Here is a 56,474-nt window from a genome sequence, read left to right as displayed (position 1 = left end):
ACCGCCGGAGCGTCTTCAGGAACGCCCTTGCCTCGGCCTCGATCGGCAGTTCCGGGTCGTTGGCGGGGTCGTAGGGAGGCAACACCGGGATCGGGGCACCCAACTCGGCGAGCAACCGCTTCGCCTGTTCCAGCTCGTAGTACCGGACATAGGGCTCGCCGTCCGCCCAGGCCCACCGGCAGGCGATGAGCGCGTGTTCGCGGGCCTTGTCGGCATCACCGATGGCGAGCCAGAGTTCGGCCAGCGCCTGGTGATCCGAACCGCCGTGCTGGTCGGCCAACCGGCCGGCCACTTGAGCCGGGTCGGACAGCTGGCCCAGGTGGAACTGCGCCAAGGCGAGCCTGGTTTCCGCCGCGGGGCTGGGGATGCCGACTTCCCGTGCCATCCGCACCGCCTCGCTCAGCTCGGTCGCGGAACCGTGCCAATCACCGCGCTGCGCGAGCAACGAGCCGCGCAGCAGACGCACACTCCGAATCACCTCCCGGTGGTTGGCCCGGCGGCCTTGTGCTTCGACCTTCGCCAGCTCGTCGTCGGTCAGGACGCCGCGGTCGGCCTGGAAGAGGGCGTGCACAAGTGCGGCTTCACACCTTTGCCTCCGCATGAAGTCGTCTTCGCCGCCTCCGGGAGGCAGCGTGTTCCGCATCTCTTCCGCCTCCTCGCCCCGGCCGGCCTGGGCGAGCCATTCGAAAGCGTCCAACCGGGCGCAGTGCACGTACCTCACGTCTGCGACGCGATCCGCTGCTTGCAGGTTCAACTGCCTGATGCGCCACGATGCCGCCACCCGGTTGGCCGAGTGCACTGCGAGGGCGATGTTCGACAGGTTCACCACAGCCTCTCTCTGGTCACCGCTTTTGATCGCCAGGCGGAACGCCGTCTCCCACGCCTTCCGCGCCTGGCCGCTGTCTCCGAGGCGGCTCAACGTGCTGGCCGCGTCGTTCACCAGAGCCGAGGCGACGCCGGCCGGCAACTTGGGCGACGGCGATGACCATTCCGTGCCGAAGAACGGACGGAGCAACGACGACATCTCGGCAACGGCTTCGAACTGGTGCCTCAGCACCCTGTCCAGCCCTCCCAGGTAGACATCGGCGGCCGCGGTCAGCCGGCCCCGGCGCACCAGCGTCCGGACCAGCGTGATGTCGTCCTGAAGTTCGTCCAGGCTGCTGACGGCCTCGTACCGGGTCGTCCTGCGGGCGGAGAAGTAGTCGATCACCAGGTTGCCGAGACGTCTCCGGTCCCAGGCACCCAAGCCGTCCGCCACCACGGCGCGAACCACCGGATGCAGGTCGTACTGACCGGTTTGCCGGTCGCACTGGAGGAGGCCTCTGCGTTCCAGATCCGACACCGCTGCCGCGCTGGACCGCCGCCGGTTCAACACGTCGAGCCTCGCGTAGTCGACCGCACCCGACAGCAACGCCAAGGTGGACAACAGCCTCCGGCTCGCCCTCGGCAGGTTGTGGACCGCCTTGCTCAGGACGTGGTTGCGCTTCTGCACGAGATCGAGCCCGCCGATCTCCAGGCTCCCGCCGTGTTTCAGGTCGGTCGACCACCTGTCGAAGTCGCCGCGGGCAGGCGGGTAGTCGTTCACCAGGCCCGCCACGATGCCGGTGACGAGCGGATGGCAGTCGCAATGGCGCTGCAGGAACGACTGCATCGCCGCGGCGTCGCCCCTCACCTCGCAGTTGCGCATGAGGGCCTCGGCGTCGGCGGGCCGCAGGCCGGGCAGGCGCTCGTGCAGCACCCCGGGAATCGGCTGGCTGGACTGGTTGAGCAGCACTCTCGGGACGAGCCGCGAGGTCACCAGGATCCGCGACGGCGCCGCACCGGCCAAGGACCGCAACAGGTCGTCGTCCTCCGGCCGGATGGCGGTCGTGGGGTCGCGGTGCGCGATCTCGTCCGAGCCTCCCGCCTGTTCGTCACGCACCTGGGCGGCGTCGAGCCGGTGATAGGCGACCAGGACGCGTTCGAGCCCGTCGAGCACCAGCAACCACGGCCTGGACTCCAGCTCCTGCACCAACAGCTCGGTCAGTTCCGGTTGGTTCTTGGCGGCAAGAGCTTTGAGCGGCTTCCCGGTCATGTACGCGAGGGCGTGCCGGCAGAAGTCCGACATCACCGCACCGGCCTCGTAGAAGGAGTACCAGAACCGGCCGGCCCAGTCCCCGCGCACACCCGGCGCGTGCCGGTTCGTCCACTCCCAGGTGAGGATGCTCTTGCCGGACCCGCCGATCGCCTCGAACAACAACACCGGGTGCTGTCCGGCGGGCTTGGCCCAGTCGCTCAACGTCGCCAGCTGCGCCTCGCGGCCGACGAAGTCGTGCGACCCGAGATAGCGCGGTTTCGCGTACAGGGCGGGCGCGGCCGGGATGTGGTCTTCGCTCTCGGACCGAGGTTGCGGCGTTTCGAGCACACGGCGCAACTCGGCCACCGCCTTCGTGGCCGCGGTGGCGAACGAGGCCAGGTCCGTGAACTCGTCGTAGACCTGGTGCACGTCCCCGCCCGCGAACTTGGCCTCCTCGCGGAACTTCTCCAGCTTCGCCCGCTTGACCGGGTCGAGCTCGACACCGTCCTCGGTGACGAGGTGGCCGGCGCCCATGATGAACACCAGGATCGGCCGGCCCAGCCGCACCGCCTCGCGGAATTCCAGGTGGGTGAGCGAAAGGCCGTCGGGGTTCGCGGCGCACTCCGGCACGGCGCCGTAGCGGCGGCCGATGATCGCGACGTAGGCCGCCGCGTCCCGCACCTTCTCGAGCGACGACTCGACGACGGTGACCAGGCGGGCAGTGTCGTCTTCCATCGCCACGGCGTGGAGTTGCTGTCCCTGGATCGCGCTCATCAGCGCCGCCCGGTGTTCGCGCAGGTCGGCGTAGGTCGACGACACCATCACACCGGGGTACTGCCGTGGCGCGGACATGTAAAGATCTCGCGCCACGGCCCGATGCCGTTACGACCCGAACGGGTCAGGCAGCACCCCAGAAAGCGTCTTCCTCGGCCGGGTCGGCGGTGAACAGCCACACCTCGGCCACCTTGCCGTCGGCCACGCGCATCAGGTCCACGCCCACACCGTCCATCTCGGCACCGGAGCGCTTGCCGGTCCAGTGCACGGTCGCGGCCACGACGTCCCCGTTGACCATCAACGGACCGTTGCGGTGAAGCGTGAAGGCGCCCTCGGAGATCGACATCATGCCGCCGATCATCGCGCCCACGGCGTCAGGGCCGTGGTGGACGCCGGAAAAGCGGTTCGAACCCGGCTGGTGCCACACGACGTCGTCGGCGAACTGGGCGGCGACGGTGGCGAAGTCGCCGGACTCGAGGGCCTCGAAGTAGGTGGTCACGACGGTGAGCGGGGTGGTCATGGCTTCTCCTTTTCGCTGGCGTTGCCCTATGCTCACCAAAGGTAACCAATTACCTCAACGTAACTAATGGATGGATGTGCGCCATGTCACAGACCATGCCGGACTGGAGCGTGCTGGCCGCCACCTGCACGAGCCGTTGCTGGTGCTGTGCCGCTGGGCCGAGGCGCACATCGCCGAGGTCATGGTGAACCGCGAAGCGTACGACGCTCGCTAGGCGGGCGTGAGCACGCCGTCCACGTCCGGCATGACCGAGCCGCGGATCAGGTTCCGCACGACGGGCAGCCCGGACAATCGGAAAGCCATGTCGCGCACCGAGATCCGCCAGCGGGACGGGGGCGCCATCCAGCCGATGAACCGCCGCCCGAACGCCTGGGTGTGCTCGACGGCGGGCTTCATCCGGGCCTGATAGCGGTCGAAGGCACCCTCGACACCACCAGAAAGCTCTTCCGCCAGCACGAACGCGCCGGTCATCGCCAGGGACGCACCGTGGCCGGCGAACAGCGACACGGCCCCGCACGCGTCACCGACCAGCACGACCTTCCCGCTATGCCACGACGGCATGTCCACTTGGGACACTTCGTCGTAGTAGATGTCCTCAGGCACCACGGAAAGCAGATCGGGCGCCACCCAGCCCAGGTCACCGAACCGCGAACGCAGCTCCGCCGCCGGATCCGCGGGCAACTCCGGCGACGACGAGCGGTACAACATCAGCGCGGCCATCGCGCCGTCCCGCACGGCGTAGCAGCCGATCATCCGCTCGGGCACCGTCAACATCTGGTACCGGTAACCGATCCGAGCGGCCAACGACTCGTCCTGGAACGAGAACGCCGCCGTGTGATGCCCCAGATACCGCACGAACGCCGCCGCCGGCCCGAACACCAGCTTCCGCACCGTCGAGTGCACCCCGTCCGCGCCCACGATCAGGTCGAACGAGCGAACCGAACCGTCCGAGAACGTCACCCGGCCGTCGTCGAGAGCGGTAACCGTTACCCCGTACCGGATCGAGCTGCGCACGTCCGCGCGGATCACGTCGGCCAGATCGCCGCGCAACAGGCTGATCACCCCGGAGGCGACCGACTCGTAGGCCGACGCGGAAATCTCGCTCCGCCGGTTCCCCCGAGCATCCACGCTCGTCACCGAGGAGATCGGCGCGCGACGGGACTCCAACGCCGGCAGCAACCCCATCCGCCGCGCCACCTCGTGACCCGGCCCGAAGAAGTCGATCATGTAGCCGCCCGCGCGGAACGACGGTGCCCGCTCGACGACGAGCACCTCCCATCCCGCGCGTTCCAGCCACCACGCCGTGGAAAGCCCGGCGATCCCGGCTCCTACGACCAACGCTTGTTGGGCACTCGACTTAGGCATATGCCCAATTTAACACTACGGGTGCATGTTGCGGCTGCTCCGGCCACTGCTCCAGAACCAGATACCGGCCACGACCAGCGCCAACACGCCCAACCCGATCAGCCCGTCCGGAACACCGCCGGTGTTCTGCTGCTGTTGCTGCTGCGCGGAGTTCTGCGGAACGACCTGGGGCACAGCACGGGGAGGAGTGGTGGGCGCGACCGACGCCGGCTGCGCGACCAGGGCCAGCGGAATCGCCTTGGTGTCGTTGAAGTCGACCATCCCGGTCGCCTCCAGCACCGTCATGTGGTCGAGCACCGTGTCCATGCACACCTTGGCGTAGTCGCGAATCGCGGTGTTGCGCGTGCCGGTCCGCACGGTGGCGAGGAAGTTGTAAACACCGCCGTGCGCGGCGCGCAGCCGGTTCGCGAAAACGCGATCGAACTCGGCGCTGCGGGCGGGCGCGGCCTGCATTTCGTCGAGCCAGCCCTGCTGGGCCTCGCTGGGCTGCGTGGGCAGCTGCACGTTCAGCGTGCGGGCGAGCTCGACGGTGCGCCGGTCCAGGTCGGCGTGGCCGTCGATCAGATGCCGGCCCGCCTCCTGCACCAGCGGGTTCGCCGACTTCTCCAGGCCCATCCGCCCGGCGGGGCCCTCCCACAGCCCGGCGAGGGCCACTTTCTGCAACAGGTCGCGCCCGGCCGGGCCCATCGGCCCGAACTGGGTCTGGACGTAGTCGGGTCCCAGGTCCTGTTGGGCGAACGCGGACGGGGCACCGAGCAGCATGATCAGCAAGGAGACTAGGAGGATCCGCATGCCGAGAGGTACGGACAGACGACGAGCCGACGACCGTTGCACAGTGCAATGTTTATCGTTTCGTTATCTGAACCGAACCCTGTAGAACTGACGGGTGAGCGATGTCGACGACCTGACCGACGCGGTCCTCACCGCGTCCCGCCTGCTGATCGCCGTGTCGGCGCGCTCGCTCGCGGCGGTCGAGGAGACGCTCACGCTGCCGCAGCTGCGGATGGTCGTGCTGCTCGACAGCCGCGGCCCGATGAAGCTCACCGCGCTCGCCGACCTCCTCGAGGTCAACCCGTCGACCGCGAAGCGCATGATCGACCGCCTGATCACGTCCGGCATGGTCGACCGCGAGCCGAACCCGGTCACGAAACGCGAGGTCGTCGTCGTGGTCACGGAGGAAGGCCGCCGGGTCGTGGGCGAGGTGATGACCCGGCGGCGAGCCGAGATCAGCACGATCGTGGCGCGCATGCCGGAACACCTGCGGCACGGCCTGGTCGAGGCACTGAACGCGTTCTCCGAGGCCGGCGGCGAACCTCGCTGGTCAGCCCGCGACGAGACGCCGGAACGGACCCGCGACCACGTGAAAGTCGACTGACTCGTCCAACGCGCGGTGCAGCACCAACCCGTCGATGGCCGCACCCAACAACAACGCCACCGCGTCAGCATCCGCAACGCCTGAACTCCGCAGCCACTCGGCGACCCTCGCGCGAAAGTCCGCGACCAGCGCGGACAGCCCGGCACGCAGCTCGGGCAGCCGGTGCGCGGCCAGGAACGCCTCGGCCAGCAGCAACGACTCCGGATCGGTGCCGGTGTAGCGGGAAAGTTCGGCGAGCATCCGTTCGATGCCGTCCGCCGGATCGCCGGACAACGCCTCCGCGGACTCGGCCAGCACCTTCGACGCGAACTGCAGCGCGGCCGTCGACAGCAGTTCCGGCACCGACGAGAAGTGGTAGTGCACGAGAGCGGCGTTCACACCCGCCCGTTCCGCGACCAGCCGCGTGGTCACCGCACCCCAGCCGACCTCACCCACGAGCTGGGCGGCGGCGTCGAGCAGCTGTTCACGGGTGCGGCGACCACGATCGGCAGACTTGGGCACGCGCCCGAGATTAGCTTTCGGCCTTCTTCGTAAACGCGGCGAGGACCTCGACCCACCCGCCCGAGTTGTCCTCGTGGGCCTTGGCGCGCAGCTCCTCCGAGCCGGCCAGCGCCGCGAACCCGCTCTCCACGACCCGCAGCCGCGTCCCGGAGCCCTCCGGCGTGAGGGTGAACTCGACCAGCGTCGTGTTGTCCGAGGTCAGCTCCTGCCCGCCGAACGCGCTGGCCCAGCGGTACGACACGAACGTCTGCGGCGTCACGGTCTCGACCAGCACCGGGAAGTCGCCGTACTGCTCGTTCTCGCAGAGGGTCGTCTCACCCTCGACGGCGACGCCCGACGGCTCCGAGGCCACCCACCACCCCGGCTCGGTCACCAGCCGCCAGACCCGCTCCAGCGGCGCCTCGATCACTGTCTCGCGTTCGATCCGGTCCACGGTCACGACAACTCCTGAAGTCCGCCAACAAGTGCAACCCCAGAGTTGCACATCCCCCGACGATGCGCAACTCTGGGGTTGCATGTCCTACTGGCGGGCGCCGAGCTCGCCGACGACCGAAGTGGTCACCGCGGAGGAGCTGCGGACCGTGCCCTTGGGGAGCCCGCCCTGGTCCGGGGACTGGTCCTCGGCGACGACGTTCCGGTTGCCGATGAAGTCACCGTTGGCCGGGTCGATGATGATCTCGGCGAAGTCGTCGTAGTACTTCTTGCCGAGCGCGACGCCTTCCTTGCCGTCGAGGTTCGCCCGCTTGTCGGTGACGACCAGGCCGGGCAGCAGGGCGAGCGCGCGGAAGATGTTCGCCCGCACCTCCGCCGGGTACCGGCCCGTTCGCAACGCCTCGACAGCCGCCATGAACGCGCCCGCGTCGTTGTCGTGGCCCTCCGCCCTGAGCTTCGCCAACAGCTCCCGCGGATCCTTCGGCAGCGCGGCGATGAACTCCGGCGACGGGTTGTGGAACGACGCGACGGTGCAGCGGTCCGGCTGCCCCTCGGCGAAGTAGGAGTAGTTGCCGCACTTGGCGCGGAACTCCGCGCCGTCCTGGAACGACGTGGCGGCTTCCGGCTTGCCGTCGCCCTCGTGACCGGGCAGCCACTTCACCGAGTTGATCTTGTTCCGGAACATCCACTCGTCGCGGCGATCGGCAGGAACCCACTCCTCCTGGACCATGTCGGTGTACGAGGCCTTCGTGCCCCCGTACTCCGCCATGATCCCCTCGTACCGGCTGCGCACGTACCAGTACTGACCAGGGGCGATGGGGCGTTCGACGACGCGGGAGGCGAGGTCCGCGGCCTTGATCAGCTCCTCGGCGGCGGTCGCCGAGTTGCTGCCGACACCGGTGAGGTCGACGGTCGACGCGACCAGGCCACCGCCGGCCAGCACGGTCACGGCGGCCGCGGCGGCGAGCCAGCGGCCCCGGCGACGAGGCCGGTGTGCAGCGACCGGCGTACGCATCTGAAGCGCGGCCGCCAGCGCGGCCTTGCCGGCGGCGACGTCGAACTGGACGGGCTCGTCACCGGCACGGGACAGCGCCGCGTCGAGCACTCGGTCGAGGGTTTCGGACTTGGTCGGCTCAGACATGGCTGTCTCCGGTGAGGTCGTGGTCGGTCGCGGCGAGACGGGTGCGAAGCCGGGCGCGGCCGCGGTGCAGCCTGGTGCGCACGGTGGCCACCGGGACGTCGAGCGCCACGGCGATCTCCGACGGCGAGAAGTCCGCCCACGCGTGGAGCAGCAGCACCTCGCGTTCCTCGATGCGGAGTTCAGCGAGCCAGGCGGTGAGCGGGCCGGCGAGCACGTCCGCGTCCGCCGCGGCGCTCACCCGGTCACCGATGTCGGCCTCGTCCGTGCGGGCCGCGTGCTCCTTGCTCCACGCACGCAGCTTGCGTTCCTCTGCCCGTACGTGGCCGCGCAGCAGGTTCGTCGCCACGCCGTACAGCCACGCACGCACCGCGTCGGCCTCGTAGGTCTGCCCGGCCCGCTGGTCCCAGAGCACCAGGAAGGCCTCCGACACCACGTCCTGCGCGGTGTCGGTGCCGACCCGCCTGGCCACGTAGCGGTGCAACCGCTCGGCCGTCGATTCGTAGAGAGTCAGCAGCGCGGCCTCGTCCAGCACGCCGGGCGGCTCGTCGTCGATGGTCAGCGCCACTGGCGCCACGTCGCTTCGCACATGACCACCTGGCCGCAGCCCCCACGAGCGTTCCCGGCGTGTGCTCACCACCACATCGTCGGGCCGGAGATCAGATCTCGCTCGGGAACGGGTGCCGGGCCGCGAACTCGGCCGCGGTCATCCCGAACACGACCACGTCGTGATGGCGTCCGGCGAAGAACTCGTGCTCACGCAGCCTGCCCTCCTCCGTGAAGCCGAGCTTGCGGTGGAACGCGAGAGAGGGCTCGTTGAACGCCCACACGGTCGCCTCGCACTTGTTGAACCGCCGCTCGCCGAACATGAAGCTCAGCAGCAGCGGCACCGCGTCCGACCCGTAACCGCGTCCTTTGTGCTCGGGATTGATGCCGATGCCGTAGCCGAACCGCCCGGCCCGATGGTCCGTCAAGAACGTTCCCACCGTGCCGACGAGCGCACCGTCCTCAAGGGACTCGATCGCCAGGTCGAACTGATCGCCTTCCACCGGCTTGAGCGCGGCCTTCTGCGCGGCCTCGCGTTGCCGTGCGGCCGACCACGGCGAATGGATCTTGTCTCCCCTCCGCATGTCGGTGGTGTTCTCCTCGCGCTTCGCGAGCAGTTCCCAGTCCTCCGGTTCGATGCCACGCAACCGGACGCGTTCTCCTACCCAGAAAGACCCCATCGCCTGATCAAACGACCACCCGTTCGTGTCCGGCAACCGGATTACTACTATCAGCCCGGTGACCGCCTACGACGATCTTGAGCTCGACACGACGGTGCTGCCGGAACGCCAGCAGAGGATCCTGGTCGCCATCCGCGACTGGGTGGTCGAGCACGGCTACTCCCCCAGCACGCGCGAGATCGGCGAGGCAGTCGGCCTGAAGTCGTCCTCCAGCGTGTCCAAGCACCTGTCCGCCTTGGAGGACAAGGGTTTCCTGAAGCGCGGCTCCTCGGTGACGCGGCCGATGGACGTGCGGGTGTTCCTCACCGGGACCCCGTCGGCCGGCCCGGTGCCCGACGACTCGATCTCCGTGCCCGTCGTCGGTGACATCGCCGCCGGTACGCCGATCTCCGCCGTCGAGCACGTGGACGACGTGCTGAACCTGCCGCGCGGACTGGTCGGCCGCGGCAGCAACGTGTTCGCGCTGCGCGTGCGCGGTGACTCGATGATCGAGGCCGCGATCTGCGACGGCGACATGGTCGTGGTGCGGCAGACGCACGAGGCGTACAACGGGCAGATCGTCGCCGCGATGATCGAGGAAGAGGCGACGGTCAAGGTCTACCAGCGCCGCAACGGCCACGTGTACCTGGAGCCGCGCAACCCCGACTACCCGGTGATCGACGGCGACAAGGCCGTGATCCTCGGCATCGTGGTCTCGGTGCTGCGCAGTGTTTGATCGTTTTTAGAGCACGCCCCAGTCGCGTGACTTCAGGTGCGCGACGACCGCATTCACAACCACGTGGGTTGTTGATGTGCGTGTTGCCAAGTAGAGCGTGTTCAGCGGAGGTACCTCCGGTCGGTGCAGCAGCTCGACTGCACCGGCGGTGAGCGCGGATTCGACGAGGTAGCGGGGCAACGCTGATACCCCGGCTCCGGCGATCACGGCCGCGAGCAACGCACGCAGGTCGGGAACGACGACCGCCGTGGGGTTCTTCGGGCGCTTGCCGAACTCGCTGCGCCAGTACCTCCGGATGATCGGCAGCTCGTCGGAGTAGGCGACCAGCGGCAGGTGTTCGAGGGCGCGCGCCGGGTCTTCGGCGAGCAGCGCCTGGTCCACGGTCCTGGCCAGCAGTGGCGGCCCGACCAGCAGGAACTCCTCGTCGGTGAGCGGGGTCACGGTGAGTCCGGCGCCGGGGCGAACCGCGGACAGCACGATGTCGAGCTGCCCCGACCGCAGAGCGGTGAGCAGGTCGTTCGCCAGGCCGAGGGTGATCTCGAAGCGGATGCCGCGCTGGGTCAGCGGGGCCAGCGCGGGCAGGCCGCGGGCCGTCATGAACTCGGCCGCTCCCCCGATCCGCACGGTGCCGTCGAGCGCGGGTGCGGGGTCGAGCGCGGTGCGCAGCTGGTCGACGTGCGGTCCCACGCGACGGGCCAGCTCGTCGGCCCGGGGTGTGGCCGTGACTCCGCGGCTGCCCCGGACGAACAGGGGTTCGCCGAGGCTCTTCTCCAGCCTGGCCAGCTGACCGCTCACCGCCGGCTGGGTGATCCCGCGCCTGGTCGCGGCCGCCGTGATCGAGCCGCTCCGGTAGATCTCCAGGAACGTCGCCAGCAGATCCAGGTCCGTCAAGCTCGCAGCCATAAGGCAGCTTATAGCGCGGCCGACGCCTCTGAAGGATTCGTGATGGTATGGCCTCATGAAGAAGCTACTGATGGTCGTGTCCGGCGCCGACTCGCTGACGCTGGCGGACGGCACCAGCCACCCCACCGGGTACTGGGCCGAGGAAGTGGTCGAGTCGGTGCGCGTGCTGCGCGAGGCCGGTGTCGAGGTGACCGTGGCGACGCCGGGCGGGGTCGTGCCCACCGTCGACAAGGCCAGCCTGGACGGCAGGTTCGACGACGCCGTCGCGTCCCTTGAGGATCTGCGTGCTCCCGCGACGCTCGGCGAGATGAACGCCGCGGACTTCGACGCGATCTACCTGCCCGGCGGCCACGGCCCCATGGCGGACCTCGCGTTCGACCAGGACCTGGGTGCGTTGCTGGCCGACTTCCACGACAACGGCAAGATCGTCGCGGCGCTGTGCCACGGACCGGCCGGACTGCTCTCCGCCGTCCGCGCGGACGGCACGTTCGTGTTCGCCGGCAAGGAGATGACGGTGTTCACCGACGAGGAGGAACGCCAGGGCGGGGTGAACGTCGCCTACACGGTCGAGAGCAGGTTGGCCGAACTCGGCGCGCGGCTCGCGACGGGTGCGCCGTGGTCGAGCACGGTGGTGGTGGACGGCGGGCTCGTGACGGGTCAGAACCCGCAGTCCACTGTGGCCACCGCTGCCCGCGTGGCCTCGTTGCTCTAACGGAGGGCCGCCGCGATCCGTTGCAGCAGCGCCGGTTCGTCGGCCTTGGTGACCGGCAGCTCGGTCGGCGCGTTGTCCCAGTCGACGTCGTCCAGGCCCAGCACGGACTTCCGGTCGAAGTCGAGCGCGCGGTCGCCGAGCTCCGGCCCCAGCAGGTCGATGACGAGACCCGTGTCCACGGTGGTGTGCTGGGCGAGCAGCGCGGCGTCGTAGAGGTCCTTGGCCTGCGGATAGCGGTCCGTCACGAGCCACTGGAGCTTCCACGCGAGGGACAGCTCCTGGTTCGCGGCGAGCAGGGTCGTGCCGGCGACCTCGACGGGTTCCGGCGCGATCGGCAGTTCCTCGTTGAACACCAGGTCGATCTGGACGGCACCCTCCGGCAGCCCCTGGACGTCGAACGGGAACACGATCCGCCGTCCGGGCACCCGCTCGTAGGTCCAGATGTGCGCGGTCTCGGCTCCCGCCGCCCACAGGCCGGGACCGGGATCGTCGTGAACCGCCTGCACGATGTCGTCCATGAGCTGCTGCGCCCGCGGGCTCTCGAAGGTGATGTCGCGTGGCGTGACCACGAAGTCGAGGTCGCCGGGCTCCCGCGCGGCGTCGCCGAACCACGCCCGCATCACGACGCTGCCGCGCAGCACCAGGTTCTCGCGCCAGTCCGACTTCCCGATCAGGTGCAGGACGTGCGCCATCGCCTTGCGACGCGCGTCCAGCCACCGCGCGCCCTCGGCGGGGTCGCCGAAGCGCGGGTCGCCGCCGCGGAAGGCGTGGTCGAACTGCTTGAGCGCCGGGTCGAACACCGCGCGTTGCGTGATGTCCTGTCCTGGCTTGATCTCCAGCGGGTGGAAGGTCGCCGGAAATCCCCGCACCCAGCGCGGGGCCTGGCGCAGCCGCTCGTCGTCGCTTCGTGCGGACTCGCCGTGGATCCAGCCGTTGTCGATGTGCAGCGCGTCGTCGTGGACGACGTACTCCTCCTCGACCTCGAGCACCTCGAACCCGTTCAGGTCCGCGAGCAACGCCTCCAGCCTCGCCTTCGCGGTGCTCCGCCCCACCCCGAAGCACCGCTGCGTGATGAACCGTTCCTGCGAGCCGTCGTCATACCTCCGGCGGGCGTTGCGCGACACCTGCGCGTCGTGGCCCTCGACCGCCTTGAGGATGCGCGCGTGCCAGTTGTGCCACGTCCCGGTCATCAGAGTTTTGACGTGGTGCTCGAAGTACAGCGCGGGATCGGCCTCGTCGTCGGTCCGCGGCACGCCCTCGTTCCACGGCGCCGCCTCGATCTTCACCCGCACCAGGTAGAGCTCCGCCTCGAACAGCTTCGCGCGCCAGCCCTCGGCCACCGCCCGGACCTCGTCGATCGTGCCCTTGGCCGCGACCGTCAGCATGGGCTGTGACGGCACCTCACCCTGCAGCAGCTCGATGTGACTGAACTTGAGCCCGTGGCGCTCGGCGAACTCCCTCAGCTCGTCGACCTGCCACTCCGACCCGGTCAGATGCAACTCGAACTCACCCGCGTACATGCCCTCCCCCTCTGCGAAGGGGCTGACCCTAGCCGAGCATCACCTGCAGCACGCACAACAAATACAGCAGCACCGGCCCCGGCCGAGCTGCAGGACCAGCCCGATCGGCACAGGTCCGAGCACCCCGAAGTCGATCGCGGCGACCCCGTAGTCGAGCGGTGGCCGCGTCGCGATCCGGTACACCACGGCCACGGCCCCGATGGCGGACACCACGCCGTTGAGCCAGGACACGTGCGGCGTGAACGGCACGGTCGCCACGCACCACACCACGGCTCCCACGACCGGCAGCACGAGATGCGCGAGCCGCAGGAACCCGTCCGGCGCCCCCAGCATCCGGCGGATCGCCGCGGACCGGCAGACGACCTTGAGCCCGGCCGCCAGGCGATCGGTAGCGACGAACGCGGCGAGCAGGTGCACCGCCGGCACCCAGTCGACCTCACCGCCGAGTGCGACCAGCGCGGGCAACGGCAACAGCCCGACCCAGACCAGCACCGCGTTCGGTGCTCGCCGAGCGCGCAGCACGTCCGTCCACACCAGCACGGTCAACCGGGATCCGCGCAGCCGCGCGGAACGAACGCGACCGAGCAGCCGCGCCCGGCGTTCCGCCAGGATCGCGCCCAGCAACGCCAGGTCGAGCCACGCCACCGACACCCGCACCACCGCGGCGAGCGACGCTCCGGCGGCCAGGTCCACGCGGGTCAGCCGCCGCACCGACAATCCGGCGACCACGACCAGAAGCACCGCGACCGGGGTCAGCCAGACCGCCTCGGCGGCAATGAAACCGGGCCGCAGGAACAACGCGAGCACGGCCACCCCTGCCAGCACGCTCAGCCACGCCTGCGGACGCAGCCGGTACCGTTGCAGGACAACGGCACCCGCCACCACCGCGATCCCGGCCGCGGCGGATCCGGCGAACAGCGAGAGCCCCGGCGGCGAGGTCGCCCCCACCACCCCGAAGACGGCGGCGGGCCACACCGCACCCACCACCGCGCCGAACCCGAGCAGGCCGAGGAAGCGGGGCATCAGCAGCGCGACCCGGTCCACCGGCGAGCTCAGCACCCAGAACATCCGGTCGCGGCCCGCGAACACCGGCCCGAACGCCAGCAACACCTTGAGCAGCACCACCGCCGCCAAAACGGACAGCCACAACGCGGTCCAGTCGCTCGCGCCCTCGTGCCCGGTCTTCTGCAGTCCCTTGAACGCGACGCCCCAGCCGACCGCGCCGGCGATCAACGCGCTGACGAGCCGCCCGTAGAGGCGGGCGAGCCGGAACCGCCACGGTGGCGGCGGACGCTTCAGCCGGTGTCGGACCTGGCCTGCCGTCGGGATCATTTCCGGGGCGATCACAGGAGCACGGACCGGTCGGCGACCGCCTCGACGAGGTCCCGGTCGTGCGAGGCGAACACCACGGCCACCCCGGCCGCCTTCTCCGCCTTCAGCCGCTCCCGCAGCCACGTGCGTCCCTGCGTGTCGAGCCGTTGTTCCGGCTCGTCCAGCACCAGCAGGCCGCGGGGCCGCACGAAGCACGAGGCGAGGCCCAGCCGGTGCCGCTGCCCGCTCGACAACGTGGGCGGCAGCTGGTCGCGCACCTCGGACAGCCCCAGCTCGCCCAGCACGTCGAGCACCTCGCGTTCGGGCTCCGGCGTGCCGTGCAGCCAGGCGACCAGCCGCAGGTGCTCCACCACCGACACGTCCGGGAAGTAATCGGCGTCGTCCAGCAGCGACGCGGTCAGCGCGCGGAACGACGCGGACGCCTCGTCGCGCACGACTCCGTCGACCAGCACCTCGCCCGCGTCCTGGGTCTCGGCCCCGACCAGGCACTTGAGCAGCGTGGACTTGCCGGAACCGTTGCGGCCCTCGACGGCCACCGCCTCCCCCGCGGCGATGGTGAAGCGCAGGCCCGCGAACACGGGGTCGTCGCCGTAGCTCTTGCGGAGATCCCGCACCTCAAGCATGTGATCAGCCTAATGGGAATAGCTCGGCGGCCGGTGCGTTAAGGTAGATGCAAACGCATGAATCTCAGCGAGACAGAAGGAGGCGGGTGCCGTGCAGTTCGGAGTGTTCTCGGTGAGCGACATCACCAGGGACCCGGTGAGCGGCGAGACCCCCAGCGAGGCCGAGCGCATCGACGCGATCGTGCAGATCGCCGAGAAGGCCGAAGAAGTGGGACTGGACGTGTTCGCGATCGGCGAGCACCACAACCCGCCGTTCTTCTCGTCCGCGCCCACCACGCTGCTCGCCCACATCGCGGCGAGGACCAAGAGGCTGATCGTCAGCACCGCGACGACGCTGATCACCACCAACGACCCGGTGCGCATCGCCGAGGAGTACGCGATGCTGCAGCACCTGGCGAAGGGTCGCATGGACCTGATGCTGGGCCGCGGCAACACCGCGCCGGTCTACCCGTGGTTCGGTGCGGACATCCGGCAGAGCCTGCCGATGGCGCTGGAGAACTACAACCTCCTGCACCGGTTGTGGCGCGAAGACGTGGTGGACTGGGAGGGCAAGTTCCGCACGCCGTTGCAGGGCTTCACCTCGACGCCCCGGCCGCTGGACGACCTGCCGCCGTTCGTGTGGCACGGCTCGATCCGCACGCCGGAGATCGCCGAGCAGGCCGCCTTCTACGGGGACGGCTTCTTCGCGAACAACATCTTCTGGCCGAAAGAGCACTACATGCGGCTGATCAAGTTCTACCGCCAGCGGTACGCGCACTACGGCCACGGCACGGAGAAGCAGGCCATCGTCGGTCTCGGTGGTCAGGCCTACATCGCGAAGCGGTCGCAGGACGCCATCAAGGAGTTCCGCCCGTACTTCAACGAGGCTCCCGTCTACGGCCACGGGCCGAAGATGGAGGACTTCATGGAGATGACGCCGCTGTCGGTCGGCAGCCCGCAGGAGGTCATCGACAAGACGCTGACCTTCCGCGAGCACTTCGGCGACTACCAGCGCCAGATGTTCCTGATGGACCACGCCGGCCTGCCGCTCAAGACCGTGCTGAACCAGCTCGACCTGCTGGGCGAGGAGGTCGTCCCGGTGCTGCGCAAGGAGATCGAGGCGCGCCAGGACCCGGAGACCGCCAAGCCGCCGACGCACGCGGTGCGGCTCAAGGAGAAGTACGGCGACCAGCCGGCCCGCCAGCCCAGGCCGAACGCCAACCGGGGTGACAACGTCACGGGTGGCTCCCCCTACCAGGACTCCCGATGAGGCCGACACAGTGACTCGTGCCAACGAGGCGTGGGAGTCCCTGATGAGGGCCTACGCCGTGCTGATGAAGCAGTTCAACGCGGAGGACGTCTGGGGCGACCTGACGATGCGGGAGTACGACGTCCTCTACACGTTGTCCAAGTGCGACAGTCCACTTCGGATGAGTGAGCTGAACCGCCACGTGCTGCTCAGTCAGCCCGCCCTGTCCCGCATGGTCGACCGCCTGGTCGACCGCGGGCTGGTCGAACGTTGCCAGGACCCCGGTGACCGCCGGGGGGTGCGTCTCTCGCTCACCCCGGCCGGTCGCGAGATTCAGCGGGAGATCGGCCGCCCGCACGCCCGCAGCGTCACGCGCGCTCTGAGCGTGCTGACGCCAGAAGAACTCGCGCAGCTCGCCGCGATCACCGGCAAGCTGGCGCAGAACGAGGAGAAATGACCACCCAGAAGCAGCTCGTCCTGGTGTCGGCCGGCACGAGCGACCCGTCGTCGACGCGTCTGCTCGCCGACCGCGTCTCCCAGCGCGTGGCCACGCTCGGCCTGCAGAAGGAGCTCACCGTCGAGATCAAGACGATCGAGCTGCGCGAGTTGGCGAGCGAGATCGCGAACGCGTTGGTGTCCAACCACATCGGCCCGAAGCTGCAGCAGGCGATCACGGCCCTGCAGCACGCCGACGGCATCGTCGCGAGCACGCCCGTCTACAAGGCGGGCGCGAGCGGGTTGTTCACGTCGTTCTTCCAGATCCTCGACAACGACCTGCTGATCGCGAAGCCCGTCGTGCTCGCCGCGACCGCCGGCACGGCCCGGCACGCGCTCGTGGTCGACGACCAGATGCGCGGCCTGTTCGCCTATCTGCGCACCGTCGTGGTGCCGACGTCGCTGTTCGCCGCCACCGAGGACTGGACGGACCCCGGGCTGAACAAGCGCATCGACCGCGCGGCCCTCGAACTGGTGGCGCTCATGGCCTCCGGCTTCGAGAAGACCGTGCGCGACGAGTCGTGGGGCCGCTACCAGCACGAGTTCGGCAGCGCGGGCGGCACCGAGCTGTCGATCGACCTGGACTCGGACCTGATGCGGCTCGCCGCGGGCGGTCAGGCGTAGGGCAGCAGCTTTCGTTCGGCGAAGCTGAGCCCGTAGAAGAGCGCGACGCTCATGATCGCGAGCAGGGTCATCGCCGCGAAGGCCAGCGAGGTGTTGGCGTTGCCGCCGGACTGGGAGATCACGAACCCCAGTCCGGCACTGGCGCCGACGAACTCGCCGATCACCGCCCCGATGACGGCCAGCGTGATCGACACCTTCAGCCCGACGAAGACCTGCGGCAGCGCGTAGGGCAGCCGCAGCTTAAAGAACTCGTGGTGGCGCGCGGCGTCCAGCGACCGGAACAGCTCGACCAGCTCGCCCGGCGTGGACTTCATGCCGGACGCGGTCGAGATGACGATCGGGAAGATGCACACCAGCACCACCATGAGCACCTTCGAGGAGATGCCGAACCCGAACCACACCACCACGATCGGCGCGATGGCGACCTTCGGCACGGCGTTCAACGCCACCAGCAACGGGTAGAACATCCGCTCCAGCACCGTCGACCCGACGATCAGCAACGCCAGCGGCACTCCGATCACGATGGCCAGCCCGAACCCGGACACCGCCTCCCACAACGTGATCAGCGCCTGTTCCAGCAGATAGCCCGGTACCTCCAGGAACTCACCGACCACATCGGCGGGCGAGGGAACCAGGAACGGCTCGATCCCGAACACGATCGTCGCGAGCCACCAGGCGCCGATGATCGCCAGCAGGCCCAGCACCGGCAGCACGACCTTCACGCCGTCACCTCCGCCAGCAGTCCGCGCAGCTCCCGGCTCACCTGGTCCAGCTCGACCTGCCCCAGCGCCCGTGGCCGGGGCAGGTCGACGTCCACGATCTTGTGAATCCGGCCGGGGCGCGGGCTGAGCACCACGATCCGGTCGGCGAGCAGCACGGCCTCGTCGATCGAGTGCGTCACGAACACGACCGTGCGCGGCAGCTCCAGCTGAACCCGTTGCAGCTCCTCGGAAAGCTCGGTACGGGTGATCGCGTCCAGTGCGGAGAACGGTTCGTCCATCAACATCACCCGCGGACTCTGGATCAGCGACCGGCACAACGACACCCGTTGCCGCATGCCGCCGGACAGCTCGTGCGGCAGCCGTTTCTCGAACCCGCCGAGCCCGACGAGGTCCAGCAGCTCGTGCGCCCTGTCCCGGTACTCGCGCCGGGTGAAGCCGAAGATCTCGATGGGCAGCAACACGTTGGACAGCACCGACCGCCACGGCAGCAACGCCGGCTGCTGGAACATGAACGAGACGTCCCGCCGCGGTTTCGCCACCCGGTCGCCCGCCACGAGCACCTGGCCTTCGGACGGCGTGAGCAGACCGGCGATCAGGCGCAGCAACGTCGACTTGCCGCAACCCGAACGCCCGATCACCGCGACGAACTCGTGCTCCCCCACCTCCAGATCGATGCCCGCCAACGCTTCGACGTTGCCGAAGGTGTGCGAGACGCCGTGCAGGCTGATCACTTCGGCGCCAGCCCGAACGAGGCCAGGTCGTCGGGACGTACCGAACCGGCGGGGATCGCGCCCGCGTCCACGAGGGTGCTGATGATCTTCTCGACGCGCGGCTGGGTCAGCTCACCGGTCGGGCCGCTGAACCCGTTCGGTTTCACGTAGGGCGCCATCAACCCGATCTCGGCGCTCGCCACGCCCGCGTCCTGGGTCGGCTGGTACTTCTTGAGGATCTCGCCGACCTCGTCCGGGTGTTCGATCGAGTACTCCAGGCCCCTGAGCAGCGCGTCTCGGAACTTGGCGACCAGATCAGCCTTGGTGGACGCGATCTCCTTCGACGTCACCAGCGCGTTGCCGTAGAGGTCCGGCACCAGGTCGCCGTAGGGCAGCACGACCGCCTTCTTGCCCTTCGCGGCCGCCTCGATCAACGGCTTGCCGATCACGAACTGGCCGATCCCGTCGACCTGCCCGGCCGCCAGCAGCTGCGGCAACGCGGGCGGGGCGGACGGCACGAACTGGACCTTCGCCGGATCGATGCCGGCCGCCTTGGCGTAGACCGGGAACATCACCTGGTTCGTGGAACCCGGCTGGTCACCGATCTTCTTGCCCACCAGGTCCGCGGGCTTCGAGATCCCGCTGCCCTCCAGCGCGACGATCGCGGCGAGCGACTTCTGGTGCACGGCCGCGACCGCGGTGACCGGCAGCTTCTCCTTCGCGACGGTGATCGCGGTGGCCGTGAAGTCCGCGATGCCGAAGTCCGCGCGCCCGCCCGCCACCAGTTTCAGCACGTCGACGCTGCCGGTGCCCGGCGTGATCGTGACGTCGAGGCCGGCCTGCCCGAAGAATCCCTTCTCCTGCGCCACGTACGCGTACGCGTCCCGGCCGAACGTGTTGAACGAGGTCAGATAGTTGACCTTGGTCCGCTGGTACTCGACGGACTGCGGCGATCCACCGCAGGCCGAGACGGCCAGCACGATCGCGAGCACGACGAATGAAATCGCTTTCTGCATGATCCCTCCCCCGAAGGCGCCCTCGTGGTCGAACATAGAGGTCGGGGAGGACGGATGGACACGACCAATCTGCCCGTGGCCGTGATCGGCGCGGGCCCCATCGGGTTGATCACCGCATTGGGCCTGGTCTCGCACGGTGTGCCGGTGGTGGTCTTCGAGGCGGCCGACGACCTGTCCGGCGAGACCAGGGCGGGCACGATCCTGACGCGGACGCTGGAGGTGCTCGACCGGTACGACGCGCTGGGCCCGGTGCTGGCGGCGTCGCTGCGCATCGACGAGATCGGTGAGCTCGACCGGGCGACCGGGACGTCGACCGGGAGCGTGTTCACCTCGGCGCTGGCGGACGAGACGCGGTTCCCGTTCGTCATCAACATCCCCCAGCACGAGCTGGAGCCGGTGCTCGCTGACGTGCTGGAGCGACGCGCGCCCGGAGCGTTGCGGCTGAAGCATCGACTGGTGGACTTCGAGCAGCACCCCGGCGGCGTGACGCTGCGGTTCGACGGGACGGAGGAGTTCGAAGCGGCTTACGTGCTCGGCTGCGACGGCGGGCGTTCGACCGTGCGCGAACTGCTCGGTGTCGAGGTCGGCGGGCACACGCTGGAGCAGCGGTACATGCTGGTCGACCTCGTGTGCGACCTGGACGTCGGCAACCCGCGCGACTACCCGTACCTCGCCTACTTCGGCGACCGCGAGGAGTGGATGGTCCTCGTCCGGCAGCCGCACTGCTGGCGGTTCGTGTTCCCGCTGGCTCCCGGACGCGCCGAGCCGACGTCCGACGAGCTGCGTGACAAGGCGCTGCACTTTATCGGTGAGGTGGACGAGCTGAAGGTGCTGGGCAGCAACGTCTACACCGTGCACCACCGCGTGGCGTCGTCGTGGCAACGCGGCCGCGTGCTGCTGATGGGCGACGCCGCGCACCTGATCACGCCGATGTGGGCGCTCGGTCTGAACACCGGTGTGCTCGACGCGTCCAACCTGCCGTGGCGGCTCGCGTGGGTGTACCGCGGGTGGGCCTCTGACGCGCTGTTACAGGGCTACGAGCGTGAACAGGCACCTCTGGCGATCAACGGTTCCGGCGCGATGGCCGAGGCCGCGCGGGCGGTGATGGACCGTCGGCTGGACTCGGTGGCGGGCTGGAGTGACGCGATGACCCGCACGTTGCTCGGCGTGCGGCTGGGCGAGGACTGGTCGCTGGTGCGCCCGCCAGGTCCGCTGCGGGTCGGCGACCGGGTCCCGGACCTGCGGGTTTTCGGGCTGCGCGGCCCGGTGCACCTGCACGAGCTCTGCCGCGACTCGTTCGTGGCCCTGCACCTCACCGACGCGCGCCGCAGACCGCCGGTGGCCGGTGACCTCGCCGGTCTGCGCCAGGTCGTGGTGAGCCGGTGGGACGCGCCGCACGACTCGGGTCTGCGGGACCGCGCCTACTTCGACCCCGGCTCGGTCGTGCGGGAACGCTTCGGCCTCGGCGATGCGGTGGTGGTGTTGAGACCGGACGGGCACGTGGCGTTCGTCGAACCCTGGACCGCCGACTCGTGGCGGCACGTCCACGACTGGTATCTGCGGGAGGTGTGCCATGAGGGGTGACGTGGTGGTGTCGCCGACGGGTGAGGAGATCGTGCTCGTCGACGTCGGCCAGCGTGTGCTGTACGACGACCCGGTGATCAGGGTGTGGGAGGTCCAGCTCGAACCGGGCGAAACCCATCCGTGGCACCTGCACCACAACCCGTACGTCGTGCTGAGCATCGACGGCTCGGAAGGCCGGATGGACTGGCTCGACGGCAGGGAACCCAGGTTCATCTCGGAGCACCGCGGCGGCTCGGTCTACCGGCCGGTCTCGCCCGTGCACCGGCTGACGAACATCGGTACGTCCTTCTACCGCAACCGGCTCGTCGAGCTGAAGGACCTGGGCGAGCACCTCCCGGAACCGCTGGACGTCCGCGCTGACGACGTCAGCGTGCGCACGGTGTTCGACACGACCCTCGACCTGGAGGGGCCGCACGTCCTCGCTGCTCTGGACGTCGAGGACGTGCGGCTCCATCCGGGAGGGTCCTTCGAGTTCGACGGCGAGTGGTTCGTCGTCGAACTGGCCTACTTGTTCAGGTAGGGCTCGATGTCCTCGGCTTCGACCAGCTGACGGACCTCGACCGACATCTCCTCGACGCCGGCGAAGCAGGTGATGTACTCCTCCGCCAGGGCCGTGGCCTCGGCCAGGTCCTTCGCGTTGACCATCAGGAACCCGCCGACGACCTCCTTGGCCTCGGCGAACGGCCCGTCGATCGACGTGACCGCGGTGCCGCGCCTGCGCACCACCGAACCCGCCTTCTGCACTCCGTCACCGGTCAGCAGGGCGCCGTTCGCGGTCAGCTTGTCGATGAACCCGTTCATCCGCTCGATGAGCTCGGCGTTCGGCTCCCACGAAGCCGGGTCGTCCTCCTGGACCCGGTGCATGAGCATGAACCGCATGTTCTCTCCTCGATGTCGACTGACAGCGTTCGGCCGCTGCCACCCCTGCGTCGAACGACGTCACGGAGCTTTCGACATTTTGCCGAGAACTCCCTCGACCCGGCTGGACACGAGGTGGTCGGCGGTGCGCAACGCCAGCGCGGCCATCGTGATCGACGGGTTGGACGTGCCGAGCGACGGCATGCTGCCGCAGCCCACCGCGTACAGGTTGGGGTGGTCCCAGCACCGTTGCCACTGGTCCACCACCGAGTCCCGGCGACTGGAACCCATGACGTGGGTGCCTCCGCCGTGCCCGGCGCCCCAGTAGCGCAGCGGTTCGCCGTTGTGCTCGAAGTACCGTTCCTCGTCCGGTTTGTACGAGGTGTAGTCCTCGGCCTTGAGCATCTCGAAGAGCTGGTCGCAGACCCGTTTCGCGGCCAGCAGACCGTCCTTGACGTAGTCCGACAGTCCGTAGTGGAGGCTCGGCCGCGGGTTGCCCAGCGCGTCCCGCTCGGCCGCCAGCGTGACCCGGTTCGCGGGGTCGGCTTCCTGTTCGACCTCGACCTGGAGCGCGAACTGCCGGCTGACCCGTTCCGCCACGGCTCGTCTCAATGCCGTGCCGCGCAGACCCGCCGCGACGAACTCCGCGGTGTCGGAGTCGGGACTTCCGGCCGACCAGCCCCAGCCCCAGTTGCCGATCTCGATCCGGAACGGCGCCCGTCTGCCGCGTTCCGGTCCCCCGCGGAACGCCTCGATGCCCGTCGTCGAACCCGGTCCGCGGAACGGGCCGACCGGCTGCGGCATCAACGCCCAGGTGAGCAGCGCGGGGTGGTCCATCAGGTTGCGGCCGACCTGGTCGCTGCTGTTCGCGAGCCCGGACATCAGCAGCAGCTTGGCGTTCTCGATGGCGTGCGCGGCGAGGATGACGACGTCTGCCTCTTCCTCGTGCCTGGTGTGTCTGCCGGTCGTGTCGTCCTCGTAGCGCTGATAGCTGACTTTGGTGACGCGTCCGAACTCGTCCGCGTGCACCCGGTTCACGACGCATCTGGTGCGCAGCTCGACGGTGCCGGACCAGCGTTTCTGCGTCCGGTGCGGCGTGTACTTGGCCTGCTCCGGGCAGATCGGCACGCAGCTCGCGTACCCGGCGCACAGGTTGCCGTCCGGCCGGTACCCGTCGACCGGTTTTCCGTTGCGCGCCTGGGGTGTGCCGACGACCAGCAGCTCGTGCCCGTCGATGCTGGCACCGTCCACAACGGACGCGACCACGCGGTCGAGATACGTGCGGGGCAAGGCGTGCATGGGATAGCGGTAGCCCTCCGCGACGGGGAGGTGCTGGCGTTGCTCGTCGGCGTCGGCCGCGATCCCGATCTCCCACTCCGCGGCGCGGTAGTAGGGCTCCAGGTCGTCGTAGGAGATCGGCCAGTTGCGGCCGCGGCCGATGTCCGCGGTGCGGAAGTCGTCGGGGTGCATCCGGGGCGTGATCCCGGTCCACGCGGCGCCGGTGCCGCCGTTCATCCGCAGGTACGGGCTCGCGTAGTCGAACGGCCCGGTGTTGATCAGGTAGTCGCTCGACGGCGCGGCGACGGTCGTGCGGTACGGCCGCAGCGGTGACTTGACGCGACTGGCCCGGAACCTCTCGACGGCCTCGTCGTGGTCGGTGTCCGCACCCGCCTCCAGCACGAGCACGCTGAACCCGTTGTCCCCCAGCACCTTCGCGATCAGCGAGCCGGCGAACCCGGCGCCGACGACGACGGCCCTCACAACGAGCTTCTTCGGGGCCGGTGCTCCCAGCTGCCGAAGCCCGGCGCGCGCGTGCCTGGCGGAGCGACCCCTACGGCCTTCCACGCGAGCCCTTCGGCGTAGGCGCGGGAACTGGGGATCACCCCGCGCCAGACGCCGGTGTACCAGAGCTCGATGATCTCGGCGTGCGACGCGTCCTGCGCCAGCGCGCGGTACTGCTCGACCAGTCCGGTCGACCTCAGCTCCTCCGCCGAGAACCCGGTCAGCTCGGCGGACAACTCCACGAAGGCGTCCATCCGGCCATCCTCATCGGAGGAACTGTCTGCACCAAACGATCCGGGCAAGGCTCACCCGCGTGGCGGAACCTCCATCTCGCCCAGCAGCGACCAGTCGTCCTGCTCCACGGCCTGGCTGACGATGCGCGGCGTCTCCGCGAGGTAGGGCGGCAACTCCTTCTGCGCGTTCTTGAAGTGCGCCGACTGCACGTGCGCGCCACCCGCTTCGCCGTCCCGGAACGCCTCGACCAGCACGTATTCATTGGTGTCGTCGAGGCTGCGCGACCAGTCGAACCACAGGCAGCCCGGCTCGGCTCGGGTCGCGTCGGTGAAGCTCCTGGAGATCTCGGGCCAGGCCTCCGCGTGTTCGGGCAGGACGCGGAACTTGGCGGTGATGAAGATCAAGACGGCCTCCTTCGCGTGGGCGCCGTCAACCCTATGGCGTGCGGCCGGCGCGGTCATCTCCTGCGAGGGCGCGCGACCTGCGCGACCATCACCCGGTGCCCGAGATGATCGACACTCGCAGGCGGAACCTGGTCGTCGCGGCCGTCCTGCTCGCCGAGACGATCATGACGGTGCTCATCGGCAAGTTCGGTGACCTGTACGGGCGCAAGAAGATGTTCGTGATCAGCGTCGTGCTGTTCCTGGTCGGGTCGTTCTTCGCGGGCTGGTCGGAGTCGATGGGCATGCTCATCGCGTTCCGCGCGGTCCAGGGCCTCGGCGCGGGTGGGTTGATGGTCACCTCGACGGCGATCATCGCGGACGTCGTGCCGTTGAAACAACGCGGCAAGTTCCAGGGGTTCGCGGGCGCGGTGTTCGGCATCGCGACGGTGGCCGGGCCGTTGCTCGGCGGGCTGTTCGTGGACCACCTGAGCTGGCGGTGGGCGTTCTACGTGAACATCCCGCTCGGCATCGCGGTCGTGCTGGTGGCCCTCGCCGCGCTGCCCACGATCAAGGCCGACGGGCACCCGAAGATCGACTACGCGGGCATCGCGCTGATCGCTCTGGCCGCGACCGGGTTGACGCTGGTCACGAGCTGGGGCGGCACCGAGTACGCGTGGACGTCGCCGACGATCCTGTGGATGGCGACCGCGTCGATCGTGCTGCTCGTGGCGTTCGTGTTCGTCGAGCAACGCGCAGCCGAGCCGATGCTGCCGATGAGGTTGTTCCGCAGCCGGGTGTTCACGGTGTCCGGCATCCTGAGCTTCGTGGTCGGGTTCGCGATGCTCGGCGGCATCACGTACCTGCCGATCTACCTGCAGTACGTGCGCGGCGAGTCAGCCACCTCGTCCGGGCTCTGGATGCTGCCGCTGATCGCCGGGCTGATGTCCACGGCGTTGCTGACCGGCAACGTGATCAGCCGCACCGGCAGGTACCGCGTCTTCCCGCTGGTCGGTTCCGTCGGACTCACCGTCGGCCTCTTCCTGCTGTCCTATTTGGACGCGGACACCAGCTACTGGGTCATGGGCGCGTTCATGGTCGTGCTCGGCGCGGGCATCGGCCTGGTGATGCAGGTGCCGGTGATCGTCGTGCAGAGCACCACGAACTACTCCGACCTCGGCGTGGCCACCTCGGGCATCAGCTTCCTGCGCACGATGGGCAGCTCGTTCGGCGTGGCGATGTTCGGCACGATCTACGCCAACCAACTGCCCCAGCACCTGGTGGTACCGCAGGGCGTCGACCCGCGCGCCATCGCCAGCCCGGCCGCGGTGCACGCTCTGCCCGACGCGCTGAGGGTGCCGATCGTCGCCGGCTACGCCGAGACGGTGCAGATGATGTTCCTGATCGCCGCGCCGATCGGGCTCGTCGCGTTGCTGGTCGCGTTCTTCCTGCCGCAGGTGCAGCTCAGGGACACCTCACGCGCCGCAGCGACCGGCAACAGCGGCGTGGGCGAGAGCTTCGCCGCGCCGCCGTCGAACTCCTACGACGAACTGCGCAAACTCGTCTCGACGGTGGTCGCGAAGTCAGAGGAGGACCCCGGCCTGGCCGTGCTGCGGCGCTCGGGCGTCGACCTGCCACTGGAACAGGCATGGCTGCTCGGCCGCGTGTACCGGGCCTCGACGGACGACGGCGTCGCCACGCTCGACGAGATCGCCGAGCTGACCAAGGTGCCCGGCGGCATCTTCGAACCGACCGCGCGCGAGCTCGTCCGGTCCGGGCACCTGGCGTTCGGCGACGACGGCTACCGGTTCACCAACCAGGGCGCGGACGTGTTCGCTCAGCTCGTGCGGGCGTGGCGAGGCTGGCTGCTCGACCACCTGGAGGACTGGCACGAGCCGGACCAGCGCGACTTCGCCCAGGCCCTCGACTCCTTCACCGACGAACTGATCGAGAGCGGCCGCCAACTGAGCAGGGTCTAGAGCCGGGCGGACAGGGCCGCCGCCTCCGAGGTGCGGCCCTGCTTCTCGTACAGCCTCAACGCGAGTCCCCACTGTTCACGCGCCTCCGCGTCCTCGCCTGCCGCGGCGTGCACGGTGCCGAGGTGCTCCAGCACGGTGGCCTCCTCGGCTGAGTTGTCGAGCTCCCGGTACAGCGCCAGCGCCTCGCGGTAGTGCGCGACGGCGTCGGCGTGCCGGCCGTCGTGGTGGGCGATGTGCGCGAGACTGTCCAAAGTGGCCGCGATACCCTCGGCGTGACCGAGCTTGTTGTTGAGCAGCAAGGCGTCTTCGCAGAACGTCCGCGCCTCGGCGTAACGGCCCAGGCACGCGTACCGCCAGCCGACCTCGTTCAGCGACTCGGCCTCGCGGATCTCCGACCCGGCCGTGCGGAACTTCTCCAGTCCCCGCAACGAGTGTTCCAGCGCCTTCTCCAGGTCGCCCTCGAACTCGGCCGCCCACGCCATCGACCGGTGCGCGGCGCCGTGGGCCGTGTGGTCGTCGTGGCGGGCGAACAGCTCCAGGCTGCGTTCGAGGTGGTCGTGCCCCAACGCCGACTCGCCCAGCTCGACGTGGTCCGTGCCGAGACACATGTGCGCGTTCGCCTGCTTCGTCTCGTCCCCCAACGCTTCCGCGGCGCGCAACGCCACCAGCCAGGCGTCGACGTCGTCCGAGGCACGGCCACGCCGGAGGTGGTACGGGTTCAGCGTGCGGCCGAGCATCCAGGCCACGTCGAAAGCACCGCGCTCCAACGCCTGCCGCTGCTCGGTCATCAGGCAGGCGTGCTCGGCGTCGAACCAGGCCATGGCCGCGGCACTGCCGCCGAAGGTCAGAGCTTGGCGGCTTTCGTGTTCCGGCAGCGCCTTGAACGGCTCCAGCGCCAGCGCCGCGGCCCGCGCGGTGGCGGCGTAGAAGTCGGCCAGCCGCGATCCGGCGTCCACCGGCAGATCCGCCGCGTAGCGCCTGACCAGGTCGTGCATCCGGTACCGGCCGGGCACGTGTTGCTGCACCAGGTGGGCGTTCTCCAGTTCCCGCATCACCATCCGGGTCCGCGTGACCGGCCGGTCCAGCAGCGCCGTCACCGCCGCGAGACTCACGTCCGCCGTGCCGACGGTCCCGAACAGGCCGAACGCGCGCGCCGCCTCGTCCGACAGCGCGGCGACGGACCAGGAGAAGACCGCCCGCAGGTTGGTGCCGATCTCACCCGCGTCGAGCGCGTCGAGGGGTTGCTCGCACAGTTCCTCGGCGAACACGGCCAGCGGGAAGTCCGGTTCCATCGCGGCCCGCGCGGCGACGATCGACAACGCCAGCGGCAGCCCGCCGCACCAGCACAGCAGGTCCGCGACCACCTCGGGTTCCGCCGCGACCCGCGCGGGCCCGAGCCGTGCCGTGAGGAACTCGTGGGCGTCCGCCGGGGGCAACGCGTCAATCGACACCGAGCGCGCGCCGTGCGCAGCCACCAGTCCCGCCAGCTTGAGCCGGCTCGTGACCAGCACCGTCACGTCGGAGCCGGGCAGCAGCGGCACGACCTGCTCGGTCGAGCGGGCGTTGTCCAGCAGCACCAGCATCCTGCGGCCCGCGACCAGGCCGCGGTACCGGGCGGCCCGCGCGTCCAGGCCGGCGGGGATCGTCTTCTCCCCCAGCGCCTCCAGGAACTCGCGCAACACCGTTTCCGGCGGTGTCGGCTCGGCGGACGGGTCGAAGCCGCGCAGGTTCACGTAGAGCTGGCCGTCCGGGAACGCCTCCAGGTTGCGGTGGGCCCAGTGCAACGCCAGCGCGGTCTTGCCCACGCCGCCCGTGCCGCCGATCGCGGTGATCACGACGGTGCCGGCCGGTTCCAGCGCGGCCAGTTCGTCCGCGCGGCCGGTGAACCACGGGTGCGGCGCGGGTAGCTGCCGCGGCCCGCCACCCCTCGGTTCCCCGGCCAGGATCAGCTGGTGCACGTCCTGCAACGGCTTGCTCGGGTCCACCCCGAGCTCGTCGGCCAGCCGCCTGCGCATGGTGTCGTAGTGCCGCAACGCCTCCGCGTCGTTGCCCGACCGGTGCAGTGCCAGCATCAGTTGCGCGGCAAGGCGTTCGTCGTGCGGCCGTTCGTCAGCCGTCTGCCGCAACGACGGCAGCAGCACGGCGTGCCGGCCGTCCGCGAGCGCGACGTCGTTGCGATCCAGCTCGGCGGCGGCGCGTTCGGCGTGCAGGCTCTCCCGCAGCGCGTCGAACCACTCCGACTCGAGCCCCTCCAGCGCCTCGCCCCGCCACAACCCGAGAGCCTCGTCGAGCGCGCCCTGCCGCACGAGTGCGCGGAAGCGGAACAGATCGACCTGCTCCGGAGCCACCGTCAGCACATAGCCGGCGGGCGTGCGTTCGATGTCCAGTTCGAGCAGCTTGCGAAGCTTCGACACGTACCCGTAGAGCGTCTCGCGGGCTCTCAGCGGCGCCCGGTCGCCCCAGACGCGGTCCAGCAGCCGGTCGACGGGCACCGGCCTGCCCTCCTCGACCAGCAGCGCGACCAGCACGGATCGTTGCCGGACGTGGCCGATGTCGACCAGCGCGCCCCGGTCGCGCACCTCCACCGCACCGAGCAGCCCGAACTCCAAGATCACCCCTCAGCAGCGGATTCTAGGTTCATCCTAGGTTCCTCCTTGATCGAACGGGCAACGTCCTCCCCGCAGGAAGGCCCCGGTCACCCAGACACCGGCAGCCCAGCCCGAAGGGGCCTTCCCCGCACTCTTCCGCCGCGAAAGATCACCCGACCAGCCCTGGGCGGACCCGTATATCCACATGCGACCCTGGAACCGATGAGCACCACGCGAATCGGGTCGTTCAACGTGGAGAACATGTTCGAGCGCCCCAAAGTCATGGGCCGCAACGCGACCAAGCACGCGGCTCCGGTCCTGGCCGCCCACGCCCGGTTCAACGAGCTCATCGCCGCCGAGGCCTACACGCCGGAAGTCAAGGAAGAACTCAAGGAACATCTGGCGACGCTCGAACTGCTGCGCAGTGACCGGAGCAGGTACGCGATCCTGCGGCGCATCCGCGGCCGGTTCCTCGCGCGGCACCGCACCGGCGAAACCACCGTCGTGGCAAGCGGTCGCGAGTCCTGGGTCGGCTGGGTCGAGCTCACCACCGAACCGATCAGCGAACTCGCCACCCGCCACACCGCCCAGGTGATGCGCGACGTCGGCGCCCACGTGCTCGGCGTCGTCGAGGCGGAGTCCCGCGAGCTGCTGCACATGTTCTCCGCCAGCATGCTCAAGCACGTCGGCTGGACCCCGTACGAGGAGGTCCACCTCATCGACGGCAACGACGAACGCGGTATCAACGTGGGGCTGCTGACCCGCGACGAGCACCAGGTCATCACCATCCGCACGCACGTGTACGCGAAGGACAGATCGGGCGTCATCTTCTCCCGCGACTGCGCCGAGTACCACGTCCGCACGCCCGCTGGCCCCGAGGTCGTCGTGCTGGTGAACCACCTGAAGTCCAAGGGTTACGGCTCTCCCGGCGACCCGATCGGCGCGCGCCGCCGGTTCCGCCAGGCGGTCCGCATCGCCCGCATCGTGAACCGGCTGCGCGACGAGGGCCACGAGCACATCGCGGTCGTCGGCGACCTCAACGACACCGCCGACAGCGAGGCTCTGCGCCCGTTGTTCCAGCGCACCGGCCTGCGCGACATCAGCGAGCACGAGAACTTCGACTGGGACCACCGTCTCGGCACGTACCGCGGCGTGAACGAGAAGGGCAAGATCGACTACGTCCTGCTCACCCCCGAGCTGTTCGCCAAGGCGGTCGGCGGCGGTGTCTTCCGCAAGGGGGTGTGGCGCGGGCCGCGGACCAAGAACCGTTGGGACGTCTACGAAACCATGACCAACGAGGTGCACGCGGCCAGCGACCACGCCGCGATCTACGCCGACATCGACTGGTCGCTCTAAACCACGTCGACAGTCACCTCGATGACGTCACCGGGCCCCACGTCGTTCTTCTTGCGCACGGCGGCCTTGATCGGCAGCACGTAGCAGCCCGACTGCTTGTCCGGGAACACCGACGTCGACCAGTTGCTGGCGCCCACGCCGACGCGGACTTTCACCGAACCGAACCCGGCGCCGGGCGTGGCGAGTTCTCTGATTTGCTCCGAAACGTCCTCCGGAAGTGTCACGAAAGTCCACGTGTCCATGCGGCGGGCGTCCCACAACCACAATTCGGCGTCGAAGACGAACATGCTCACAGTATGGGGCCGAACAGGTGATGTGTCCGTCGTCGCATCACGTAATGGCATCACGACTTGAATGCCGCCTTAGGTTAGCTTTACCTTGTCGACGCCCGTTCTGACCTGGGCTGAGTCGAGGAGGACCGCTGGTGAGGCGTCGTGCACGCACCGTGACGCTGGTGGCAGCACTGCTGGCGTCGACGTTGACCGCCTGCAGTTCCGCAGACGACCTGATCATTTACTCCGGCCGCAACGAACAATTGGTCGGGGCCCTCCTGGACCAGCTCGAGGACGCCGTGGGAATCGACGTCGAGGTCCGTTACGGCGGCAGCGGTGAAATGGCCGCGCAGCTGCTGGAAGAAGGTCAGGGCACCGAGGCGGACCTGTTCTTCTCGCAGGACGCGGGCGCGCTCGGCGCCGTCGGGGCGCAGGGCAGGCTGGCCGAGTTGCCCGCCGACGTGCTCGGCCTGGTGCCGGAGAACTACCAGGCGCGCGACAAGCGCTGGGTGGCGACGAGCGCCCGGGCCCGTGTGATCGCCTTCGACCCGCGCGTGGTCGACGAGAGCGCGCTGCCGAAGACGATCGAGGAGGTCGTCGACCCGAAGTGGAAGGGCAAGATCGGCTACGCGCCCACCAACGGGTCCTGGCAGGCGTTCGTGACGTCCGTGCGCGTGCTCAAGGGCGAGGACTTCGCCAGGGACTGGCTCAAGAAGTTCGCCGCCAACGAGCCGAAGCGGTTCGACAACAACAACAGCATCCTCAAGGCGGTCGACGACGGTCAGCTCCCCTTTGGACTGATCAACCACTACTACTGGTACGCCATGGTCGCGGAGAAGGGCGGCGAGGCCAACGTCAAGGCGCGGCTGCACCGGTCCGGCAGCGGTGATCCGCTCGCCCTGGTCAACGTGGCCGGGGTCGGGATCATCCAGGGCTCCAACCAGAGCGAGGCGGCGCAGAAGGCGGTGCGGTTCCTGCTGTCCGAGCAGGCGCAACGGCACTTCGCCGACGTGACCGCCGAGTACCCGGCCAATCCTGGCGTGAAGTCGAGCAAGCACCAGCTGCCGCCGATCACGGACCTCCAGGCACCCGACATCGACCTCTCCAAGCTGTCGTCGCTGCAGGACACGGTGAAGCTGTTGCAGGAAGCGGGGTTGTCCTGAGGCCCGTACACCGGGCCGCACCAGCTCTCACCACTCTTTCGCTCCTCGTCGCCGCGGTGGCCGTGCTGCCGCTGGCCTACCTGGCCGTGCGTTCGTTCGAACGCGGCGGGGGCGTCGTGTGGGACGTGCTGGCCCGGACCCGGACCGCGGAACTGGCACTGCGCAGCCTCTCGCTCGCGGTGGCGGTCACGGCCGCGTGCCTCGTCCTCGGCGTGCTCAGCGCGTGGCTCGTGACCCGCTCGGACCTGGTCGGGCGCAGGGCTTTCGGGGTGTTGCTGGTGCTGCCGCTCGCGGTGCCGTCGTACGTCGCCGGGTTCACCTGGATCTCCGTGGCACCGGACCTCACCGGGTTCGCGGGTGCGTTCGTGGTGCTGACGCTGGTGTCGTACCCGTACGTGCTGCTGCCGGTCGCCGCCGCGTTGCGCACGGCCGACCCGGCGGTGGAGGAGGTCGCGAGGTCGCTCGGCAGGACGAGCCGTCAGGTGTTCCTCTCCGTGACGCTGCGGCAGGTCCGGCCCGCGGCGCTCGCCGGCGGGTTGCTGGTGGCGTTGTACGTGCTGAGCGACTTCGGCGCCGTGTCGCTGATGCGGTACGAGGCGTTCACCCTCGGCATCTACACCAGCTACCGGGCGACGTTCGACCGCACCCCGGCCGCGATCCTCGGCCTGGTCCTGGTCGTGCTGGCGGTCGCGTTGACCGTCGGCGAACGCCGGGCGCGCGGTGTGGTTGCACATCGCGGTCGTCGTCAACCGCTGACCGTCCCACTGGGACGAGCCCGCCTGCCCGCGCTGGCCGGGACAGCGGTGTTGATCGTGCTGACGCTCGGGGTTCCGGTCGTCAGCCTGGTGTGGTGGCTGGTGGCGGGGACCTCGACGGTCGAGGTGTCCGACGTGCTGGCGACCACCGGGAACACCGTCGCGGTGTCGGCGTTCGGCGCGGTGCTGACGCTGCTGCTGGCACTGCCGGTGGGGATCCTGGCAGCGCGGTACCGGGGCCGGCTCGCGCGAGGGGTCGAACTGGCCAGTTTCGCCGGACACGCGCTGCCAGGCATCACCGTCGGTTTGGCGTTGGTGTTCTTCGGGATCAGGTTCGCGCCGGGGCTGTACCAGACCGCGCCGATGCTGGCGTTCGCGTACGCGGTGCTGTTCCTGCCGTTGGCGGTGGGAGCCGTGCGCACCGGTGTGGCGCAGGCACCTCCGGTGTTGGAGGACGTCTCGCGGTCGCTCGGCCACGGACGCTGGCACACGGGGCTGCGCGTCACCGTGCCGCTGGCCGCGCCGGGGATCCTGGCCGGCACCGCGCTGGTGTTCCTGACCTGTGCCAAGGAGTTGCCGGCGACGTTGCTGCTGCGGCCGACCGGCGTCGACACCCTGGCGACCGAACTGTGGACCCGCACCGAGGTCGCCGCATACGCCGCGGCGGCGCCCTACGCGGCCGTTCTGCTCGTGGTGGCGGCGATTCCGGCTGTCGTCCTGGACCGCTATTTGGGAGGTGAGCGGTGAGCGGCTTGACGGTGAAGCGCCTGGTCGCGGGCTACGGCGGCGACCCCGTGCTGCGCGAGGTCGACTTCGAGGTGCCGGAAGGCGGGTTGCTCGCCGTGCTCGGGCCGTCCGGGTGCGGCAAGACGACGCTGCTGCGGGTCCTCGCCGGGTTCCACCCGGTCACCTCCGGCGAGGTGTGGCTGGGCGAGCGGCTGCTGACCTCCGACGTGCCACCGGAACGGCGCGGGATCGGGATCGTGCCGCAGGAAGGCGCCCTGTTCCCGCATCTCACCGTGGCGGGGAACGTCGGGTTCGGACTCAGGCGGGGTGAGCGCGGCGACCGGGTCGAGGAACTGCTCGACCTCGTGGGACTGAGCGGGTTCGGCGCGCGGATGCCCGCCCAGCTCTCCGGCGGCCAGGCGCAACGGGTGGCGCTGGCGCGTGCTCTGGCGCCACGGCCCGCGGTGGTGCTGCTCGACGAGCCGTTCTCGGCGTTGGACGCCGGTCTGCGCGAGGAACTGAGGGCTGACGTTCGCGCGACCTTGAAGGCGGCCGGCGCCACGGCGTTGCTCGTGACGCACGACCAGGAAGAGGCACTGGGGATCGCGGACCACGTGGTGGTGCTGCGCGACGGTGCCGTGGCGCAGTTCGCGCGGCCGCAGACGATCTACACCTCCCCCGCCGACCTCGGGGTGGCGTTGTTCGTGGGCGAGGCGGTGACGTTCGCCGGTGTCGCCCGCGCCGGCCTGGTGGAGACGCCGCTCGGGACGTTGCGGACGTCCGGCGACGGTCCCGGCACGGTGCTGGTGCGGCCGGAACAGCTGATCCTCGGGAGCACCGGTGTTCCGTCCACTGTGGACGACGTGCGGTTCCACGGGCACGACGCGACGGTCCTGCTGCGGCTCGCCGACGGCACGCGGGTGCGCGCACGCGTGCAGGGCCGGGTCCCGGTGCGGGCCGGGGACTCGATCTCGGTGTCGGTCGACGGGACCGCCCTGTTCTTCGCGGACACACCGTGACGGCCACGGCGGACCTCGGGTTCGCTGATCGTCTCGCCGAGCACGGTGACCGGCTCGCCCTGGTGACACCGGACGGCTCGCTGACCTATCACGAACTGGACCAGCGGGTGACCGCCGCGGCGCAACGGCTCGGCACGACGCGGCGGCTGGTGCTGCTCGCCGCGGAGAACGACGTCGACTCGATCGTGGCGTATCTGGCCGCGTTGCGCGGCAAGCATCCCGTCGTTCTCGCGTCCACGGCGCAGCTTCCCGCGCTGACGGCCGCGTACGACCCGGACGTGGTGATCTCCGGTGAGTGGAGCGAACGGCGCGAAGGCACCGCGCACGCGCTGCACCCCGAGCTGGCGCTGTTGCTGTCGACGTCCGGCACGACCGGGTCACCGAAGCTGGTGCGGCTGAGCGCGGACAACCTCGCCGCGAACGCCGCCTCGATCGGCTCGTACCTGGACATCCGTTCGACGGACCGCGCGATCACGTCGTTGCCGCTGCACTACTGCTACGGCCTCTCGGTCGTGAACAGCAACCTCGCGCGCGGCGCCGGGCTGGTGCTGACCGGGCGGTCAGTGATCGAGCAGGAGTTCTGGGAGCTGGTCCGGGAGCACGGCGTGACCAGCCTGCACGGCGTGCCGCACACGTTCGGGCTGCTGGACGGCATCGGCTTCGAGTCGATGGAACTGCCGTCACTGCGCTACGTGACGCAGGCCGGCGGCCGGCTGGCTCCCGCGGACGTGATCCGGTACGCCTCGTTGGGTGCCACGCGCGGCTGGCGGTTCTTCGTGATGTACGGCCAGACCGAGGCCACCGCGCGCATGGCCTACCTTCCGCCCGAGCTCGCCGCCTCGCACCCGTCCGCGATCGGTGTCGCGATCCCCGGCGGGAAGCTGCGCGTCGACGACGGCGAGCTCGTCTACAGCGGCCCCAACGTGATGCTCGGCTACGCCAGTTCCCCGGACGACCTGGCGTTGGGCCGCACGACGTTCGAGCTGCGCACCGGGGATCTGGGAGCGGAGTCCCACGGCCTGTTCTCGGTGACCGGCCGCAAGAACCGGTTCGTGAAGCCGTTCGGGCTGCGCGTCGACCTGGACCAGGTCGAACGCTCGCTCGCCGCCGACGGCCTGCGCGTGGCCTGCACGGGTGACGACAGCGGCCTCGTCGTCGCGGTGCTCGGCGACGCGGACCGCGCGGTGCGGCTGATCCGCGCGCTGACCGGTCTGCCCGCGACCGCCGTTCGCGCCTACGCTGTGACAGCCCTTCCGTTGCTGTCCAACGGCAAAATCGACTACAAGGCCGTTGCCGCACCGTCGGAACGCGGCTCGAACTCCGTGCGCGAGGTGTTCGCCTCCGTGCTCGGTGTGCGGCCGGTGCCGTCCGACGCGACGTTCAACTCGCTGGGCGGCGACTCGCTGCGCTACGTCCAGATGACCGTTCAGCTGCAACGGTTGCTGGGCGATCTGCCGTCCTCGTGGCCGACGATGCCGGTGTCGTTGTTGGAAGAACTCCGCGCCAGGCACCGTCGCGTGCCGCTGATCGACACCACGATCGTGCTGCGAGCGTTGGCGATCCTGCTGATCGTCGGGTCGCACGTCGGCTTCTTCAAGCTGCTCGGCGGCGCCCACCTGCTGCTCGTGGTCGCGGGCTGGAACCTCGCCCGCTTCCTGCTGCCCGCCGCCCCAACGCGGATCCTGCGGGCGGCGGCGTTCATCGCGGTCCCGACGTCGCTCTGGCTCACCTACCGGGTCGCGGCCACCGACGACGTCACCATCGACAACGTGTTGCTGGTCAACAACTTCACCCGCGTCGGCGCGGCCGGGTACTGGTTCGTCGAGGTCGTGGTGCACGTCCTTCTCCTGTGCGCCCTGGTCTTCGCCGTACCGGCGATCCGGCGCTGGGAACAACGGCACGGCTACGCGTTCGCGCTGGCGTTGCTCGGCCTCACGCTGGCCCTGAGGTTCACCGTCGACGGCGACTTCTTCGCGCGCAACATGACCACGCTCGGCGCCGCCTGGTTCGTCGCCCTCGGCTGGCTCGCCCACCGCTCCCCCGCGTTGTGGCAGAAGTGCCTCGTGGTGGTGGTGCTGGTCGTGATGGTGCCCGGCCGGATGGAGGACCTGTCGCGCGAGATCGTCGTGATCGCCGGCGTGATCGTGCTGCTGTCACTGGCCCGCGTGCCGGTGCCGCGCCGGCTGCTCACCCCGGTGAGCCTGCTGGCCAGCGCGTCACTCGCCATCTACCTCACGCACTACGCGGTGTTCCCGCACCTGCAGCCAGAGGTGCCCTCACCGATCGTGTGGGTCGTGTGCGTCGCGGTGGGGTGCGCGGTGTGGCTCGGGGTCGATCGGGTGCGGTCGAAGTGGCACACCATTCCCCCGTTGGGGTGACGAACGCCACCGACCAGTTCGGTCGGTAAACCTACCGAACTGGTCGGTAAACGTCGTAAAGTCGTCGGCATGCCACGACAGCCCAGGACCGGAGTCGACGAGACGATCCTCGACGCCGCCGCCGCGCTCTTCGCGCGGCACGGCTACGAGCAGACCTCGCTGAAGTCGCTCGCGGACGCTGTCGGTCTGTCGAAAGCCGGCCTGCTGCACCACTTCCCGAGCAAAGACGCTCTCTTCGAAGCAGCCTGGGCGCAGAGCCGGGTGCTGAGCGGGCAGGTGGCCGAGCAGGTCGCCCCGATGCCGGCCGGCCCCGCCCGCGATCGGCGTGCGCTGGAGCTGCTCACCGACGTCGCGCTCGACCGTCCCGGCCTGGTCTCACTGCTGTTCCGGGCGTTGACGGCGCCGGGTGAAGACCCGCAGCAGGCGCAGGACGAACTGATGATCAACGAGATGTTCGTCCTCGACCCCGAGAAGGACCTGCCTCGCGCGGTCCGGGTCATCGCCGCGCTCAGCGTCATGGCCGTGCTCACCCTCCTGGCCAACCAGGAAGGCGACAAGACGACGTGGCGCCCCTTGATCCTCGCTACCTGTTACGACGCACTCGGGCACCAGGAGGCCTGACCATCATGGCGAAACTGCTCTACGGACTGGGGATGCTGACGCACAGGCGTCGTCTCCCCGTCGTCCTGATCTGGCTGCTCGTGCTGATCGGCTCCGGTGTCGGCGCTTTCACCCTCGGCGGTGAGACGTCCAACTCGATGTCCATCCCCGGCCAGGAGTCGACGACCGCGCTCGAGCGCATCCAGCAGGAGTTCGGTTCCGGCGAGACCGCGACCGCACGGGTCGTGGTGAAGGCGCCGGACGGCCAGAAGCTGCCGCAGCACGTCAAGGCGATCACCGACCTGGTGGCCGACGAGTCGTCTCTCAAGGGCGTGACGTCCGCGACCAACCCGCTCGACCCCGCCGCGCCGAGCGTGAACCGCGACGTCGACGTCGGTTACAGCACCGTCACCTACGACGTGAAGCCCGGTGAGGTCACCGCCGAGCAGCGGTCCGAGCTGCTCAAGGCCGTCGACAAGGCACGGGCCGCCGGACTGACCGTCGAGGTCACCGGCACCGCGATGCAGGAGACGCCGCACGTCGGCGGGCCCAGCGAGATCATCGGTGTGGTGCTGGCGCTGGTCGTGCTCGCGCTGACCTACGGCTCGCTGGTGACCGCGGGCATGAACCTGCTCAGCGCCGCCATCGGCGTCGGCATCGGCACGCTCGGCATCACCATCGTGTCCGGGTTCATGGACCTGCAGTCGACCACGCCGATCCTCGCCTCGATGCTGGGACTCGCGGTCGGCATCGACTACGCGTTGTTCATCATCAACCGTTACCGCCAGGAACTCCGCCGCGGCTCCGACGTCGGCCACGCCGTCGCGACCGCCGTGGGCACCGCCGGTTCCGCCGTCGTCACCGCCGGTCTGACCGTGGTGATCGCACTGGTGGGCCTCGCGATCGCCGGTATTCCGTTCCTGACGCAGATGGGCGTCTCGGCCGCCGCCACGATCGTCGTCGCGGTGCTGATCGCCATCACGCTGGTGCCCGCGGTGCTGAGCATGCTCGGCCGCCGCGTGATGACCCGCAAGGAACGCGCCGCCGCCGACGTGGAGCCGAAGGACCGCGGCGTCATCCGCGGCTGGGCCGGTGCGATCACCCGCAACCGCGTCGTCGCGCTGCTGCTGTCGGTCGTGGCACTGGGCATCGTCGCGATCCCGGTGGCGTCCATGGACACCACCCTGATCCAGAAGCCGCCGGCCAACTCCACCCAGGAACGCGCCGACCAGATCCTGGCGCAGGGCTTCGGTGAGGGCTTCAACGGCCCGATCATCGTCCTCGTCGAGGGCAACGGCGCCGCCGCGACCGCCACCAAGGCCGCCGAGCCGATCGCGAAGATGTCCGACGTCGCCCTGGTGACCCCGGCCCAGCCGAGCCCGGACGGCAGCGCCGCGATGGTCACCGTGATCCCGAAGTCCGGCCCGGACAGCGTTGCCACCGAACAACTGGTGGCCGACCTGCGCGCCGAACTGTCCGATCTGGACGGTGGCAAGGCCTACGTCACCGGCGCCACCGCCGTGAGCGTGGACGTGGCCACGTCCCTGGACCGCGCCCTGCCGATCTACCTCGCGGTCGTCGTCGGCCTGGCACTCGTCCTGCTGATCCTCGTGTTCCGCTCGCTGCTCGTGCCGCTGGTGGGCGTGCTCGGCTTCCTGCTGACCATCGGCGCCTCCCTCGGCGCCACGGTGGCCGTGTTCCAGTGGGGCTGGCTCGCCGGCGCGGTCAACCTCGACAGCACCGGCCCGCTGATCAGCCTCACCCCGATCCTGGTGATCGGCATCCTGTTCGGCCTCGCCATGGACTACCAGATCTTCCTGGTGTCCCGGATGCACGAGGCACACCACCGCGGTGCCAAGCCGATCGAGGCCATCACCACGGGCTTCCGCCAGGCCGCCCCGGTCGTCGTGGCCGCCGCACTGATCATGTTCTCGGTGTTCGCCGGCTTCGTCCCCGCGGGCGAGCCGACCGTGAAGTCGATCGCGTTCGCCCTGGCCGTCGGCATCTTCGTGGACGCCTTCGTGGTCCGCATGGTGCTGGTGCCGGCCGCGCTGGCCCTGATCGGCGAGCGCGCCTGGTGGCTGCCGAAGTGGCTGCGGTGGCTGCCGGAGCTCGACGTCGAGGGCACGGCGCTCGACGAGCTGTCCGCAGTCGAGAAGGAGAAGCGGGAGCCGGTGGCGGTCGGCTAACCCACCCTGCGCACCAGCGGCCGGTCCACCTCGTGGGCCGGCCGCTGGTCTGTCAGCAACCTGCGCACCCATCGCGCCACCGTGCGCGGCGGCGGTTCCACCGCACCGCCCAGGTGCGCCACCACGGTCAGCTCGGCGCCACCGGGTTCCTCGACCGCGATCGCCCACCCGCGGCGCTCGGTCCACAGCAGCGCCACCAGGCAGTCCGGGTGGTCGGGCAGCGTGCCGTCCACCGCGATGTACACCCGCAACGGTCTGTCCCGATCCACGCAGGACGACTCGCCGCTCAGGCCGAGTTCCCGCGTGACCCTCAGCGCGTAGTCGAGCGCAAGCGTCTTCACGTCGTCACCGTCCTCCGTCCACCGGGGCAACAACGCCAGCTGCTTGACGCACGAAGCGGTTACCCCAGTTGACGGAGTGCGAACCTCAGACGCTCACTCTCCGCTGAAGTCGCAGAAGTTCCTCTTAAGAGTCAAGGCTTGTCATGAAGTGACTCGGTTGCCAAGGTGAGTGGTGCCGCCTCCGCCGCGACTCGTACGGCAGGAAGTGAGCGCTTCGAGATGGAGCTCCCGGACCACCCCACCACCACGGTCAGCCGCCGCTGTTTCATCGGTGGCTGCGCCGCGGCCGCCACGATCGTCACCACCGGCACCGCGGCGGCCGCCCCCGACGCCCAGCCGTGCGGCACACTGCCGCCCGGCACGGTCCTCGCGAAGAAGGCGGACGTGCCGCTCAACGGCGGAGTCGTCGTCTACTTCGACGACGAGACATCAGTCGTGGTGGCCCAGCCGAAGAAGAACACCTACACGGCGTTCGACGCCAAATGCACCCACGCCGGCTGCATGTGCAGCGAGGTCGACCAGAACCTGATCATCTGCTGGTGCCACGACAGCCGGTTCAGCTCCGTCGACGGCAAGCGGAGGTCCGGACCGGCCAAGAAGCCGTTGCCGCAGATCAAGACGAAGATCAAGGGGGACGACATCGTCGTGGCCTGAGCCTGCGCGGACCGGTCCGGGCAGTCATGCTGTCCGGACCGGTCCGCACGAGAAAGGCCGGTCGGATGAGCTTCCAGGACGAGGTGCTGCCCCTGCTCCAGCGCGATGTCGAGAACCTGCACAACGGCGACGCCGGACCGCGCAAACAGATGTGGTCGCACGCCGAACCCGTGGTGCTGTTCGGCGCGGCCATGGGCGCCGTCGGCTGGACCGAGGTCGAGCAGGTCTTCGACACGATCGAGAAGTGGTTCCACGGCAGCAGGTCCCTCGACATCGAGGTCGTGGCCGCGGAGTCGAGCGGTGACATCGGGTACGTGTGCGCGATCGAACGGTCCGAGATCCTCGACCCGTCCGGGGCCACGAAGTCCTACGCGTTGCGCGTCACCACGGTGTTCCGCCGCGAGGACGGCACGTGGAAGATGGTCCACCGCCACGGCAGCCCGTTGGACGACCGGGCACTGGACGCCCTGGCGAGCATTCGGTAGCCGGGGGTTGCGCGTCCGCACGCTGCCCCGTACGACGGGAGGGTGAACCTCCGCAGCGCGCACTGGTACGCCGGACAGGACCGCAACGCCTACATCCACCGCGCCTGGATGCGCCGTGGCACGCCGGACTCGGCGTTCGCCCGGCCGCAGATCGCCATCGCCAACACCGCGTCCGACCTCACCCCGTGCAACGCGCACCTGAACGAGGTCGCCGCATCGGTGTCGAACGGCGTGCACGAGGCAGGTGGCATCCCGCTCAACCTCCCCGTGGTGTCGCTGGGCGAGACCAACGTCCGCCCCACCGCGATGCTGTGGCGCAACATGGCCGCGATGGCGACCGAGGAGATGCTGCGCGCCAACCCGGTCGACGGCGTGGTGCTGCTCGGCGGGTGCGACAAGACGATTCCCGCGCTGCTGATGGCCGCCGCGTCCGTCGACATCCCCGCGGTCGTGGTGCCCGGCGGGCCGATGCTCACCGGCACGTTCCGCGGGGTTCCGCTCGGCTGCGGCACGGACGTGTGGCGGCTGTCGGAGGAGGTGCGCGCGGGCACGCTGTCGCAGGAGGCGTTCATCCGCTCCGAGTCGGCGATGATCCGCAGCCGCGGCCACTGCAACACCATGGGCACCGCCTCGACGATGGCCCTGGTCGCGGAGGCGCTCGGCACCGTCGTCCCCGGTGTCGCGGGCACCCCGGCGCCGGACAGCAGGCTGCTGGAGGCCTCGCACGGCACCGGACGGCTGATCGTCGAGCTGGTCGAGAAGGACCGGCGGCCCAGCACGTTCCTGACGAAGGCCAACTTCCACAACGCGATCGTCGCGCTGGCCGCGATCGGCGGGTCCACGAACGCCGTCGTGCACCTGCTCGCCATCGCCGGTCGCCTGGGCGTCGACCTGACCCTGGACGACTTCGACCGCATCGGCTCCGGCGTGCCGTTGCTGGTGGACCTGCAGCCGGCGGGCCGGTTCCTGATGGAGGACTTCCACCGCGCGGGCGGGCTGCTGGCCGTGCTGCGGGAAGTTCGTGACCTGCTCGACCCGGAAGCGTTGAGCGTCACCGGGAATCCCCTCGTCGGCCACCTCGACGACGCCCCGATCTGGGACGCCGAGGTGATCCGCAGCCGGTCCGAGCCGATCATCGCCGAGGGCGGGATCGCGGTGCTGCGCGGCAACCTGGCGCCGTCCGGTGCGCTGGTCAAACCGGCCGCCGCGTCACCGAACCTGTTGCAGCACCGCGGCAAAGCCGTGGTGTTCGACAGCATCGAGGACTTCCACGCCCGCATCGACGACCCGGACCTCGACGTCGACGCGGACAGCGTGCTGGTGCTGCGCGGCTGCGGGCCGCGCGGATATCCCGGCATGCCCGAGGTGTCGAACATGCCGTTGCCCAAGAAGCTGCTGGAACAGGGCGTGCGCGACATGGTCCGGATCTGCGACGGACGCATGAGCGGCACCGCGTACGGCACGGTCGTGCTGCACGTGGCACCGGAAGCGGCGGCGGGCGGACCGCTCGGGCTCGTCCGCACCGGCGACGTCATCGTGCTGGACGTGGAGAACCGGCGGATCGACGTGGAGGCACCGGACTTCCTCGACCGCTCCCCCAGTGCGGCGATGACCGAGGCGTTCGCCAAACCAGGACGAGGCTGGCAGCGGCTCTACGTCGACCACGTGCTGGGCGCCGACACCGGAGCCGACCTGGACTTCCTGGTCGGCTCCAGCGGCAGCGAGGTCACCCGCGAGTCGCACTAGCCGACGTCCCGGCGAGGCGGTCGACGACCTGTGCCTCGTACAACGACTCCGGAACCAGTGGACCGGTCTTGATCTCGATGCTGCCCCACGGCCCGGGGAAGTACGGCTGTGAGCGCCGCGTGCCTTCGCCGGACACGGCGTAGTTCTGCGCGGTCGGCGGTTTCTGGACGACGATTTCCTTGTTGTAGTCCCAGATCACCGAGTGTGCGGCGCCCCAGCCGTGCGAGGTGCCGTAGTCGCCGCGGTTGATCAGCTTGGCCTGGTTGCCGCCGCTGAGCTCCCTGATGTTGTCGAACAGCAGTCCCTGGCTCCACCGCCGGTGCGCCTCGGCGTCACCACCGTCCACAGTGGCCCGATGCCACACCACGCCGGCCACAGAGTTCGCGCCGTTGCTGACGAACGCGTGTCGCGCCTTCGTGGCGTGCAGGCCGGTGAACAGGACGAGGTGCGAGTTGGTGTTCGCGGCGAAGTTGTACATGCGGCCACCTGTGCGGATCGCGACCGGGTCCGTGGCCTGCGCGTCCTTCACCGTGATGCGCACGGACCGTTCGGTGACCACGCCCGCGTAACCGAAGTAGCGGGTCTTGACCGAACGGACCCAGCTGTTGTCCGCGCCGAACACGCCGATGGCGTTCCACGCGTGGTTCTCGTCCTCGCCGCCCTTGGTCTCGACGTCGACGCGCAGGCTCTCGACCCCGGACTCGGTGACGAGGTTCCGCGCGGTCACCGGCGCGACCGTGGAGATCGTCAGCGACCGGTCGAGGTGGTTGTAGATCGGCGCGTCGAACGTGAGCCTGCGCCCGTCGACGGCCTTGATCCTGCGCACCCAGTGCAGGTCCATGGATCCGGGCGTCCACTTGGCGTCCTGCACCACGCCGCCACCGCCGACCGCGTCGATCCACTTCTGCGACGACGGGTGCCGGACGACGACCTCCTGGCCCACCTTGAACCCGGTGGCGTTCGCGACCTCCAGGCTCAACGACCCGACCTGCACGAACGGCGTGGTCACCTCGACGGCCGCCCCGGTCGTCCACGGCTTGCCCGAGTCGGACCCGAGCACCACGACCGTGCGCTGGTGGGGCGTGTCGCCGCGGCCGAACAACGTTGTGGTGTCCCCGGATCCACGCAGCACCACGCCGTTGTGCCTGATCCGCACGGTGCCGCGGATCTCGTACCGGCCGGCCGCGAGCTTCACCGCGCCGCGATGGCCGTTCGCGTCGGGCGTGCGGGCGCCGACCTGGTCGAGCGCTTTCTGGAGATGCGCGGTGTTGTCGCCGGACACCGGACTGATCGTGACGACGTCGGGCATGACCGGCAGCGGCTTCTCGCCGTGGTGGTAGCCGACGTAGCTGAAGTCCGGCACGCGGTTGCGCGCCGAGTCGGAGGCGTACTTCAGGCGTCCGGCCGTGTCGTAGGAAACGTGGGCGGACGACCACTGGCCGGCCTGAGGCGCCGGTGGGTACTTGCCGCAGAACTCCTGCCAGCACGCGGGCGCCGCCTGCGCCACCGGCGTGAGACCGCTCAGAAGAGCCAGCGTGGCAACGACTTTCGCCAATCGAGACACTTGCACTGCTCCTGCCGCGTCAACGTGGAAGGCGGCAGATGGAGCAAGCGTAGCGGCTCAGGCGGCCTCGCGGACCGGCCGCCGATATTTCGCCGGGCCGGTTCAGGAGTGCGAGTGCTCGTGTTCCTCGACGTGCCCCGCGTCGTGCACGTGGGTGTGCGAGTGCGTTTCGCCGCCGTGCGTGTGCTCGTGCGTGTGCTCGACGTGGTCGTGCGCGTGCGCCTCGTGAGGATGTGTGTGGGACAGGTCACCGTGGCTGTGTTCGTGGTTGTGGACGCTCATGTTGCGCAGCCTGGCACGGCTCTGACCAGCGCGCAGTGGTGCAAGGTCTTGCTTGTTGCAAGTTACTTGCTGTTAGCTGCACCCGGCAACACGGACACTGGGGAGGAACTGGATGCGCCGAGCGGTTCTACTGGCTCTCGTCGTGCTGGCGGGGTGCTCGTCACCGGACGGCTCGACGACGGCCGGAGCAGCGACGTCCATCGTGATCGGCGCCGGCAGCGAGCCGGAGAACCTCAACCCGGTGCTCGGCTACGCGCCCGACGGTGCCGCGAAGATCTTCGACGGCCTGGTGACGCGGGACGCCTCGCTCGCCCTGAAGCCCGCCCTGGCCTCCGCACTGCCGACGGCGTCTCCCGACGGCCTGACGTGGACCGCCAAGCTGCGCAAGGACATCGCGTTCTCCGACGGCACCCTGGTGTCCGCCCAGGACGTCGTGTTCACCTACAAGTCCGTGCTGGACAAGAAGGTGAACTCCACGATCGCCTCCCGCTTCGACGCGCTGGCCGACGTGACGGCGCCGGACGCGGGCACCGTCGAGTTCAAGCTGTCGTACCCCTACGCCCCGTTCGTGCAGCAGCTGGCGCTCGGCATCGTGCCCGCGGCGAAGCTCTCGGGCGTGGACATCAACAGCGCGCCGTTCAACACCGCTCCGATCGGCACCGGCCCGTACGTGGTCGAGTCGTGGCGCAAGGGCGACCGGATGGTGTTGAAGGCCAACGAGAAGTACTGGGGCGGCACGCCCGCGATCAAGACCGTCACCGTGGTGTTCGTGCCGGACGACAACGCCCGCGCAACCCGGATGGCGGCCGGCGAGTTCGACGGCACCGTGCTGCCGCCCAAGCTCGCCCAGACCTACCGCGACAAGTCGGGCTACCGGGTCGTGCGGAACCCGTCCGCCGACTACCGCGGCCTCGGCATCCCGTCCGAGCTGCCGTTCACCTCCAGCCCGCAGGTGCGGCGCGCGATCAACCTGGGCATCAACCGCCAGGCCATGATCGACGCCGTGCTGGCCGGCTCCGGCAAGCCCGCCGCCACGCCGATCTCGCCCTACCTGAAGGACTGGTACGACTCGGGTTCCGCGTTCGCCTACGACGTCGCCGAGGCGGAGAAGCTGCTCGACGAGGCCGGTTGGCGCAAGGGTGCCGACGGCAAGCGCGCGAAGGACGGTCAGCCCGCCCGGTTGCCCGTGCTCTACCCGGCGCCGGACGTGCTGCGCAAGGAACTCGCCCTGGCCGCGGCCTCCGACATCGCGAAGCTCGGCATCGACGCGCCCGTCGAGGCCACCACGTTCGAGATCATGCTGCAGCGCCAGAAGGAAGCTGCGGCGATCTGGGGCGGTGGCGACCCGTACGACCCGGACACCGCCGCCTACACGTTGCTGCACTCGCGTTACGCGGGCCAGCAGGGCTACGTGAACATGACGCTGTACCGGAACTCCACTGTGGACACCGCGCTGGACACCGCGCGCCGCAGCCTCGACCCGGCTGCCCGCAAGAAGGCCTACGACGACTTCCAGAAGGCCTACGCGGCCGACCCCGCCTGGGCGTTCCTGGTGTTCCTCGACCACACGTACGTGTTGCGCGACAAGTGGGACGGCCAAGAAACCCAGGTCGAACCGCACGACCACGGCCTGGTGCACGCCGTGTGGTGGAACCTCGAGCGCTGGACACCCAAGCAGTGATCCGCTCCATCGGCCGGCTGACCCTGCGCCGCCTGGCCTTCGCGGTCCCGGTGCTGTTGGTCGTCAGCTTCGCGTTGTTCGTGCTGGCGAAGGCCTCGCCGTTCGACCCGGTCGAGCGCTACTTCGGTGTGCGGATCATCGGCGCTTCCCCGGAGCGCGTGGCCCAGCTGCGCGCGAACTGGGGCGTCGACGAACCCGTCGTCGCGCAGTACTGGGCCTGGCTGCGGCACGCGGTGGCCGGCGACCTCGGCGATTCCCTGTCGTTGCAACAACCGGTGTCGGCCGTGATCGGTGACCGTCTCGGATGGACGGTGCTGCTGGTGTCGGTCGGCTTCACGCTGGCCCTCCTGCTGGGACTCGTGCTGGGCACGCTGGCGGCGTGGCGGCAGGGGTCGTGGCTCGACCGGCTGATCACGGGCGGCTGTTACGCGTTGGAGGCCGCGCCGGTCTTCTGGGTCGGGCTGGCGGTGCTGTACGTGTTCGCGCTGCAGCTGCGGTGGTTGCCGGGCGGCGGCGTGACGACCGGATCCGAGCCGGTGTCGGTGGGCGGTGTCGCCGTGCACATGGTGCTGCCGGTCGCGGTGCTGGCGATCTCGCAGGCGCCGTGGTTCGTGCTGTTCGTGCGCCAGAACCTGCTGGAGTCCTTCACCCAGGACCACGTGATCGGCGCGCGAGCCCGCGGCCTGCCGGACCACCTGGTGGTGTCCGGGCACGCGTTGCGCACGTCGCTGCTGCCGTTCCTCACGTTGCTGGGCGCCCGGCTGCCGGAGCTGATCACGGGCGCGCTGCTGGTGGAAACGGTGTTCTCGTGGCCGGGCATCGCGCGGGCGACCGTGGAGGCCGCGCTGAACGTCGACTTCGCCCTGCTCGGGGCACTGACCGTGATGGCGACGGGCGTGGTGCTGCTGGGCAACCTGCTGGCCGACGTCCTGTACGCGCTGGCCGACCCGAGGGTGGCGCTCGATGGCTGACCTGACCTGGCGACCCGTCCCCCGCTGGCCGGTCCTCCCCTCCGCAACCGCCCACACGACCGTCACGCCGGCCGACCCGAGGGTGACGCACAATGACTGACCTGACCTGGCGACCCGTCCCCCGCTCCCGCCTCACCGCAGCCGGCCCACCACGCTCCCCGCGCTGGCGACTCCTCCCCTCCGCGACCGTCCTCGCGATCGTCGCGCTGACCGTGCTGGTCGTCCCGCTGGTCGTCGACCTCAACCAGCAGTACGTCGACCTCGCGATCGCGAACCAGCCGCCGTCCGCCGCGCACCTCTTCGGCACCGACGAGCTCGGCCGGGACGTGCTGCTGCGCTGCGTCTACGCCCTGCGCGTCTCGCTCACCGTCGGCATCGTGGCCGCCGTGATCTCGGCGGTCGTCGGCACGGCGGTCGGTGCGCTCGCGGGCTCGATCGGCGGCTGGTTCGACCGGATCCTGATGCGCCTGGTCGACGCGGTCGCGTCCGTTCCGCACCTGTTGCTGGGCATCGTGATCGTCGCGATCCTCCGGCCCAGCCTCACCGCCGTGATCATCTCGATCGCGCTGACCCACTGGCTCACCTCGGCCAGGATCGTGCGGTCCGAGGTGCTCTCGCTGCGCGCCAGGCCGTTCATCGACGCGGCGATCGTGGGCGGAGCGAGCAGGACCCGCGTGCTCACCCGGCACCTGCTGCCGAACGTCGCCCCGCAGGTGCTGCTCGCGACCACGCTGATGGTGCCGCACGCGGTGTGGCACGAGACGGCGTTGTCGTTCCTGGGACTGGGTTTGCCCCCGCACGCCGCCAGCGTCGGCAACATGATCAACGACGCCCAGCGCTCGCTGCTCATCGGCGGCTGGTGGATGTCCCTGGCACCCGGCCTGCTGCTGATCATCACGACCCTGGCGGTGTCCGGGGTGAGCGGTGTGTGGCGGGACCGGCTGAACCCCAAGCGGCGCACGGAGCTGACGTGGTGAACCTGGAGATCGACCGGCTGTCGGTGCGGTTCGCGCTCACCGGCGCGACCGTCGAGGCCGTGAACGACGTGTCGCTGCGGATCCGCCCCGGCGAGTGCGTGGCGCTGGTCGGCGAGTCCGGCTGCGGCAAGACCGTGCTGGCCTCCGCACTCCTCGGCTTCCTGCCCGGCAACGCGGAAACCCGGGGCACCGCGAAGCTCGGCGACACCGACCTGATCGCCGCCACGGACCACGAGCTGGCGACCAAGATCCGCGGCCGGCAGATCGGCCTCATTCCGCAAAGCCCGGCCAGCCACCTCACGCCGGTCCGCACCGCGCGTTCTCAACTCGAAGAAGCCGCGCGGGTCCTGGGCGGCGACGCCGTGGCCGCGGCCGAACGCGCGGGTCTCGAACCCGAACACCTCGACCGCTACCCGCACGAGCTGTCCGGCGGCATGGCACAACGCGTGGCGAACGCACTGGCGCTGGTCGGCAACCCGTGGCTGCTGATCGCCGACGAACCGACCACCGGCCTCGACCGCGACCTCGTCGACGGCCTGCTGGACGAGTTCCGCAGACTGGTCGACGACGGCCACGCCGTCCTGCTGATCACGCACGACCTGGCGGCCGCGCACCGGATCGCCGACCGCATCGCGGTCATGTACGCAGGACGGATCGTGGAGATCGGCCCGGCCCACGAGGTGCTGGACAACTCCCGCCACCCCTACAGTCGCGGCCTCGCGAACGCCTTGCCGGACAGGGCATTCACCCCGGTACCCGGCCAGCCACCGCTGCTCACCGACCTGCCCGCGGGCTGCGCGTTCGCCCCGCGCTGCGACCAGGCCACCCCGATCTGCGAGGAACGCCCCGTGCTCACCGACGACCCGCACGCCGTCGCGTGCCACCTGCCGTGCTGACCGGCACCGGCATCACCGCCGGCTACCGGAACCCGGTGATCACCGACGTCAGCCTGACCGTCCACCCAGGACAGACCATCGGCCTGGCCGGCCCGAGCGGCTCCGGCAAGTCCACTTTGGCGCGCGTGCTCGCGTTGCTGCACAAGCCTTTCGCGGGCAGCGTCACCATCGACGGCGAGACCGTCACCAGGTTCCGGTTCGGCGCCACCCAGCGCACCCGGATCGGCGTGCTGTTCCAACAGCCCAGACTGTCCGTCGACCCCCGGTTCACCCTCAGAAGGGTCATCGCGGAACCGCTGAAGGGCAACCAGGAACGCGTGACCGAGCTCGCCGACCTGGTCATGCTCACCGACGATCTTCTCGACCGCCGCCCGCACGAGGTCAGCGACGGCCAGCTGCAACGCGCCTGCCTCGCCCGCGCGCTCGCACTGCGGCCGCGCTACCTGATCTGCGACGAGATGACCACGATGCTGGACGCCTCCAGCACGGCCGCGCTGGTCGGCGTGATCCGCGCGTACCAGGCGGAGACGGACGCGGGCGTGCTCGCGATCTCGCACGACGACAGGCTGCTCACGAGGTGGGCCGACGAGACGGTCAGACTTTCAGCACCGCTTCGACGATGACGTTGTTGCGGTAGCTGCCCGCGACCCGGTCGAAGTCACCGCCGCACGTCACGAGCCGCAGCTCAGACAACGGTGTCGGCGCGTATACCGCGGCCGTCGGGAACGCGGCCTTCTCCGTCGAGTACGTGTGGTTCACGACGAACGTGAGCTTGCTGCCGTCCTCGCGCTCCACCAGCACCTCGGCACCGGGCTGCAACTCCGGCAACCGGAAGAACACGCCCGGCCCGGTCTTCGAGTCGACGTGCCCCGCGATCACCGCCGGCCCGGCGTCCCCCGGCGCCACTCCCTTGGCGTACCAACCGGCCTTGTCCGCACGGCTGGGCGGCTCCAGGGTCCCGGCACCGTCCACCTTCAACGCCTCGAGCGACGTGTCGACACCGATCGACGGAATGAGCACCGTCACCGGTTCCGGCGCCTTCTCCGCGCCCGGATCCTTCACGATGTAGATCAGCGCGACGATGATCACCGCGCCCATCGCGAGCTTGCCCTTGCTCATCAGCCGAACCGGAACAGCCTGCCGCGCACCGAGAACATCGCGACGCCCACGATGAGCGCGATGACCAGCGCGGTCAGCCAGTCCCAGCCTCCGGCCATGCCGCCGAACCCGGTCTCCTGCCCGCCGCCGGGCACGACCTCGGCTCCCTTGGCATCGGTCCGCAGCTCGATCCGCCGCGCGCTCACCAGCAACGAGTAGACCCCGCCGGGCTCCAGCACGACGTCGAGCGACGTGGAGTCCTTGCCGCGCGGCAACACCTGCAGCGGATCCTTGCCGGGCAGCATCACCACGTACCCGGTCGTCGAGTTCGCCTGCACGTTGCGATGCACGAACACGCTGCCCCGCAACAGATCCATCTCCGCGTCACCGGCGTTGACCACCCGCAGCCGCGCCTGCCCGTTCGGCGGCAGGCTGACGTCGTCCTCCAGCACCTTCATCGACGACGCGATGTCGAGGACGGTGTACGCCTTCCCGGTCCCCGCCCGCACCAGCACCGACCGCAGCACCGGCGAGCCGGGATCCGCCCCGGCCGCGCGGAACTCGACGACGTGGTCCCCCGGCTCGACCCGCCGGTAGTCGTAGAGCTCGGCGTAGTCGAGGGTGCCGAGCTTGACCCCGTCGAGCGTGGCGTCGACGCGCGCCTGGTCCATCGAGAAGTGCCCGAGACGGACGTACGTACCCGTCGCGGCGTGCGCGGGCGCAGCCGAGAGCAGCAACAACAGCACTACAGCGAGCACTCGCACGCGGACCTCCCCTCACCGGACCCAACAACGATAACGCGCCTGATCAGCATCCGGTGAGGTCCGGCCGCCCGCCAGGCCGCGTGACGGTGGCGCCGGACGCCGCCACGGCCAGCCGAGCCGCGTCCGCCGGGCCGTCTCCACGCGTGAGAGCGAAGGTCAGCCCCGCCACGAACGCGTCACCGCCTCCGGTCGTGTCGACCACCTCGACGTCCCCCAGGGGCACCACGAGTTCACCCTCGTCCCAGATGAACACGTTGCCCACACCGTCCACGGCGAACGCCACGAGCCCAGGGCCGTGCTTCATCACGTCACGCGCGGCAGCCGTGGCCTCCGCAGCGTCGGCGATCTTGCGGCCGGACAGCAGCTCGGCCTCCTGGTGATCCGCGCGCACGACGTCCGCGCACGCCAGCAGTTCGGCTCGCAGCCGTTCCGGTGCCCCGTCGAGCACCACACGGCCGTGCGCCGCTCGTGCTGCCTTGAGTGCGACCTCGGGCGGTTGTTGCAGCTGCACCACCACGGTCGCCGCACGCGCGATGAGGTCTGTCGGCACGTCGTCCTCGCGCAGCAGTACGCCGTCCGGGAGGTGCTCCAGATAGCGCCAGCCGTCGGCCACGAGGTCGACGATCAACCCGGTCAGGCAGTCCTGTCGCTGAACGACGCCCTCGGTGCCGATCCCGTCCGCGGCGGCGCGCGCGATCAGCCGTGCGCCGGTGTCGTCGTCCCCGACCACGCCCACGAGCTGGACCGGCGCGCCCAGCTGGGCCAGCCCGACCGCGATGTTCGCGCCCTTGCCGCCGAGCATCTCGCGCCGCTCCCGCACCGGCGCCGTGCCACCGGGACCCGGCACCTCGTCGACGACGAGGACCAGGTCCCGCGCTATCTGTCCCACCACGACGATCTCGTCCACCGCGCTGGGCTACCCAGCCGCGGCCAGCCTGGGATGATGACAACGTTGTCAGATCACAAACGCAGCACCTCCGGCGCGTCAGCGTCAGTTCCGCGGAAGCTGGTCGGTGACGTCGAGCCCGTCCGGCAGCACCGCGAAGAGGTCGACGGGCGTGCGCAAAGACACCATCTCGCTGCGGTGCCGGCGCTTCAGACGGTCCCGGGCGACCGAGATCTCCTGACTCGACGCCGACAGCACGAGCACCGGTACCGCGCCCTGGGCGACGTGCGCGCCGACCCGGTCGGTGTTGCCGCGCCCGAACTTGAGCACTTTCCCGTACCGCACCAGGTAAAGCAGGTTCGCCTCGCCGCGCGAGTGCTTGAGCTGCTGCACCTCACCGGTCTCGTCGTTGCGCCCCCAGGTGCCGTGCGACCTCGTCAGCCACCGGAACCCGGTCCAGGGCAACCCGTGCACGTCGGTGGCGAGCACGGTCCAGCCGGGCTGGAAGTACTTCGCGAGCCGGATCTTCACCGTCGTCGCGGCGATGAACTCCGAGTTCTCCCGCCAGGTGCCGTCGAGCTCCAACCCGCGCGCGATCTTCTGCACCGCCGGGTCCGGCACCGACCTGTCGTCCAGGCACACCAGGCACCTCGTACGCCAGCCGATGCCGCACGAGCGCGCGACACCGCACCAGCCGCACTGGTGGATCTGCACCGGCGCGCCACCGGGGCGGTCGTGCAACAACTTCATCTGGTCGGCCACAACCTGCTGACACGGTGCGCACAAAGCACACCACGCGACCTCGGCGACCTCTTTGCGCGGCAACCGGGTCATGCAGTTGATGCACTGCTTCACTTCGCCCTCCCCCTTGGGAAAGCCTATTCCAGCGCCCTTCGCAGGCGCGAGGAGACAAGAGCATGACGAGGGTCCGCGGACGGAAGGAGCAACCGGAGGCGTTCGAGCACTTCGGCGTCCTCGCCGCTGTCCGCGAACGACAGCAGCGCGTCGAGATCTCCCCGCTCCAGCACGCCTTTGCGCACCGCGGCGGCGAGATCCAGTCGTTCCTCGCGGATCACCGGTGCGTCCGAACGGGGTAGCAACTCGCCGTGGTAGTGCCGGGTCGCCTTGCCCGCGTCGCCGGACCTCAGCGCGGTCCGCACGTCCAGGAAGTCGCCGCGCACCACGGCATCGAGCCGGTACGGCCTCGTCAACAGGACACCACCGAGCTGCGCACGCAGCCGATGCAGCTCCGCACGGACCGTGGTCGGGTTCCCTCTCTCACCATAGAGCAACAATGCGAACTGTTCGGCGGTGAGTCCCTTGGGGTGCAGGGCGAGCGCCGCCAGGACCTCCGCGTTGCGCAACGTCAGCGCCAACGGCCGTCCGTCGAGATCGGCGTGCAGGCCGCCGAGGAAGTTCAACGTCAGCACGTGTTGGCGTGGCGCGAACTGCTGCAGGTGGTGCTCGGCCAGCCGGGCGGCGGCGGACACGAGCTGCGCGACGGCCGGGTGCATGGTCTTCAGCGGCCCGCTGACGTCGACAACGCCCAGCAGCAGACCCGTGTGGGGGTCGCGGATCGGGCTCGCCGCGCAGGTCCAGCCGTGGTAGGTGCGCACGAGGTGTTCGCGGGAGTGCACGGTGACGGGTTTGCCGGTCGCGAGAGCGGTGCCCATCGCGTTGGTGCCGATGACGTCCTCGCTCCAGCGCGAGCCCTCGGTCAGGTGGACGCGTTCGGCGCTGTGCCGCACCCCGTTGTCGCCCTCGCACCACAGGACGTGGCCACCGGTGTCGGTGACGATCATGATCGTGTCGTCCATCGACAGCGTGTGCTTGAGCAGCGGCACGGCGGCTGCCAGCGGATGCGTGCCGCGCAGGTCCGCGATCTCGTCGGGCGCGTAGACGACCGGCGCCTCGTGGCGGTCGGGGTCGACGCGCGCCGCGAGAGACCGCTGCCACGACTCGGCGATCACCGGCCGCGTTGCTTCGCCGAGGTCCGTCACCTCCCCAGGATGACTGGCCTTCTGGACCCGAGCGTTACTCCTTTCGGATGCAACGTGCGTGAAACGTCGCACTACCTAGCGTCGCCACCGGTTTCGCAACGATGCGGGAGGCAAAGCCCATGGCGAAGTACGCGGCCCCAGGACAACCCGGCAGTGTGGTGACGTACCGCGACCGGTACGACCACTTCATCGGAGGCGAGTACGTACCGCCCGCCAAGGGCCAGTACTTCGCGAACCCCACCCCGGTCACCGGTGAGTACTTCACCGAGATCGCCCGCGGCACCGCGGAGGACGTCGAACGCGCCCTGGACGCCGCCCACGGCGCGGCGCGATCGTGGGGCAAGACCTCGGTCGCCGAGCGCGCGAACGTGCTGAACAAGATCGCCGACCGGATCGAGGCCAACCTCGAGATGCTCGCGGTCGCCGAAACCTGGGAGAACGGCAAGCCGATCCGCGAGACGCTGGCCGCCGACCTGCCGCTCGCGGTAGACCACTTCCGCTACTTCGCGGGCGTGATCCGCGCGCAGGAGGGTGGTATCTCGCAGATCGACGAAGACCTGGTGGCGTACCACTTCCAGGAACCGCTCGGGGTCGTCGGCCAGATCATCCCGTGGAACTTCCCACTGCTCATGGCGACCTGGAAACTCGCGCCCGCGCTGGCCGCCGGCAACGCGGTGGTGCTCAAGCCCGCCGAGCAGACACCGGCGTCGATCCACGTGCTGATGGAGCTCATCGCCGACCTGCTCCCGCCCGGCGTTCTCAACGTGGTCAACGGTTTCGGCGTCGAGGCGGGCAAGCCGCTCGCGTCGTCGAGCCGCGTGGCGAAGGTGGCGTTCACCGGCGAGACCACCACCGGCCGGTTGATCATGCAGTACGCCAGCGAGAACATCATCCCGGTGACGCTGGAGCTCGGCGGCAAGTCGCCGAACGTGTTCTTCTCCGACGTCGCCAACGAACGGGATGCCTTCTACGACAAGGCTCTCGAGGGCTTCACGATGTTCGCGCTGAACCAGGGCGAGGTCTGCACCTGCCCGTCGCGAGCGTTGATCCAGAGCGCCATGTACGACCAGTTCCTCGGTGACGCGATCGAACGCACTCGCGCCGTGAAGCAGGGCCACCCGCTCGACACCGAGACGATGATCGGCGCGCAGGCCTCCAACGACCAGTTGGAGAAAATCCTGGCGTACATCGACATCGGCAAGCAGGAAGGCGCGAAGGTGCTGACCGGCGGCGAGCGTGCGGACCTCGGCGGTGAGCTGTCCGGCGGCTACTACGTGACGCCGACGGTCTTCGAGGGCGACAACAAGATGCGGATCTTCCAGGAGGAGATCTTCGGCCCGGTCGTCGCCGTCACGCAGTTCTCCGACTACGACGACGCCATGAAGACCGCCAACGACACCCTCTACGGCCTCGGCGCCGGCGTGTGGTCCCGCGACGGTTCCGTGGCCTACCGCGCCGGCCGCGACATCCAGGCGGGCCGCGTGTGGGTGAACAACTACCACGCCTACCCGGCGCACGCGGCGTTCGGCGGCTACAAGCAGTCCGGCATCGGCCGCGAGAACCACCGCGTGATGCTCGACCACTACCAGCAGACCAAGAACCTGCTCGTCAGCTACTCCCAGAACGCCCAGGGCTTCTTCTGATGCCCCGCGTCGCACTGACGCCGGAGGCGGCGGAGGTCCTCCGCCGCCTCCGGGCCGACCACGGCGACCTGATGTTCCACCAGTCAGGCGGCTGCTGCGACGGCTCCGCCCCGATGTGCTACCCCGCCGGGGAGTTCCGGACCGGCTCGTCGGACGTGCACCTCGGGGACCTGGAGGTGGACGCGTTCGTCGTTCCGGTGTGGATGTCCGCGGCGCAGTTCGAGTACTGGAGCCACACGCACCTGACGATCGACGTCGTACCCGGTCGTGGGAGCGGTTTCTCCCTGGAAGCACCAATGGGGTTACGTTTTCTGGTGCGTTCACGGCTGCTGAACGAGGACGAGCTCTAGTGGTGTGGCCTGGAACGTTGCCGGGGGAATTCGCGGTCAGACGGGTGCATCGTGGTGCCGCCCCCGCGCCTTCATACTGGATGTATGGGGGCGCGGGGGCGGTGCCGCGAGGCGCCCTGCTGAGCGTGGATTACCTCGCCGACGTTCCGGGACGCACCACTAGTGTCCTGCGCCAGAAATTCGCCTACAAAAGCGTGCGAGTGACTCGAGGATCTCTTCGGCGGTCTTGGTCCAGATGAACGGCCGTGGGTGGGTGTTCCAGTCGGCGATCCAGGCGCGGATGTCT

General features: G+C 69.6%; 57 protein-coding genes (1 of these 57 running past the window's edge). 27 read left to right on the top strand and 30 right to left on the bottom strand.

The window, feature by feature from the left end; all coding sequences use genetic code 11:
- Both G7043_RS36870 and G7043_RS36865 read right to left on the bottom strand, forming a co-directional pair.
- Positions 1–2,908: the 5' portion of a DUF4062 domain-containing protein gene (locus G7043_RS36870; RefSeq protein ID WP_166053320.1), read on the bottom strand. It extends 2 nt beyond the left edge of the window; only the first 2,908 of its 2,910 coding nucleotides appear in the window; it begins with the start codon at positions 2,906–2,908; the stop codon is cut by the window's left edge — 1 of its three bases falls inside, at position 1.
- 46 nt (positions 2,909–2,954) lie between these two features.
- On the bottom strand, positions 2,955–3,350 hold the full coding sequence (locus G7043_RS36865; protein WP_166053319.1) for a nuclear transport factor 2 family protein: 396 nt from the start codon (positions 3,348–3,350) through the stop codon (positions 2,955–2,957).
- 76 nt (positions 3,351–3,426) lie between these two features.
- Between G7043_RS36865 and G7043_RS36860 the strand changes: the two genes are divergently transcribed.
- Positions 3,427–3,564 carry a hypothetical protein gene (locus tag G7043_RS36860; RefSeq protein WP_166053318.1) on the top strand — a complete coding sequence of 46 codons (138 nt, stop codon included), beginning with the start codon at positions 3,427–3,429 and terminating at the stop codon, positions 3,562–3,564.
- Here the strand turns inward: G7043_RS36860 and G7043_RS36855 are convergent.
- Both G7043_RS36855 and G7043_RS36850 read right to left on the bottom strand, forming a co-directional pair.
- Complete coding sequence (locus tag G7043_RS36855) at positions 3,561–4,715, bottom strand: FAD-dependent oxidoreductase (protein ID WP_166053317.1); 1,155 nt, start codon at positions 4,713–4,715, stop codon at positions 3,561–3,563. The genes G7043_RS36860 and G7043_RS36855 overlap by 4 nt on opposite strands.
- Before the next feature lie 15 nt (positions 4,716–4,730).
- Positions 4,731–5,507: a DUF4142 domain-containing protein gene (locus G7043_RS36850; RefSeq protein WP_166053316.1), complete on the bottom strand. Its 777-nt coding sequence runs from the start codon at positions 5,505–5,507 to the stop codon at positions 4,731–4,733.
- 94 nt (positions 5,508–5,601) lie between these two features.
- Between G7043_RS36850 and G7043_RS36845 the strand changes: the two genes are divergently transcribed.
- Positions 5,602–6,090 (top strand): MarR family winged helix-turn-helix transcriptional regulator, encoded by a 489-nt coding sequence (locus tag G7043_RS36845; RefSeq protein ID WP_166053315.1) that lies wholly within the window; start codon positions 5,602–5,604, stop codon positions 6,088–6,090.
- Here the strand turns inward: G7043_RS36845 and G7043_RS36840 are convergent.
- The 5 genes from G7043_RS36840 to G7043_RS36820 all read right to left on the bottom strand — a co-directional run bounded on the left by G7043_RS36840 (position 6,037) and on the right by G7043_RS36820 (position 9,387).
- Positions 6,037–6,591, bottom strand: a complete 555-nt coding sequence (locus G7043_RS36840; RefSeq protein ID WP_166053314.1) for a TetR/AcrR family transcriptional regulator — start codon at positions 6,589–6,591, stop codon at positions 6,037–6,039. The genes G7043_RS36845 and G7043_RS36840 overlap by 54 nt on opposite strands.
- A 10-nt stretch (positions 6,592–6,601) precedes the next feature.
- The gene (locus tag G7043_RS36835) at positions 6,602–7,030 is read right to left on the bottom strand and encodes an SRPBCC domain-containing protein (protein ID WP_166053313.1); all 429 of its coding nucleotides are present in this window, start codon (positions 7,028–7,030) and stop codon (positions 6,602–6,604) included.
- An 81-nt stretch (positions 7,031–7,111) separates the two neighbouring features.
- Positions 7,112–8,164, bottom strand: a complete 1,053-nt coding sequence (locus G7043_RS36830) for a CU044_5270 family protein (protein ID WP_166053312.1) — start codon at positions 8,162–8,164, stop codon at positions 7,112–7,114.
- Positions 8,157–8,750, bottom strand: coding sequence for an RNA polymerase sigma factor (locus G7043_RS36825; protein WP_166053311.1), 594 nt, complete (start codon positions 8,748–8,750; stop codon positions 8,157–8,159). Before G7043_RS36825 ends, G7043_RS36830 begins: the two co-directional genes overlap by 8 nt.
- A 70-nt stretch (positions 8,751–8,820) precedes the next feature.
- On the bottom strand, positions 8,821–9,387 hold the full coding sequence (locus G7043_RS36820; RefSeq protein WP_166053310.1) for a GNAT family N-acetyltransferase: 567 nt from the start codon (positions 9,385–9,387) through the stop codon (positions 8,821–8,823).
- Between the two features lie 58 nt (positions 9,388–9,445).
- Between G7043_RS36820 and lexA the strand changes: the two genes are divergently transcribed.
- Positions 9,446–10,102, top strand: coding sequence for a transcriptional repressor LexA (lexA, locus tag G7043_RS36815; RefSeq protein WP_166053309.1), 657 nt, complete (start codon positions 9,446–9,448; stop codon positions 10,100–10,102).
- 6 nt (positions 10,103–10,108) lie between these two features.
- Here lexA and G7043_RS36810 read toward each other — a convergent pair whose 3' ends face one another.
- On the bottom strand, positions 10,109–10,993 hold the full coding sequence (locus tag G7043_RS36810) for a LysR family transcriptional regulator (RefSeq protein ID WP_166053308.1): 885 nt from the start codon (positions 10,991–10,993) through the stop codon (positions 10,109–10,111).
- A 67-nt stretch (positions 10,994–11,060) separates the two neighbouring features.
- Here G7043_RS36810 and G7043_RS36805 point away from each other — a divergent pair, with 67 nt between their 5' ends.
- On the top strand, positions 11,061–11,717 hold the full coding sequence (locus G7043_RS36805) for a type 1 glutamine amidotransferase domain-containing protein (protein ID WP_166053307.1): 657 nt from the start codon (positions 11,061–11,063) through the stop codon (positions 11,715–11,717).
- Here G7043_RS36805 and G7043_RS36800 read toward each other — a convergent pair.
- Genes G7043_RS36800 through G7043_RS36790 form a run of 3 tightly spaced genes read right to left on the bottom strand, consistent with a single transcriptional unit; the run spans position 11,714 to position 15,192 of the window.
- Positions 11,714–13,237 (bottom strand): nucleotidyl transferase AbiEii/AbiGii toxin family protein, encoded by a 1,524-nt coding sequence (locus G7043_RS36800; protein ID WP_166053306.1) that lies wholly within the window; start codon positions 13,235–13,237, stop codon positions 11,714–11,716. The genes G7043_RS36805 and G7043_RS36800 overlap by 4 nt on opposite strands.
- A gap of 39 nt (positions 13,238–13,276) precedes the next feature.
- Entirely contained in the window at positions 13,277–14,584 is a 1,308-nt protein-coding gene (locus G7043_RS36795; protein WP_166053305.1) for a DUF6297 family protein, read from the bottom strand.
- Positions 14,581–15,192, bottom strand: coding sequence for an ABC transporter ATP-binding protein (locus tag G7043_RS36790; protein ID WP_166053303.1), 612 nt, complete (start codon positions 15,190–15,192; stop codon positions 14,581–14,583). The genes G7043_RS36795 and G7043_RS36790 overlap by 4 nt, the downstream gene beginning before the upstream one ends.
- A 91-nt stretch (positions 15,193–15,283) precedes the next feature.
- Here G7043_RS36790 and G7043_RS36785 point away from each other — a divergent pair, with 91 nt between their 5' ends.
- From G7043_RS36785 to G7043_RS36775, 3 genes are read left to right on the top strand one after another with little or no spacing between them, the layout of a single operon-like run.
- Complete coding sequence (locus G7043_RS36785) at positions 15,284–16,441, top strand: LLM class flavin-dependent oxidoreductase (protein WP_166053302.1); 1,158 nt, start codon at positions 15,284–15,286, stop codon at positions 16,439–16,441.
- A gap of 43 nt (positions 16,442–16,484) precedes the next feature.
- Positions 16,485–16,877, top strand: a complete 393-nt coding sequence (locus G7043_RS36780) for a MarR family winged helix-turn-helix transcriptional regulator (RefSeq protein WP_166053301.1) — start codon at positions 16,485–16,487, stop codon at positions 16,875–16,877.
- Positions 16,874–17,539, top strand: coding sequence for a CE1759 family FMN reductase (locus G7043_RS36775; RefSeq protein WP_166053300.1), 666 nt, complete (start codon positions 16,874–16,876; stop codon positions 17,537–17,539). The genes G7043_RS36780 and G7043_RS36775 overlap by 4 nt, the downstream gene beginning before the upstream one ends.
- Here G7043_RS36775 and G7043_RS36770 read toward each other — a convergent pair.
- Genes G7043_RS36770 through G7043_RS36760 form a run of 3 tightly spaced genes read right to left on the bottom strand, consistent with a single transcriptional unit; the run spans position 17,530 to position 19,987 of the window.
- On the bottom strand, positions 17,530–18,261 hold the full coding sequence (locus tag G7043_RS36770; RefSeq protein ID WP_166053299.1) for an ABC transporter permease: 732 nt from the start codon (positions 18,259–18,261) through the stop codon (positions 17,530–17,532). The two genes, G7043_RS36775 and G7043_RS36770, sit on opposite strands and share 10 nt — an antisense overlap.
- Entirely contained in the window at positions 18,258–18,992 is a 735-nt protein-coding gene (locus G7043_RS36765) for an ABC transporter ATP-binding protein (protein WP_166053298.1), read from the bottom strand. Before G7043_RS36765 ends, G7043_RS36770 begins: the two co-directional genes overlap by 4 nt.
- A complete protein-coding gene (locus tag G7043_RS36760; protein WP_166053297.1) occupies positions 18,989–19,987 on the bottom strand; it encodes an ABC transporter substrate-binding protein in 999 nt (332 codons plus the stop codon). Before G7043_RS36760 ends, G7043_RS36765 begins: the two co-directional genes overlap by 4 nt.
- Positions 19,988–20,041: 54 nt before the next feature.
- On the opposite strand from G7043_RS36760, the gene G7043_RS36755 reads away from it, so the two are divergent.
- Positions 20,042–21,571: an FAD-dependent monooxygenase gene (locus G7043_RS36755; RefSeq protein ID WP_166053296.1), complete on the top strand. Its 1,530-nt coding sequence runs from the start codon at positions 20,042–20,044 to the stop codon at positions 21,569–21,571.
- On the top strand, positions 21,561–22,091 hold the full coding sequence (locus tag G7043_RS36750; protein ID WP_166053295.1) for a hypothetical protein: 531 nt from the start codon (positions 21,561–21,563) through the stop codon (positions 22,089–22,091). The genes G7043_RS36755 and G7043_RS36750 overlap by 11 nt, the downstream gene beginning before the upstream one ends.
- On the opposite strand, the gene G7043_RS36745 is transcribed toward G7043_RS36750, so the two are convergent.
- From G7043_RS36745 to G7043_RS36730, 4 genes are read right to left on the bottom strand one after another with little or no spacing between them, the layout of a single operon-like run.
- The gene (locus G7043_RS36745) at positions 22,076–22,450 is read right to left on the bottom strand and encodes a YciI family protein (RefSeq protein ID WP_166053294.1); all 375 of its coding nucleotides are present in this window, start codon (positions 22,448–22,450) and stop codon (positions 22,076–22,078) included. The two genes, G7043_RS36750 and G7043_RS36745, sit on opposite strands and share 16 nt — an antisense overlap.
- Before the next feature lie 60 nt (positions 22,451–22,510).
- On the bottom strand, positions 22,511–24,190 hold the full coding sequence (locus tag G7043_RS36740; RefSeq protein WP_166053293.1) for a GMC family oxidoreductase: 1,680 nt from the start codon (positions 24,188–24,190) through the stop codon (positions 22,511–22,513).
- On the bottom strand, positions 24,187–24,465 hold the full coding sequence (locus G7043_RS36735; RefSeq protein ID WP_166053292.1) for a hypothetical protein: 279 nt from the start codon (positions 24,463–24,465) through the stop codon (positions 24,187–24,189). Before G7043_RS36735 ends, G7043_RS36740 begins: the two co-directional genes overlap by 4 nt.
- Before the next feature lie 51 nt (positions 24,466–24,516).
- Positions 24,517–24,849 carry a putative quinol monooxygenase gene (locus tag G7043_RS36730; protein WP_166053291.1) on the bottom strand — a complete coding sequence of 111 codons (333 nt, stop codon included), beginning with the start codon at positions 24,847–24,849 and terminating at the stop codon, positions 24,517–24,519.
- Between the two features lie 104 nt (positions 24,850–24,953).
- Here G7043_RS36730 and G7043_RS36725 point away from each other — a divergent pair, with 104 nt between their 5' ends.
- Complete coding sequence (locus tag G7043_RS36725; protein ID WP_166053547.1) at positions 24,954–26,804, top strand: MDR family MFS transporter; 1,851 nt, start codon at positions 24,954–24,956, stop codon at positions 26,802–26,804.
- Here G7043_RS36725 and G7043_RS36720 read toward each other — a convergent pair.
- A complete protein-coding gene (locus G7043_RS36720; protein ID WP_166053290.1) occupies positions 26,801–29,419 on the bottom strand; it encodes an AfsR/SARP family transcriptional regulator in 2,619 nt (872 codons plus the stop codon). The genes G7043_RS36725 and G7043_RS36720 overlap by 4 nt on opposite strands.
- 195 nt (positions 29,420–29,614) lie before the next feature.
- Between G7043_RS36720 and G7043_RS36715 the strand changes: the two genes are divergently transcribed.
- Complete coding sequence (locus tag G7043_RS36715) at positions 29,615–30,748, top strand: endonuclease/exonuclease/phosphatase family protein (RefSeq protein ID WP_166053289.1); 1,134 nt, start codon at positions 29,615–29,617, stop codon at positions 30,746–30,748.
- Here G7043_RS36715 and G7043_RS36710 read toward each other — a convergent pair.
- Positions 30,745–31,035, bottom strand: a complete 291-nt coding sequence (locus tag G7043_RS36710) for a DUF1905 domain-containing protein (protein WP_166053288.1) — start codon at positions 31,033–31,035, stop codon at positions 30,745–30,747. The genes G7043_RS36715 and G7043_RS36710 overlap by 4 nt on opposite strands.
- A 137-nt stretch (positions 31,036–31,172) precedes the next feature.
- Here G7043_RS36710 and G7043_RS36705 point away from each other — a divergent pair, with 137 nt between their 5' ends.
- From G7043_RS36705 to G7043_RS36680, 6 genes are all read left to right on the top strand, one after another.
- Positions 31,173–32,183: an iron ABC transporter substrate-binding protein gene (locus G7043_RS36705; RefSeq protein WP_313888253.1), complete on the top strand. Its 1,011-nt coding sequence runs from the start codon at positions 31,173–31,175 to the stop codon at positions 32,181–32,183.
- Positions 32,184–32,239: 56 nt separating this feature from the next.
- Entirely contained in the window at positions 32,240–33,685 is a 1,446-nt protein-coding gene (locus G7043_RS36700; RefSeq protein ID WP_313888252.1) for an ABC transporter permease, read from the top strand.
- Complete coding sequence (locus G7043_RS36695) at positions 33,682–34,683, top strand: ABC transporter ATP-binding protein (RefSeq protein WP_166053287.1); 1,002 nt, start codon at positions 33,682–33,684, stop codon at positions 34,681–34,683. Before G7043_RS36700 ends, G7043_RS36695 begins: the two co-directional genes overlap by 4 nt.
- Positions 34,680–37,061, top strand: a complete 2,382-nt coding sequence (locus tag G7043_RS36690; RefSeq protein WP_166053286.1) for a non-ribosomal peptide synthetase — start codon at positions 34,680–34,682, stop codon at positions 37,059–37,061. The genes G7043_RS36695 and G7043_RS36690 overlap by 4 nt, the downstream gene beginning before the upstream one ends.
- Positions 37,062–37,130: 69 nt before the next feature.
- Positions 37,131–37,682 carry a TetR/AcrR family transcriptional regulator gene (locus G7043_RS36685; protein WP_166053285.1) on the top strand — a complete coding sequence of 184 codons (552 nt, stop codon included), beginning with the start codon at positions 37,131–37,133 and terminating at the stop codon, positions 37,680–37,682.
- Positions 37,683–37,687: 5 nt separating this feature from the next.
- The gene (locus G7043_RS36680; RefSeq protein WP_166053284.1) at positions 37,688–39,850 is read left to right on the top strand and encodes an MMPL family transporter; all 2,163 of its coding nucleotides are present in this window, start codon (positions 37,688–37,690) and stop codon (positions 39,848–39,850) included.
- On the opposite strand, the gene G7043_RS36675 is transcribed toward G7043_RS36680, so the two are convergent.
- Positions 39,847–40,191 (bottom strand): DUF6292 family protein, encoded by a 345-nt coding sequence (locus G7043_RS36675; protein ID WP_166053283.1) that lies wholly within the window; start codon positions 40,189–40,191, stop codon positions 39,847–39,849. The genes G7043_RS36680 and G7043_RS36675 overlap by 4 nt on opposite strands.
- A 219-nt stretch (positions 40,192–40,410) precedes the next feature.
- On the opposite strand from G7043_RS36675, the gene G7043_RS36670 reads away from it, so the two are divergent.
- The 3 genes from G7043_RS36670 (at position 40,411) to G7043_RS36660 (ending at position 43,076) form a co-directional block, all read left to right on the top strand.
- A complete protein-coding gene (locus tag G7043_RS36670) occupies positions 40,411–40,845 on the top strand; it encodes a Rieske (2Fe-2S) protein (RefSeq protein ID WP_166053282.1) in 435 nt (144 codons plus the stop codon).
- A 65-nt stretch (positions 40,846–40,910) separates the two neighbouring features.
- On the top strand, positions 40,911–41,330 hold the full coding sequence (locus tag G7043_RS36665) for a YybH family protein (protein WP_166053281.1): 420 nt from the start codon (positions 40,911–40,913) through the stop codon (positions 41,328–41,330).
- A gap of 42 nt (positions 41,331–41,372) precedes the next feature.
- Complete coding sequence (locus tag G7043_RS36660; RefSeq protein WP_166053280.1) at positions 41,373–43,076, top strand: dihydroxy-acid dehydratase; 1,704 nt, start codon at positions 41,373–41,375, stop codon at positions 43,074–43,076.
- Here G7043_RS36660 and G7043_RS36655 read toward each other — a convergent pair.
- Both G7043_RS36655 and G7043_RS36650 read right to left on the bottom strand, forming a co-directional pair.
- The gene (locus G7043_RS36655) at positions 43,057–44,640 is read right to left on the bottom strand and encodes a hypothetical protein (RefSeq protein ID WP_207312225.1); all 1,584 of its coding nucleotides are present in this window, start codon (positions 44,638–44,640) and stop codon (positions 43,057–43,059) included. The genes G7043_RS36660 and G7043_RS36655 overlap by 20 nt on opposite strands.
- Positions 44,641–44,742: 102 nt before the next feature.
- Positions 44,743–44,922 (bottom strand): zinc transporter Slc39a7, encoded by a 180-nt coding sequence (locus G7043_RS36650; RefSeq protein WP_166053278.1) that lies wholly within the window; start codon positions 44,920–44,922, stop codon positions 44,743–44,745.
- Positions 44,923–45,034: 112 nt separating this feature from the next.
- Between G7043_RS36650 and G7043_RS47800 the strand changes: the two genes are divergently transcribed.
- The 5 genes from G7043_RS47800 to G7043_RS36630 all read left to right on the top strand — a co-directional run bounded on the left by G7043_RS47800 (position 45,035) and on the right by G7043_RS36630 (position 50,070).
- Positions 45,035–46,603 (top strand): ABC transporter substrate-binding protein, encoded by a 1,569-nt coding sequence (locus G7043_RS47800; protein WP_207312224.1) that lies wholly within the window; start codon positions 45,035–45,037, stop codon positions 46,601–46,603.
- Positions 46,600–47,574 (top strand): ABC transporter permease, encoded by a 975-nt coding sequence (locus G7043_RS47795; RefSeq protein ID WP_313888251.1) that lies wholly within the window; start codon positions 46,600–46,602, stop codon positions 47,572–47,574. Before G7043_RS47800 ends, G7043_RS47795 begins: the two co-directional genes overlap by 4 nt.
- Positions 47,575–47,666: 92 nt before the next feature.
- Entirely contained in the window at positions 47,667–48,551 is an 885-nt protein-coding gene (locus tag G7043_RS36640) for an ABC transporter permease (protein ID WP_166053277.1), read from the top strand.
- Positions 48,545–49,447, top strand: a complete 903-nt coding sequence (locus G7043_RS36635) for an ABC transporter ATP-binding protein (protein WP_313888250.1) — start codon at positions 48,545–48,547, stop codon at positions 49,445–49,447. The genes G7043_RS36640 and G7043_RS36635 overlap by 7 nt, the downstream gene beginning before the upstream one ends.
- Entirely contained in the window at positions 49,429–50,070 is a 642-nt protein-coding gene (locus tag G7043_RS36630) for an ABC transporter ATP-binding protein (protein WP_313888249.1), read from the top strand. Before G7043_RS36635 ends, G7043_RS36630 begins: the two co-directional genes overlap by 19 nt.
- On the opposite strand, the gene G7043_RS36625 is transcribed toward G7043_RS36630, so the two are convergent.
- From G7043_RS36625 to G7043_RS36605, 5 genes are all read right to left on the bottom strand, one after another.
- Positions 50,042–50,566 (bottom strand): class F sortase, encoded by a 525-nt coding sequence (locus G7043_RS36625; protein WP_166053275.1) that lies wholly within the window; start codon positions 50,564–50,566, stop codon positions 50,042–50,044. The two genes, G7043_RS36630 and G7043_RS36625, sit on opposite strands and share 29 nt — an antisense overlap.
- On the bottom strand, positions 50,566–51,309 hold the full coding sequence (locus G7043_RS36620) for a DUF4397 domain-containing protein (protein ID WP_166053274.1): 744 nt from the start codon (positions 51,307–51,309) through the stop codon (positions 50,566–50,568). The genes G7043_RS36625 and G7043_RS36620 overlap by 1 nt, the downstream gene beginning before the upstream one ends.
- 43 nt (positions 51,310–51,352) lie before the next feature.
- The gene (locus G7043_RS36615) at positions 51,353–52,216 is read right to left on the bottom strand and encodes a PfkB family carbohydrate kinase (protein WP_313888248.1); all 864 of its coding nucleotides are present in this window, start codon (positions 52,214–52,216) and stop codon (positions 51,353–51,355) included.
- Between the two features lie 84 nt (positions 52,217–52,300).
- On the bottom strand, positions 52,301–53,050 hold the full coding sequence (locus G7043_RS36610; protein WP_166053273.1) for a hypothetical protein: 750 nt from the start codon (positions 53,048–53,050) through the stop codon (positions 52,301–52,303).
- Between the two features lie 23 nt (positions 53,051–53,073).
- The gene (locus G7043_RS36605) at positions 53,074–54,195 is read right to left on the bottom strand and encodes a GAF domain-containing protein (protein ID WP_166053272.1); all 1,122 of its coding nucleotides are present in this window, start codon (positions 54,193–54,195) and stop codon (positions 53,074–53,076) included.
- Between the two features lie 119 nt (positions 54,196–54,314).
- On the opposite strand from G7043_RS36605, the gene exaC reads away from it, so the two are divergent.
- Together exaC and G7043_RS36595 are read left to right on the top strand one after the other, a co-directional pair.
- A complete protein-coding gene (exaC, locus tag G7043_RS36600) occupies positions 54,315–55,838 on the top strand; it encodes an acetaldehyde dehydrogenase ExaC (RefSeq protein ID WP_166053271.1) in 1,524 nt (507 codons plus the stop codon).
- A complete protein-coding gene (locus G7043_RS36595; RefSeq protein ID WP_166053270.1) occupies positions 55,838–56,188 on the top strand; it encodes a DUF779 domain-containing protein in 351 nt (116 codons plus the stop codon). The genes exaC and G7043_RS36595 overlap by 1 nt, the downstream gene beginning before the upstream one ends.
- Positions 56,189–56,474 lie beyond the last annotated feature (286 nt).

Source organism: Lentzea alba (genome assembly GCF_011067745.1).
GTDB lineage: Bacteria > Actinomycetota > Actinomycetes > Mycobacteriales > Pseudonocardiaceae > Lentzea > Lentzea alba.
This window is presented reverse-complemented; position numbering and strand designations above follow the sequence as displayed.

Excerpts from the sequence above, each read along its gene's own strand:
- G7043_RS36865 (WP_166053319.1), bottom strand. The coding sequence starts at position 3,350 with ATGACCACCCCGCTCACCGTCGTGACCACCTACTTCGAGGCCCTCGAG.
- G7043_RS36855 (WP_166053317.1), bottom strand. The coding sequence starts at position 4,715 with ATGCCTAAGTCGAGTGCCCAACAAGCGTTGGTCGTAGGAGCCGGGATC.
- G7043_RS36850 (WP_166053316.1), bottom strand. The coding sequence starts at position 5,507 with ATGCGGATCCTCCTAGTCTCCTTGCTGATCATGCTGCTCGGTGCCCCG.
- G7043_RS36830 (WP_166053312.1), bottom strand. The coding sequence starts at position 8,164 with ATGTCTGAGCCGACCAAGTCCGAAACCCTCGACCGAGTGCTCGACGCG.
- G7043_RS36820 (WP_166053310.1), bottom strand. The coding sequence starts at position 9,387 with ATGGGGTCTTTCTGGGTAGGAGAACGCGTCCGGTTGCGTGGCATCGAA.
- G7043_RS36805 (WP_166053307.1), top strand. The coding sequence starts at position 11,061 with ATGAAGAAGCTACTGATGGTCGTGTCCGGCGCCGACTCGCTGACGCTG.
- G7043_RS36800 (WP_166053306.1), bottom strand. The coding sequence starts at position 13,237 with ATGTACGCGGGTGAGTTCGAGTTGCATCTGACCGGGTCGGAGTGGCAG.
- G7043_RS36790 (WP_166053303.1), bottom strand. The coding sequence starts at position 15,192 with ATGCTTGAGGTGCGGGATCTCCGCAAGAGCTACGGCGACGACCCCGTG.
- G7043_RS36780 (WP_166053301.1), top strand. The coding sequence starts at position 16,485 with ATGAGGGCCTACGCCGTGCTGATGAAGCAGTTCAACGCGGAGGACGTC.
- G7043_RS36775 (WP_166053300.1), top strand. The coding sequence starts at position 16,874 with ATGACCACCCAGAAGCAGCTCGTCCTGGTGTCGGCCGGCACGAGCGAC.
- G7043_RS36760 (WP_166053297.1), bottom strand. The coding sequence starts at position 19,987 with ATGCAGAAAGCGATTTCATTCGTCGTGCTCGCGATCGTGCTGGCCGTC.
- G7043_RS36755 (WP_166053296.1), top strand. The coding sequence starts at position 20,042 with ATGGACACGACCAATCTGCCCGTGGCCGTGATCGGCGCGGGCCCCATC.
- G7043_RS36750 (WP_166053295.1), top strand. The coding sequence starts at position 21,561 with ATGAGGGGTGACGTGGTGGTGTCGCCGACGGGTGAGGAGATCGTGCTC.
- G7043_RS36745 (WP_166053294.1), bottom strand. The coding sequence starts at position 22,450 with ATGCGGTTCATGCTCATGCACCGGGTCCAGGAGGACGACCCGGCTTCG.
- G7043_RS36735 (WP_166053292.1), bottom strand. The coding sequence starts at position 24,465 with ATGGACGCCTTCGTGGAGTTGTCCGCCGAGCTGACCGGGTTCTCGGCG.
- G7043_RS36725 (WP_166053547.1), top strand. The coding sequence starts at position 24,954 with ATGATCGACACTCGCAGGCGGAACCTGGTCGTCGCGGCCGTCCTGCTC.
- G7043_RS36715 (WP_166053289.1), top strand. The coding sequence starts at position 29,615 with ATGAGCACCACGCGAATCGGGTCGTTCAACGTGGAGAACATGTTCGAG.
- G7043_RS36710 (WP_166053288.1), bottom strand. The coding sequence starts at position 31,035 with ATGTTCGTCTTCGACGCCGAATTGTGGTTGTGGGACGCCCGCCGCATG.
- G7043_RS36685 (WP_166053285.1), top strand. The coding sequence starts at position 37,131 with ATGCCACGACAGCCCAGGACCGGAGTCGACGAGACGATCCTCGACGCC.
- G7043_RS36680 (WP_166053284.1), top strand. The coding sequence starts at position 37,688 with ATGGCGAAACTGCTCTACGGACTGGGGATGCTGACGCACAGGCGTCGT.
- G7043_RS36670 (WP_166053282.1), top strand. The coding sequence starts at position 40,411 with ATGGAGCTCCCGGACCACCCCACCACCACGGTCAGCCGCCGCTGTTTC.
- G7043_RS36665 (WP_166053281.1), top strand. The coding sequence starts at position 40,911 with ATGAGCTTCCAGGACGAGGTGCTGCCCCTGCTCCAGCGCGATGTCGAG.
- G7043_RS36650 (WP_166053278.1), bottom strand. The coding sequence starts at position 44,922 with ATGAGCGTCCACAACCACGAACACAGCCACGGTGACCTGTCCCACACA.
- G7043_RS47800 (WP_207312224.1), top strand. The coding sequence starts at position 45,035 with ATGCGCCGAGCGGTTCTACTGGCTCTCGTCGTGCTGGCGGGGTGCTCG.
- G7043_RS36640 (WP_166053277.1), top strand. The coding sequence starts at position 47,667 with ATGACTGACCTGACCTGGCGACCCGTCCCCCGCTCCCGCCTCACCGCA.
- G7043_RS36625 (WP_166053275.1), bottom strand. The coding sequence starts at position 50,566 with ATGAGCAAGGGCAAGCTCGCGATGGGCGCGGTGATCATCGTCGCGCTG.
- exaC (WP_166053271.1), top strand. The coding sequence starts at position 54,315 with ATGGCGAAGTACGCGGCCCCAGGACAACCCGGCAGTGTGGTGACGTAC.
- G7043_RS36595 (WP_166053270.1), top strand. The coding sequence starts at position 55,838 with ATGCCCCGCGTCGCACTGACGCCGGAGGCGGCGGAGGTCCTCCGCCGC.